50 protein-coding genes and 1 other annotated feature (2 of these 51 cut by a window edge) are annotated in these 57,671 nt (G+C 39.0%); of the genes, 37 read left to right on the top strand and 13 right to left on the bottom strand.

The genetic code is table 11. The annotated features are described in order from the left end of the window. The 5 genes from LI951_RS05895 to LI951_RS05875 all read left to right on the top strand — a co-directional run. Positions 1–672, top strand: partial view of a uroporphyrinogen-III synthase gene (locus LI951_RS05895; protein ID WP_202066749.1) — the 3' portion only. The gene continues 15 nt to the left of window position 1, outside the view; the window shows 672 of its 687 coding nt (coding positions 16–687); its start codon lies off the left edge, out of view; its stop codon occupies positions 670–672. A gap of 58 nt (positions 673–730) precedes the next feature. After that, a complete protein-coding gene (locus tag LI951_RS05890) occupies positions 731–1,267 on the top strand; it encodes a dihydrofolate reductase family protein (protein ID WP_202066750.1) in 537 nt (178 codons plus the stop codon). Positions 1,268–1,424: 157 nt separating this feature from the next. Continuing rightward, the gene (locus LI951_RS05885; RefSeq protein ID WP_202066751.1) at positions 1,425–1,865 is read left to right on the top strand and encodes a CopY/TcrY family copper transport repressor; all 441 of its coding nucleotides are present in this window, start codon (positions 1,425–1,427) and stop codon (positions 1,863–1,865) included. Between the two features lie 111 nt (positions 1,866–1,976). Beyond that, the gene (locus tag LI951_RS05880) at positions 1,977–4,445 is read left to right on the top strand and encodes a heavy metal translocating P-type ATPase (RefSeq protein WP_229441584.1); all 2,469 of its coding nucleotides are present in this window, start codon (positions 1,977–1,979) and stop codon (positions 4,443–4,445) included. Positions 4,446–4,550: 105 nt separating this feature from the next. Beyond that, positions 4,551–4,754, top strand: coding sequence for a heavy-metal-associated domain-containing protein (locus LI951_RS05875; protein WP_229441583.1), 204 nt, complete (start codon positions 4,551–4,553; stop codon positions 4,752–4,754). A gap of 52 nt (positions 4,755–4,806) precedes the next feature. On the opposite strand, the gene LI951_RS05870 is transcribed toward LI951_RS05875, so the two are convergent. Together LI951_RS05870 and LI951_RS05865 are read right to left on the bottom strand one after the other, a co-directional pair. Next, positions 4,807–6,189 (bottom strand): PH domain-containing protein, encoded by a 1,383-nt coding sequence (locus LI951_RS05870; RefSeq protein ID WP_229441626.1) that lies wholly within the window; start codon positions 6,187–6,189, stop codon positions 4,807–4,809. Positions 6,190–6,210: 21 nt separating this feature from the next. Further along, positions 6,211–6,582 (bottom strand): GntR family transcriptional regulator, encoded by a 372-nt coding sequence (locus LI951_RS05865; RefSeq protein WP_202066754.1) that lies wholly within the window; start codon positions 6,580–6,582, stop codon positions 6,211–6,213. A 141-nt stretch (positions 6,583–6,723) separates the two neighbouring features. Here LI951_RS05865 and LI951_RS05860 point away from each other — a divergent pair, with 141 nt between their 5' ends. The 6 genes from LI951_RS05860 (at position 6,724) to LI951_RS05835 (ending at position 12,068) form a co-directional block, all read left to right on the top strand. Then, positions 6,724–8,052: a C1 family peptidase gene (locus tag LI951_RS05860; protein ID WP_229441582.1), complete on the top strand. Its 1,329-nt coding sequence runs from the start codon at positions 6,724–6,726 to the stop codon at positions 8,050–8,052. 612 nt (positions 8,053–8,664) lie between these two features. Next, the gene (locus tag LI951_RS05855; protein ID WP_229441581.1) at positions 8,665–8,898 is read left to right on the top strand and encodes a hypothetical protein; all 234 of its coding nucleotides are present in this window, start codon (positions 8,665–8,667) and stop codon (positions 8,896–8,898) included. A 105-nt stretch (positions 8,899–9,003) separates the two neighbouring features. Continuing rightward, positions 9,004–9,735 carry an acyl-ACP thioesterase domain-containing protein gene (locus LI951_RS05850; RefSeq protein WP_229441580.1) on the top strand — a complete coding sequence of 244 codons (732 nt, stop codon included), beginning with the start codon at positions 9,004–9,006 and terminating at the stop codon, positions 9,733–9,735. A 128-nt stretch (positions 9,736–9,863) separates the two neighbouring features. Beyond that, a complete protein-coding gene (locus tag LI951_RS05845; protein ID WP_202066758.1) occupies positions 9,864–10,697 on the top strand; it encodes a DUF72 domain-containing protein in 834 nt (277 codons plus the stop codon). 8 nt (positions 10,698–10,705) lie between these two features. Further along, positions 10,706–11,566: a Cof-type HAD-IIB family hydrolase gene (locus LI951_RS05840; RefSeq protein ID WP_229441579.1), complete on the top strand. Its 861-nt coding sequence runs from the start codon at positions 10,706–10,708 to the stop codon at positions 11,564–11,566. Then, the gene (locus tag LI951_RS05835) at positions 11,553–12,068 is read left to right on the top strand and encodes an HAD family hydrolase (RefSeq protein WP_202066760.1); all 516 of its coding nucleotides are present in this window, start codon (positions 11,553–11,555) and stop codon (positions 12,066–12,068) included. The genes LI951_RS05840 and LI951_RS05835 overlap by 14 nt, the downstream gene beginning before the upstream one ends. A gap of 93 nt (positions 12,069–12,161) precedes the next feature. Here the strand turns inward: LI951_RS05835 and LI951_RS05830 are convergent, their stop codons facing one another. Continuing rightward, a complete protein-coding gene (locus LI951_RS05830; protein WP_229441578.1) occupies positions 12,162–13,511 on the bottom strand; it encodes an aspartate kinase in 1,350 nt (449 codons plus the stop codon). A 495-nt stretch (positions 13,512–14,006) separates the two neighbouring features. Here LI951_RS05830 and ezrA point away from each other — a divergent pair, with 495 nt between their 5' ends. The 6 genes from ezrA to LI951_RS05800 all read left to right on the top strand — a co-directional run bounded on the left by ezrA (position 14,007) and on the right by LI951_RS05800 (position 23,453). Beyond that, positions 14,007–15,728 (top strand): septation ring formation regulator EzrA, encoded by a 1,722-nt coding sequence (gene ezrA, locus LI951_RS05825; RefSeq protein ID WP_229441577.1) that lies wholly within the window; start codon positions 14,007–14,009, stop codon positions 15,726–15,728. Between the two features lie 163 nt (positions 15,729–15,891). Beyond that, entirely contained in the window at positions 15,892–17,040 is a 1,149-nt protein-coding gene (locus LI951_RS05820; RefSeq protein WP_229441576.1) for a cysteine desulfurase family protein, read from the top strand. 642 nt (positions 17,041–17,682) lie between these two features. Further along, the gene (gene thiI / locus LI951_RS05815) at positions 17,683–18,897 is read left to right on the top strand and encodes a tRNA uracil 4-sulfurtransferase ThiI (protein ID WP_202066764.1); all 1,215 of its coding nucleotides are present in this window, start codon (positions 17,683–17,685) and stop codon (positions 18,895–18,897) included. A 314-nt stretch (positions 18,898–19,211) separates the two neighbouring features. Further along, positions 19,212–19,856, top strand: coding sequence for a redox-sensing transcriptional repressor Rex (locus LI951_RS05810; protein ID WP_229441575.1), 645 nt, complete (start codon positions 19,212–19,214; stop codon positions 19,854–19,856). 73 nt (positions 19,857–19,929) lie between these two features. Further along, the gene (tpx, locus tag LI951_RS05805; protein ID WP_229441574.1) at positions 19,930–20,421 is read left to right on the top strand and encodes a thiol peroxidase; all 492 of its coding nucleotides are present in this window, start codon (positions 19,930–19,932) and stop codon (positions 20,419–20,421) included. A 75-nt stretch (positions 20,422–20,496) separates the two neighbouring features. Then, positions 20,497–20,721 (top strand) — a binding site (T-box leader). A gap of 86 nt (positions 20,722–20,807) precedes the next feature. Beyond that, positions 20,808–23,453, top strand: coding sequence for a valine--tRNA ligase (locus LI951_RS05800; protein ID WP_229441573.1), 2,646 nt, complete (start codon positions 20,808–20,810; stop codon positions 23,451–23,453). Positions 23,454–23,507: 54 nt separating this feature from the next. On the opposite strand, the gene LI951_RS05795 is transcribed toward LI951_RS05800, so the two are convergent. Then, on the bottom strand, positions 23,508–26,069 hold the full coding sequence (locus tag LI951_RS05795; protein ID WP_229441572.1) for a YfhO family protein: 2,562 nt from the start codon (positions 26,067–26,069) through the stop codon (positions 23,508–23,510). 463 nt (positions 26,070–26,532) lie between these two features. Here LI951_RS05795 and LI951_RS05790 point away from each other — a divergent pair, with 463 nt between their 5' ends. The 5 genes from LI951_RS05790 (at position 26,533) to LI951_RS15085 (ending at position 29,944) form a co-directional block, all read left to right on the top strand. After that, positions 26,533–27,855 carry a bifunctional folylpolyglutamate synthase/dihydrofolate synthase gene (locus tag LI951_RS05790; protein WP_229441571.1) on the top strand — a complete coding sequence of 441 codons (1,323 nt, stop codon included), beginning with the start codon at positions 26,533–26,535 and terminating at the stop codon, positions 27,853–27,855. After that, positions 27,842–28,504 (top strand): HAD family hydrolase, encoded by a 663-nt coding sequence (locus tag LI951_RS05785; RefSeq protein ID WP_229441570.1) that lies wholly within the window; start codon positions 27,842–27,844, stop codon positions 28,502–28,504. Before LI951_RS05790 ends, LI951_RS05785 begins: the two co-directional genes overlap by 14 nt. A gap of 52 nt (positions 28,505–28,556) precedes the next feature. Next, positions 28,557–29,258: a RadC family protein gene (gene radC / locus LI951_RS05780; RefSeq protein ID WP_202066771.1), complete on the top strand. Its 702-nt coding sequence runs from the start codon at positions 28,557–28,559 to the stop codon at positions 29,256–29,258. 147 nt (positions 29,259–29,405) lie between these two features. Further along, positions 29,406–29,606, top strand: coding sequence for a cold-shock protein (locus LI951_RS05775; RefSeq protein ID WP_202066772.1), 201 nt, complete (start codon positions 29,406–29,408; stop codon positions 29,604–29,606). Positions 29,607–29,815: 209 nt separating this feature from the next. Beyond that, complete coding sequence (locus LI951_RS15085) at positions 29,816–29,944, top strand: hypothetical protein (RefSeq protein ID WP_267491701.1); 129 nt, start codon at positions 29,816–29,818, stop codon at positions 29,942–29,944. A 75-nt stretch (positions 29,945–30,019) separates the two neighbouring features. On the opposite strand, the gene rnjA is transcribed toward LI951_RS15085, so the two are convergent. Next, positions 30,020–31,696, bottom strand: coding sequence for a ribonuclease J1 (rnjA, locus tag LI951_RS05770; protein WP_202066773.1), 1,677 nt, complete (start codon positions 31,694–31,696; stop codon positions 30,020–30,022). Between the two features lie 3 nt (positions 31,697–31,699). Beyond that, complete coding sequence (locus LI951_RS05765) at positions 31,700–31,912, bottom strand: DNA-directed RNA polymerase subunit epsilon (protein ID WP_202066774.1); 213 nt, start codon at positions 31,910–31,912, stop codon at positions 31,700–31,702. A gap of 537 nt (positions 31,913–32,449) precedes the next feature. On the opposite strand from LI951_RS05765, the gene LI951_RS05760 reads away from it, so the two are divergent. The 4 genes from LI951_RS05760 (at position 32,450) to LI951_RS05745 (ending at position 37,179) form a co-directional block, all read left to right on the top strand. Continuing rightward, the gene (locus LI951_RS05760) at positions 32,450–34,180 is read left to right on the top strand and encodes an ABC transporter ATP-binding protein (protein ID WP_202066775.1); all 1,731 of its coding nucleotides are present in this window, start codon (positions 32,450–32,452) and stop codon (positions 34,178–34,180) included. Beyond that, the gene (locus LI951_RS05755) at positions 34,177–35,943 is read left to right on the top strand and encodes an ABC transporter ATP-binding protein (protein ID WP_229441569.1); all 1,767 of its coding nucleotides are present in this window, start codon (positions 34,177–34,179) and stop codon (positions 35,941–35,943) included. The genes LI951_RS05760 and LI951_RS05755 overlap by 4 nt, the downstream gene beginning before the upstream one ends. A 312-nt stretch (positions 35,944–36,255) precedes the next feature. Continuing rightward, the gene (locus tag LI951_RS05750) at positions 36,256–36,753 is read left to right on the top strand and encodes a gamma carbonic anhydrase family protein (protein WP_229441568.1); all 498 of its coding nucleotides are present in this window, start codon (positions 36,256–36,258) and stop codon (positions 36,751–36,753) included. A gap of 66 nt (positions 36,754–36,819) precedes the next feature. Next, complete coding sequence (locus LI951_RS05745) at positions 36,820–37,179, top strand: iron-sulfur cluster biosynthesis family protein (protein ID WP_202066778.1); 360 nt, start codon at positions 36,820–36,822, stop codon at positions 37,177–37,179. Between the two features lie 49 nt (positions 37,180–37,228). Here LI951_RS05745 and LI951_RS05740 read toward each other — a convergent pair whose 3' ends face one another. Further along, positions 37,229–37,849 carry a flavin reductase family protein gene (locus LI951_RS05740; RefSeq protein ID WP_202066779.1) on the bottom strand — a complete coding sequence of 207 codons (621 nt, stop codon included), beginning with the start codon at positions 37,847–37,849 and terminating at the stop codon, positions 37,229–37,231. Positions 37,850–37,880: 31 nt separating this feature from the next. After that, positions 37,881–38,852, bottom strand: a complete 972-nt coding sequence (locus LI951_RS05735; protein WP_229441567.1) for a ring-cleaving dioxygenase — start codon at positions 38,850–38,852, stop codon at positions 37,881–37,883. Positions 38,853–39,016: 164 nt separating this feature from the next. Between LI951_RS05735 and LI951_RS05730 the strand changes: the two genes are divergently transcribed. Continuing rightward, on the top strand, positions 39,017–39,670 hold the full coding sequence (locus LI951_RS05730; protein ID WP_202066781.1) for an HAD family hydrolase: 654 nt from the start codon (positions 39,017–39,019) through the stop codon (positions 39,668–39,670). A 553-nt stretch (positions 39,671–40,223) separates the two neighbouring features. On the opposite strand, the gene LI951_RS05725 is transcribed toward LI951_RS05730, so the two are convergent. Further along, positions 40,224–40,712, bottom strand: a complete 489-nt coding sequence (locus LI951_RS05725) for a hypothetical protein (protein ID WP_202066782.1) — start codon at positions 40,710–40,712, stop codon at positions 40,224–40,226. A 148-nt stretch (positions 40,713–40,860) separates the two neighbouring features. Beyond that, entirely contained in the window at positions 40,861–42,057 is a 1,197-nt protein-coding gene (locus LI951_RS05720; protein WP_229441566.1) for a hypothetical protein, read from the bottom strand. 239 nt (positions 42,058–42,296) lie between these two features. Here LI951_RS05720 and nox point away from each other — a divergent pair, with 239 nt between their 5' ends. The 8 genes from nox (at position 42,297) to LI951_RS05680 (ending at position 50,649) form a co-directional block, all read left to right on the top strand. After that, positions 42,297–43,628: a H2O-forming NADH oxidase gene (gene nox / locus LI951_RS05715; RefSeq protein ID WP_229441565.1), complete on the top strand. Its 1,332-nt coding sequence runs from the start codon at positions 42,297–42,299 to the stop codon at positions 43,626–43,628. Positions 43,629–43,814: 186 nt separating this feature from the next. Beyond that, positions 43,815–45,242, top strand: a complete 1,428-nt coding sequence (mltG, locus tag LI951_RS05710) for an endolytic transglycosylase MltG (RefSeq protein WP_229441564.1) — start codon at positions 43,815–43,817, stop codon at positions 45,240–45,242. 238 nt (positions 45,243–45,480) lie between these two features. Further along, positions 45,481–45,954, top strand: a complete 474-nt coding sequence (greA, locus tag LI951_RS05705; protein WP_202066785.1) for a transcription elongation factor GreA — start codon at positions 45,481–45,483, stop codon at positions 45,952–45,954. 1,102 nt (positions 45,955–47,056) lie between these two features. After that, positions 47,057–47,791, top strand: a complete 735-nt coding sequence (gene liaF, locus LI951_RS05700; protein ID WP_202066786.1) for a cell wall-active antibiotics response protein LiaF — start codon at positions 47,057–47,059, stop codon at positions 47,789–47,791. Continuing rightward, on the top strand, positions 47,791–48,894 hold the full coding sequence (locus LI951_RS05695; RefSeq protein WP_202066843.1) for a sensor histidine kinase: 1,104 nt from the start codon (positions 47,791–47,793) through the stop codon (positions 48,892–48,894). Before liaF ends, LI951_RS05695 begins: the two co-directional genes overlap by 1 nt. After that, positions 48,869–49,501, top strand: a complete 633-nt coding sequence (locus LI951_RS05690) for a response regulator (RefSeq protein ID WP_229441563.1) — start codon at positions 48,869–48,871, stop codon at positions 49,499–49,501. Before LI951_RS05695 ends, LI951_RS05690 begins: the two co-directional genes overlap by 26 nt. A 111-nt stretch (positions 49,502–49,612) precedes the next feature. Continuing rightward, on the top strand, positions 49,613–50,278 hold the full coding sequence (locus LI951_RS05685; protein WP_202066788.1) for a potassium channel family protein: 666 nt from the start codon (positions 49,613–49,615) through the stop codon (positions 50,276–50,278). A gap of 62 nt (positions 50,279–50,340) precedes the next feature. After that, positions 50,341–50,649: a HesB/YadR/YfhF family protein gene (locus LI951_RS05680; RefSeq protein ID WP_202066789.1), complete on the top strand. Its 309-nt coding sequence runs from the start codon at positions 50,341–50,343 to the stop codon at positions 50,647–50,649. A gap of 1,012 nt (positions 50,650–51,661) precedes the next feature. Here LI951_RS05680 and LI951_RS05675 read toward each other — a convergent pair. Continuing rightward, positions 51,662–53,152 carry a helix-turn-helix domain-containing protein gene (locus tag LI951_RS05675; protein ID WP_229441562.1) on the bottom strand — a complete coding sequence of 497 codons (1,491 nt, stop codon included), beginning with the start codon at positions 53,150–53,152 and terminating at the stop codon, positions 51,662–51,664. 271 nt (positions 53,153–53,423) lie between these two features. Here LI951_RS05675 and LI951_RS05670 point away from each other — a divergent pair, with 271 nt between their 5' ends. Next, positions 53,424–54,359 carry a glycosyltransferase family 2 protein gene (locus LI951_RS05670; protein WP_229441561.1) on the top strand — a complete coding sequence of 312 codons (936 nt, stop codon included), beginning with the start codon at positions 53,424–53,426 and terminating at the stop codon, positions 54,357–54,359. 525 nt (positions 54,360–54,884) lie between these two features. On the opposite strand, the gene LI951_RS05665 is transcribed toward LI951_RS05670, so the two are convergent. Together LI951_RS05665 and ispG are read right to left on the bottom strand one after the other, a co-directional pair. Next, positions 54,885–55,838: a phosphoglycerate dehydrogenase gene (locus LI951_RS05665; RefSeq protein WP_229441560.1), complete on the bottom strand. Its 954-nt coding sequence runs from the start codon at positions 55,836–55,838 to the stop codon at positions 54,885–54,887. A 99-nt stretch (positions 55,839–55,937) separates the two neighbouring features. Beyond that, a complete protein-coding gene (gene ispG, locus LI951_RS05660; RefSeq protein ID WP_229441559.1) occupies positions 55,938–57,029 on the bottom strand; it encodes a flavodoxin-dependent (E)-4-hydroxy-3-methylbut-2-enyl-diphosphate synthase in 1,092 nt (363 codons plus the stop codon). A 498-nt stretch (positions 57,030–57,527) separates the two neighbouring features. On the opposite strand from ispG, the gene LI951_RS05655 reads away from it, so the two are divergent. After that, positions 57,528–57,671, top strand: partial view of a superoxide dismutase gene (locus LI951_RS05655; RefSeq protein ID WP_202066794.1) — the 5' portion only. The gene runs 459 nt beyond the window's last position; the window shows 144 of its 603 coding nt (coding positions 1–144); its start codon is at positions 57,528–57,530; its stop codon lies off the right edge, out of view.

Here is a 57,671-nt window from a genome sequence, read left to right as displayed (position 1 = left end):
TTGACCCGTTTACCTGAAGACAATATAGACGACAAACTGTATTTTCAACAACAACACTATACATGTATGGAAATTCCTTTGATGAGGCTGAGACCGCGGCTGATTGAAGAGAAACAAATAAAAAAATTGATTGATGCGGAGTGGGTCTTTTTGACTAGTCAGCACAGTGCAGCTTTTTTTATTAAATTATTGAAGGAACAAAAACTTCTTTCTGTTTTTCAGATTAAGAAATTCGCAGTAATTGGAGAAAAAACAGCAAATGCGTTAAGAGAAGCAGGGATTGAACCTGTTTTTCAATCGATTGTTCAAGCGAAGAAAAGTATGTTTAAGCAATGGATAGCAGATTGTTCAGAAGAACCAGTTAAAATTGTTTATCCTAAAAGCAGCCTTGCTAATGCGATCGGTGAAGAGTTGTTGTTGAAAGATGGGCATGAGCTTTTCACTTTTACCCTGTATGACAATGTATTCTCGGAATCAGCACGTCAGCAGTTGAAAGTCTATCTGGATGATCCGGAATTGTCAGCAGTTTATTTTACCAGTCCTTCTCTTTGGACTCGATTCTATGAAACTTGCAAGGAAATCAATTTCAACAGGGAACTTCATTTCTATTGTGTGGGTCAGACAACTCAGGCAGCAATTCATAAAGACGGTTTTAATGCTGAGATTAGATAGTCGGTTATCAGCATGTTCTACTGTATAATGAAAGTTGAAATTCATTAAAAAGGATGGGATGAATGTGCGGAAAGTGATCTTGTATATTGCGACAAGCTTGGACGGTTATATAGCAGAGACTGATGGTTCCATTGATTTTTTAACGGTAGAGACGGATGCACCGGAAGAAGATAACAGTTATGAAGAACTGCTGGAGCGGATTGATACAGTCGTTCTCGGAAGAACGACCTATGATCAGGTGGTAAACGAGCTTTCACCGGAGCAGTATCCGTATGAGGATAAAACATCTTATATTATTACGCACCATGAAAAACCAGAAAATGCTGATCTGATTTTTACAGCTGAACAGCCAGATAAGCTGGTTGAACGTTTGAAAAAAGAAGAAGGAAAAGATATTTGGATTGTTGGAGGCGGACAAGTGATTACTCCGCTGATTAACTGTAACCTCATTGATGAATATATTGTTACAACGATTCCGGTGATTTTAGGACAGGGAATTCCTTTATTTCAATCAATTAAGCAGTCAGTGGTATTAAAGAGTGTTGATTCCTACTGCAAAAACGGTATGATTACATCAACATACAGCAAGGTATAAGAATAATTGTAAATCCAGCGAGAATCAACTTTCAGTCTATAAGAAAGTTGATTTTTCTTTTTCTTGAATAAAAGTTTTGACAAGCAAAAGAAGATCAGGTAATATAAGAAATGAAGAAACGACTACAAATGTAAACGTAGGTAAGAAGAAGGTGATAATGTTGACGGAAACAAAAATTACAGATGCAGAATGGGAAGTTATGCGTGTTGTCTGGGCACAGGAAGAAACAACCAGCAATGACGTTTATACGATTCTGAATGAAAAGATGAAGTGGAAGAAGAATACCATTAAAACGCTTTTAAGTCGTCTGACTGAAAAACAGCTGTTGGCAACAAAGCCTTCTGGAAACAAATTTATCTATTATCCCTTAATAGAGGAAAGAAAAAGTCTTCGTACGCTTTCTGAAGAATTGCTGACAAAAGTCTGCAGCAGAAAAGTGGGACAAATTGTAGAAGTGATTATTAAGGAAAGTACGTTAAGCTTTTCCGATATTGAAAAGCTGGAGCAGCTGCTTCAGGAGAAAAAGGCGTCTGCAGCGGCAGAGGTAGCATGCAATTGCATACCGGGACAATGCCAGTGTCATTTAATTAAGGATTGAAATTAGTTGCTTTGAACGTAAAATTTTATTGAAGGGAAAGCAGAATCTTGGAGGAATTACGCCTGCATATAGACTTAAAATAATAGAAATCAACGCAAGGAGTTGAATAATGTGGAAACAAAAACCTTTGATATAGAAGGGATGAGCTGTGCTTCCTGTGCTCAAATAGTGGAAAAAGCTGCTGGCAAACTGACCGGAGTTGCCAAAGCGTCGGTTAATCTTGCAACAGAAAAGCTGACGATTCAATATGATGATCAAGTATTATCCGAAAAAGACATTAAACAGGCCGTTTCAGATGCGGGATTTCAAGCAGTCAGTCAGACTGTGCAAAAAAACTATGATATTGAAGGCATGACCTGTTCCTCCTGTGCTCAGACAATAGAAAAAGCAGTGAAGCATTTGAAAGGTATTGATTTGGCATCAGTAAATCTGGCTGCAGAAAAGATGGTGGTTCAATTTGATCCAGGGATTTTGAGTAGCGAAGAGATTTCATCTGCAGTGGAAAAAGTCGGTTACCAGGCTGTTGAAGAAGTAGGAAAAATCGATACGACAGATCAAGATCAGGAAAAGAAACAAAAACATATTAAAGAGATGTGGCATCGTTTTTGGCTGTCTGCAGTGTTTACCGTACCATTACTGTATATTGCTATGGGTCATATGATCGGTCTCCCGCTTCCGGTAGTGATTGATCCAATGATGAACAGCTCAGTCTTTGCTGTTTTACAGCTTATTCTGACAATCCCGGTTCTATATTTGGGCAGAAGCTTTTTCACAGTAGGCTTTCGTTCGCTTTTTAAAGGGCATCCCAATATGGATTCTCTGGTTGCATTGGGAACAAGTGCAGCATTCCTTTACAGTTTATATGGGACGTTTATGGTATTTGAAGGACATGCCCACTTTGCAATGGAATTGTATTATGAATCTGCAGCCGTTATCTTAACTTTGATCACTTTAGGGAAATATTTTGAAGCTGTATCTAAAGGAAAGACGTCTGAAGCCATAAAAAAACTGATGGGACTGGCGCCGAAAAATGCTCGCGTGATCAGAGACGGCATGGAAATCGATTTGCCGATTGACAGTGTGAGGTCTGGCGATACGATTATTGTTCGCCCAGGTGAGAAAATTCCGGTGGACGGCATTGTCATGGAAGGCTCAACGTCTATTGATGAATCTATGCTGACAGGAGAAAGTATCCCTGTGGAAAAGAAAACAGGAGATTCAGTGATTGGAGCCAGTATCAATAAAAATGGCACCATTCAGTTTAAAGCAACAAAAGTAGGCAAAGAGACCGCTTTGGCTCAAATTGTAAAATTGGTTGAAGATGCGCAGGGCTCAAAAGCGCCAATTGCCAAAATGGCCGATAAAATTTCGGGTGTTTTTGTTCCAATCGTCATGGGCTTGGCTGTTTTATCAGGTTTATCATGGTATTTTATTGGTCAGGAATCATGGGTGTTTGCCTTGACTATTACAATTTCAGTTTTGGTTATCGCCTGTCCCTGTGCACTGGGCTTGGCTACTCCAACTGCTATTATGGTTGGAACAGGTAAAGGGGCTGAGAACGGTGTACTGATTAAAAGCGGAGATGCGCTGGAAACGACACACAAAATTCAGACCATTGTCTTTGATAAAACAGGGACAATCACAGAAGGCAAACCAGTTGTCACAGATATACTTGTGAAAAGCGGACTATCTGAAGAGCGATTACTGCAATTTGCTGCTTCAGCTGAAAAGGGATCAGAGCATCCGCTGGGAGAAGCGATTGTCGCAGCGGCAGAAGAAAAAAGATTGTCATTGTACACGATGGAAAATTTCCAGGCTATTCCCGGACATGGAATTGAAGGTGTGATTGATGGCAGTAAGTTTTTACTTGGTAATAAAAAGCTGATGATCGAACAGAAGATTGACCTGTCAGATTTTTTGGAACGCTCAGACAAACTGGCAGAGCATGGGAAAACCCCTATGTTTATTGCAAAGGATCAGCAGATTGCAGGAGTTATTGCAGTGGCTGATACCATCAAAGACAGCAGTAAAGCAGCAATTGACTGCCTGCACAAGATGGGGCTTGAGGTGGCGATGATTACCGGAGACAACAAACGTACTGCTGAAGCGATTGCCAGACAAGTGGGAATAGACCGCGTTTTCAGTGAAGTATTGCCGGAGGATAAAGCAGCAGAGGTTAAAAAGCTGCAAAGTGAAGGGCTGAAAGTGGCGATGGTTGGCGATGGAATCAATGATGCACCAGCTCTGGCTCAGGCAGATATCGGTATAGCAATTGGCTCCGGTACAGACGTTGCCATAGAATCAGCTGATATTGTGTTAATGCGCAGTGATTTGATGGATGTGCCTACAGCTGTTGAATTAAGTAAATCCACCATAAAGAATATCAAGGAAAATCTTTTCTGGGCTTTTGCCTATAACACATTAGGTATTCCTGTTGCGATGGGTGTCCTTTATTTATTCGGCGGTCCCTTGCTGAACCCAATGATTGCAGGAGCGGCAATGAGCTTCAGCTCAGTTTCAGTTTTGCTGAATGCCTTGCGGCTAAAGAGATTTAAACCGTCATCAGTTTCAAAAAGATGAAGAGCAGAGTAGCTAGAAAGTATCTGAAACGAAGGATGGAACACTAAAATAAATTAATTCTCAAATTAGAAAAATAAATAAACATACATCAAAGGAGAACGTGTTATGAACCAAACAGTAGCAATTGAAGGAATGAAATGTGACGGATGCGTAGGAATAGTTAAAGAAAAATTTGAAGCAATTCCCGGTGTGAAAGCTGTAGATGTACAACTGGATGAAAAAAAGGCAACGATTACAGCCGATAATGAAATTTCCAAAGAACAGCTGCAAGCAGCATTGGCAGATACGAAATTTACAGTAGCAGGATAATGCTGAGCAACCAAAAAAAGACCTTCGACATCTGAGGATGCCGAAGCTTTTTTTATTTGTTCACTTTTTTTATCAGTTCTTCATACTCTTTTTTCGTCTTTTCACCATCTTTATTTGTGTAGTAGTAGGTATAATTTTCTGTTTTTATTTCAAGGATAGGCACTTCGTTGTTATAGACCAGCAAATAGGCGGATTCATCTCCTATACGGAATTCCCCGGTAAGATAATGGTCTGTTGCTGAACCGAACATACGAATTCTGTTGGCAGGAAGCTTATCAATCAGTTGAACAGAAGTGATTATATCCAAAGGGATTTCTCTCGTTTTTGAAAATGGTGCAGATAAAGAGATATCATCTGTTGTAACCGTCATTCGAAACGGATTACTTGAGAAATCACTGATCATTAATGGAATACTGGAAAGAGCCACTGCAGCTACTGCTACAATAAGCAATACAATCATTGAAATCTTACCGGCAGGTCTTCCCAGATTGGTTGATATATTCATCCCTAATCGGTCTGGAACGAAGATTCTGGGATCTTCCGGATTGATGTAAATACCGTAACGCCAGTATTGGTCTTCATCTCCATAGCGGTAATCCTTTGCCTGCATAATCAGCTGATCCTGCGTACGTCTGAGTTTAAACAGAAGGTAAAAAATGAAACCGACATAAATAGTGAGCAGAATGAAGTAGGCAATTGTTAAAATCATTCCAGACTGGTAAGACAATGTAATAGAAAGTATCGGTATAAATGACAGTGGACTAAAAATAAATGCAGATGAAACTAGCAGCAGAGACCAGTAATGACGCATGGCATCATTCACTTGTTGATTAATTATTTCATCATTCGTCAGCGGTTTTACTGGCAGCCGACTGACAAGATAGTGCAGGAAGATGAAAAGACCAGCCATAAGCAGAGAAATCACTCCAAAAATCGCTGTTCCCAAAGCCTGTTGATAGTTGGTGAAGCTGTAGATGGTTCCTCCCAGAGAAATCAGAATCCCAGGTAAATACCAATAGTAACTAAGCAGCTTCCGATTTTTATTTTGAATTAATTTAGTATCTACCAATAAAGGCTTTGTAGGGAGAATCCAGCCGTTTGTTATCTTCACGTGGGTCATTTTTCGAATGTAAAGTATCTCTGTGTAGTAGTTGACACCAAGCATCATAAACAAAGACAACATGAAGAACAGTAGGGTAATAGAATCATAGGTGGTAAGTAGTATCAGCAGATCAAAAATAGAAAAAGCTGCAGCAATCAATAACAGTCTCTTTTTGTATTCCTGCCGAACGTTCAGAACCTGCGGCTCGTTTAGTTTATCTTTTGGCAGGGTGGTCTCCAATATAATGTTTTTATGAGGATTGGCAATAATTCTGCCGAGCAGAGCCATTGAAAGATTTATGCCCAAAAGTATTAGTAAAAAAATTATGTTCATATTCATAGAAGCACGTCCTTATTATTTGAAATTCTGTAAAATCTGCGTCACAATCGCATGGATATCCTCATCATTTAACTGATGAATTGCTGCTTTCGCCAAAGTCAGCTCAAGTGCCTGATTAAATTCTTCGATAAATTCTTCTGTTGCGGGGGGAAATTCTGCCACCTTTGTTCCATTACGACGATCTGTGATGATGTAGCCTTCAAGCTTTAGTGTATTGTAGGCTTTTGAAACGGTCATCATATTTATACCGATTTCATCCGCCATTTGACGCACGGAAGGCAGTGACTCATTCGCCCCCAGTTTTCCTGAAGCAATTCCTAAAATGATTTGATTTCTGATTTGCTGATAAATGGGGATAGCACTTTTCATGTCTATTTCCATTAACATCTGCAGCACCTCGCAATTATAATGTATTTTGTATTATATAGTGTAATACATGTGGTGCAAAAAAGCAATAAACTTTCAGTTGTGAGATTTTCTAAGGAGTCCTATAATGGGAATGAGCTATTTTTAGGAAGGATGAGGAACATGTCAGAAATTAACAATGAAATAACTGGTAAATATAGAGAAAGGTTTGCAGAAAGTGATAAAAAACGAGCATTGCAAAACGCAGTAGTCAAAAACGGAATCACTGAATCAGCGGAAACGCAAGAAGCACAAGTTGAAAATGTACAGGTTTTTTCAGTAGATCTTTCAACTGGAAAAGCAGCAGACCAGAAGAAAAGCGGTCGCTGCTGGATGTTTGCTGCACTCAATACTTTTCGTCATAAAATGATCGACAGCTTTCGATTAAAGGAATTTGAGCTGTCACAAAACTACACTTTTTTCTGGGACAAGTACGAAAAATCTAATTATTTTTATGAAAATATTATTGCAACAGCAGATCAGAATCTGGACTCACGTAAGGTTGCATTTTTGTTGGCAACGCCGCAGCAAGATGGCGGGCAATGGGATATGATTGTTTCTCTGTTTAAAAAATATGGTGTGGTTCCTAAATATGTGATGCCGGAAAGCAGGAACAGCTCTAATTCTCAGGATCTAAACAAATACTTGAATAAGAAGCTGCGCAAAGATGCTGTGACATTGCGCAAGTTGATTGAGGCGGGTGAAGCACCTGAGCTTGTTCAGGAGAAGAAGACAGAAATGCTTGGAGAAATTTACAATTTTCTGGCGATTTCGTTAGGGACACCGCCTGAAACCTTTGATTTCGAATACAGAGATGAAGACAAAGAATATCACATTGATAAAGGTCTGACTCCCTTATCTTTCTATGAAAAATATATAGGAGTGGATCTGGATGACTACATTAGTGTGATCAATGCTCCAACTAAGGACAAACCTTTTAACAAAACCTATACAGTTGAAATGCTTGGTAATGTTGTAGGCGGTAAGCCGGTAAAATACCTGAATGTGGATATGCCTGTATTTAAGCAATTGGCTGTTCAACAGCTGGAACAAGGAGAATCAGTCTGGTTTGGTTGTGACGTAGGTCAATCTTCTACTCGGAAAAGCGGAATAATGGCATTAAATGCATATGAAATAGATGAACTTTTTGATATTGATTTTTCAATGACAAAAGCAGAACGTCTGGATTATGGTGAAAGCCTGATGACCCATGCAATGGTACTAACCGGTGTGGATGTGATCGATGGAAAGTCTGCAAAATGGAAAGTGGAAAATAGCTGGGGAGAGAAGATTGGAAACAAAGGCTTCTTCGTGATGAGTGATGCCTGGATGGATGAATACACGTATCAAATCGTGATTCGGAAAGATATCCTGACCAATGAGCTGTTGAAAGCTTGGAATGAAGAGCCTAAAATGCTGGCTCCATGGGACCCTATGGGAGCTTTGGCATAAATAATTGTGAACATAGAATGGTCTAAATAATTATTCGAACAAGGGACTGTGACAAAAGTATGTCTGAGATCCCTAAAACCGAATAAACGGTGTTCCAGAAGTTGTCTCTTCGGAAATAAGTCGAACTATACTGAAAATATGAGTAGCTATTTTCGTATATTCCGACTTATTTCTTGAGACAGAACACTTCTGTCACAACCTCTTTTTTAGACTAAAAATCGACTTAAGTGACGGCATAAAAATGACAGACAGTATCATTTCCGACTGGCTGTTTTTTCTTTGATGAAGCGAACTGGATACACAATAGTTTAAATACTTTGTTTGTCAGCTTTTTGTAGGTAAAAATTGATAAGCTTTTTCATAATGAAAAATAGACGTTTTCGTATTTTTGTCGAGGAGTTTTTAATAACTCTTATTGATAAAATGTATGTTAGGTATGGTTGATTCATTTCTTTGTTGAGAGAATAAGGGACAAGGATTGATCATTTTTCAGTAACTGTGAAAAACATTGAAAAAATGAAGCTTCTTAATAAGGAAGTGTCGACTTCGTTGAATGGGGAAATAAAATAGTTTAGCCCATTTTAATTATCAAGATGCTCCAAGAGGTTCCGTTTGGATTGCAGCAGGAGAGCCGGCAAGCTGGACACTGTCTTTTATGTTTCGTCTAAAGAAGTAGTTCAGACCATATATAAAACAGCATTGAAGGCAGGCGGGAAGGATAATGGGGAGCCAGAATACAGATATCAATACAGTGAAAATTACTATGCGGCATTTGTCCACGACGTAATTCAGCATGGTTTGATTATTCATTCAAAAGATATGCTTCTATTTTGTTATTATATTTAATGATATTATTTTTAGTATCTATGAAATACAAGGATTTTTATCAGTATGTTATACTTTTAAAGAATGGAAACTGAAGCAGGTGACAAGGAAAAAGGAGAGGATTTAATGGGAAAAAGTTATACAATGCCCTACGAAGTTGCATATTATGATGGCGACATTACGAAAAGAATGACTCTGCCGTCTATGCTGGCAGTAGTCATTAAGACATCGGAGGAGCAAAGTGCACTTCTTGGTAGAGGAGCGGAATTTGTTGCCGGATTTGGTTTGGGCTGGGTGATCACCAACTATGAAATTGAAATAAAAAGATTACCTATGGTTGGGGAGAACATTCAGATAACCACTCAGGCGATGTCATATAATAAATATTTTTGCTACCGGAATTTTTGGATACATGATGAAGCAGGGGAAGAATGCGTTCAGATCAAAACTACTTTTGTACTGATGAATAAAAAAAATCGTAAAATGAGCAATGTACTGGAAGAAATTATTGCTCCGTATGAAAGTGAGAAAATCAAAAAAATTTATCGAAATGAAAAAATAGAGAAGATTGAAAGCGGGATTTTTCATAATTATCGTGTTCGTTTTTTTGATATTGACGGGAACCAGCACGTAAATAATGCAATTTATTTTAACTGGCTGCTGGATGTACTGGGTTATGAGTTCCTTTCCAAGCATCAGCCGTTAAGAGTCAATGTAAAATTTGATAAAGAAGTTGAATATGGACATGAAGTGGAGAGTCATTATGAAGTACTGGAAAATGAAACAGGCCCATGGACACGTCACGAAATTCGGATAGAGGATCAGCTTTATTGTGAAGCAAATATCCAATGGATATAGCATACTAACAGAGTATGAACAAATGCAACAAAGCGAACGGAACGTGTTTTATTTTACAATTTATTTGTTCTTTAGATATGATAGAAAGAAGGAAAAGAAAGCTGAACGGCTAAACACTGGAGGAAAAAATGATACGATTGGGACTAACATCTTTTAGTGAACATGAAAGACTGACGGGGAAAAAACGCTCTACACTTTATGAGTACGCCGGGCATTTACCACTAGTTGAAATGGATACTGCGTACTATGGCATTCCAAAGCAGGAATCTGTAAAAAGATGGGTGGAATCTGTTCCGGCAAATTTTAAATTTGTTGTTAAAGCATACAGCGGTATCAGCTGTCAGGGAGATTGGGAAACCTATTACAAAAATGAAGAGGAAATGATTCAGTCCTTTCTTCACAGTATGCAGCCAATTATTGACAGCGGAAAATTGTTTGCGTTTTTAGTTCAGTTTTCAGCCAGTTTTGGATGTACAAAGGAAAATGTCCGATATCTCGAAAAAATCGAAAAGTGGTTTAATGGTTTGCCGGTCGCTGTTGAACTAAGAAATGGAAGCTGGTATCAGGCTGATTATATTAAGTCCACTCTTGCTTTTATGAAAGAGCGAAAATTTTCTTTGGTTGTTGTTGATGAGCCCCAGATACCGATAAATCCAGTGCCCTTTTTTCCGTTTGCGACAAACCAAGCATTTATACTCTTTCGGTTCCATGGAAGAAATGCTGCCGGTTGGCTGGCCAATGATAAAGAGTGGCGAAAAAAGCGGACACTTTATCGGTATAATTCAGCTGAGATTGCCAGTCTGAGTGAAGCGGTTAGAAAAATGTCTTTGGAAGTCAAAGAGACAGGGGTTATTTTCAATAATAATTCGGGCGGAGATGCAGCCGGAAATGCACTTGAAATGAAAAAGGTACTTAATCTGAAATATGAAGAACTGAATCCGAAGCAGATGGATTTGTTTTAAGGTGATGTATGATTAAAATAATTTTCTTTGATATTGATGGAACATTGGTTGACAGACGTGCGAAAGCTCTGGATTCCACCAGAAAAGCGATCTCCCAGGCTCAAAGTCAGGGGATTCTTTGTGGTGTTGCAACAGGGCGAAGCCCGATTCATTTGAGTGAACAGATTGATGCGCTGAATTTTGACGTTTTTGTAACCTACAATGGTCAGCTGGTCTATACAAAAGATGAGACTCTATATGAACGCACTTTCTCCAAAGCGGTACTTGAACAGATTGTTGATTTTGCTGATACAGGAAATCGGCAGTTGATGTTTGGCGGACGGCTGAAGATGGAAGGCAGCTCACTGATGAGGTTTGGACAGAACAGCAAAGCGAGAAAACTTGTGCGCTTTATACCTAAATGGTTCCCAGTAGCTGCTGCTCAGAATCTGCTGATTAAATATCGCTCAGTGAAGGAAGAATGCAGGTATCACGAACTGAACATTTTAAATGAAGAAATCTATCAGTGTGTTCTTCTCAGTTCTGCAGAAGAAATGGAAGATTTAAACAGACAGCTTCCTGACTGTACCATCACACGTTCGAATCCTTATGTGGTGGATATTATTCCGCAGGGTGGCTCGAAGCTTCGGGGAATTATGAAATGTATTGAAACCTTTGGATTTTCATTGAATGAAGTGATGACCTTCGGAGACAACTGGAATGATGTGGAAATGCTTGAAGGAACTGGAATTGGTGTGGCGATGGGAAATGCCCCGGATGGAGTAAAAGCGTCGGCAGATTTTGTTACTGCAACCAATGAGGATCACGGAATTTATCAGGCGATGGTTCATTATAAGATTATTGAGGAGGCAGTGTATGAAAATAGATAACCCATTTGATAAGACTGAAGAATTTCACCGGATATTTGATAATCGGAGACCTTCAGCACCTCAGGCTTTCACAGCGAAAACGGCATCAGCCAGAGCTGGTTTTAAAGCAGAAGAGCTGGTGGAATTTTTATACTCCTCAGCAAACAATGATATGGAAGAGTTTCATCGGTTGGTTGAACAGCTGAAAACAGATGTTGACACTGCTGAAAAGAAAATACTTGAAAAAGGTAAACAGATTGAGGAGGTTTTAGTTGATCAGGTAGATGCTTTAATAGACCTTCTCTATTTCACCTATGGCTCATTTTCTTTGCTGGGTGTTGATCCTACTGAATTATTTACCATTGTTCATGAAGCAAATATGGGAAAATTGTTTGAAGATGGCAAACCTCGTTATCATGAGGTCACTCATAAAGTGCTGAAGCCGGATGACTGGGAAGAGAAGTATGCTCCTGAACTCAAAATTAAAGCGGAGCTGGAGCGGCAGAAAAAGGAAAGCAGATAAAAAGAGCCCAGGAGAGAAAGATTTTCGCTCTGAGCTCTCTTATAAATAAAAGGTGCGGCTGTAAGTAAGTTAACTCACAGGACCGCATTTTTTTTAATTAAAAAACATATCATAAAGTGCCCGGATGGCTTGATTTTCCTGTTCTTTACGAATACCGAACATGATACTGACTTCTGAAGAGCCCTGGTTTATCATTTCCAGATTGATCTCATTTTTAGCCAATGCCATGGTACTGTCGGCAGTAACCCCGATACGCTGGCGCATCCCTTCACCTACAATCATAATCATTGAAAGACCATGAGTAATACGCAGTTCATCCGGCTTTAACACTTCCTCCAGTTTGCTGATCAGCTGTTTTTCAATTGTTGGAGTTAGCTGACGCTCACGTAAAATAATGGAAATATCATCAATTCCAGAAGGCATATGCTCATAACTAAGACCCAGATTCTCCAAAATTTCCAAAACTTTACGGCCAAAGCCAAGCTCTCTGTTCATCAGGTATTTACTGATATAGATATTTGCAAAATTTTGATCACTTGCAATTCCAACTACCGGCTCATGATCAGCTGCCCGCTTCGTTGTGATTAGTGTTCCCGGATGGGATGGGTTGTTGGTATTCTTGATAACTACCGGAATATTTGCTTTATAAGCCGGCATCAGCGCTTCGTCATGGAAAACGGCAAAGCCTGCATAAGCCAGCTCCCTCATTTCTCTGTAGGTCAGTTCCTTAATTGTTTTCGGATTGCTTACAATTCCCGGATGAGCAACAAAGATTCCATCAACATCAGTAAAGTTTTCGTATAAATCAGCTTGAACACCTGCAGCCACAATAGAACCAGTGATATCTGATCCGCCTCTGGAGAAGGTACAGATTTCTCCGGCCTCTGTGTAACCGAAAAATCCAGGAATAACCAATATCTCATCTGTTTCTCTGAACTGACTGATTTTTTCGTAGGAAGATGGCAGAATACGGGCATTACCAGGTTCGTCTGTAACAATAATTCCTATATCACGCGGATTTTTATAAACAGCCTGCAGCCCGTTATCCTGGAAGAATGCTGCAACCAGCCGTGCGTTATTATTTTCTCCTCTTGCCAAAAAGGCATCAAATAAATGAGGATTGTTTTCTTTAGGAAGTGTGGTCAGTTTTTCAATAGACTGGCGAATATCTGTCAGAATATTCTTATTCATCCCCAGCTCGTCCATAATTAATTCGTAACGTGAAATAATCTGCTCAATGATCTCTTCTGTTCCTTCATTTTTCAGATACTTCGAATGATAACTGATTAAAAGATCCGTCACTTTAGTATCGCTGTCTGAACGCTTTCCAGGAGCAGAGACAACAACGAATTTTCGGGAAGGGTCCTCTTTTACAATTTGTAATACCTTTTGCAATTGTTCTGCAGAAGCCAGTGAGCTTCCGCCAAATTTAATTACTTTCACCTTTTCAGCTCCCTATTCTTTTAGAAATACGATTACTTTGATCTGGAATCCGATAAAAAAACAGTGATAATCGCACCTTTAATTCTCATCTTTTTATAATCTTAAGTAGTAAAAGAATACCTAAATTTCCACTGAAAAGCAACAGAAAATAGAACTTTTAGTTCTTTTTCCGAAAGCTGTAAATAATTCTCTTCATTTTTGTTTAAATCTTTGATACACTGAAAGAAGTGACATTTTATTCTTGATGAAAAGTCTATGCATAATTTGGCAGTGTCGGATACCTGTTGAGAAAAAGAAAAATATTTTATTAATTCCTCATTAAACTAGTGCTTGAAGGAATGCTTTGTGATATAATTTTCTATAGTTGTTTTTTACGAGAATGATTAAAATTAATTTCAGTCTTTCAAGTAATGCTTCTAGGCAATATACTGAGAGAACTCCCTATCCCTAAATATAGAATGCTAAGTAAATGTTGAGTAAACGGAGGAAACATTAATGAAAAACAATTTGATTATTATCGTGGTGTTAGTGATAATCATCGTTGCAGCTATCATATATCTGGTTGGACACTTTATGCGAAGGAAAAATCAGGCGAAGCTGAAAGCTCTCGAAAGCAGAAAAGAAGATCTTTTTGACCTTCCTGTGATTGAAGAAGTGGATGAAATAAAAAAAATGCACATGGTAGGTCAAAGTCAAAATACTTTCCGTGAATGGAATCAGCGTTGGGCAGATATTTCTACCCGTTCTTTTGCTGAACTGGAAAGTCAAATTTTTGAAGTTGAAGAATTAAATGATTCTTTCCGTTATATGAAGGCAAAACGCGCAGTAGCTGAAGCTGAAAAAACAATGGATGAAATGGAGTCAGAAGTTGAAGAAATTCGCAGAGGACTCGGAGAACTTCGCGACAGTGAAGAGCGCAATTCTTTGGAAGTGCAGAAAGCTCTGGATATCTATGAAGAAATCAGTACACTGCTGCAAGAAGAAAAAGAAGGATTTGGCTCTGCTTATTCAGAATTACAGAAGCAGGTTAAGAATATTGAGATTGAATTTACACAGTTCGTTACATTGAATACTTCAGGAGATCCTGTAGAAGCCAGGGAAGTACTTGAAAGTGCAGAACGCCATACGTATGAACTAGACGATGTGATGAAACGTATTCCTCCTTTACATGACGAACTTAACCGGACATTCCCGGATCAGATCAAGGAAATCGAAGAAGGGTACAAACGTCTGACGGATGATCATTTCGTTTTCCCGGAACAAAATTTCGAAGAAGAATTGAACCGTGTGAAGAAGCGTGTGAAGAACTCTACAGTGGATCTGGAGAAAGCAGAAGTTGCTGCTGTTGAAGTGGCAAACAGAGATACTGAAGCAGCTATTGATGCGTTGTATGAAGTTATGGAAAAAGAGATTAATGCGAAGAAATATGTTGTAAATAATCAAAAAACAATAGGCGACTATATTGCTCACGTATTGCGTAATAACCGCCAGCTGATGATTGAATTGGATCATACTTCTCAAAGCTATACACTGAATCACAATGAGCTGGGACGTTCAAGAGGATTCCAGTCGGAAATCGAAGAACTGATTCGTCGTTATGAAGACTATGAACCAAAGATGGCAGAGCACACAGTTCCTTATTCTGAAGTCCAAGTATTCTTTAAAGACTGCTACCGTGTTCTAGCTGATATTGAAAATCAGCAAATGGAAATCGATATGTCTCTGAAAGATCTTCGTAAAGGCGAGAAAGAGGCACAGAAGAAAGTGGATCAGTTTGAGTTTCGTCTGCGCAACCTGAAACGTTTCGTTGAAAAGAAACGTCTGCCGGGTCTGCCAACTGATTACCTTGAATTCTTCTTTGTAGCGACAGACCGAATCGAAGAGCTGAGCAAAGCATTGAATCGTATTCGTATCAATATTGATGAAATTAATAAGCTTGCAGATTTATGTAATGAAGATTTGGAAATGCTTGATAAAAAGACGAACGATCTTGTGAACTCTGCTGCTTTAACTGAGCAGATGATGCAATATGCAAATCGTTACCGTCATACGAATGAAGCAGTCAACGAAGCAATGGAGCGCACCTTAGACTTATTCTCCAAAGACTATCGCTATCAAGATGCATTGGATATTATTGGTACAGCACTTGAAAGAGTAGAGCCGGGCGCATTCAGACGGATCGAAGATATTTACTTCAAAAATTTAGATGCAGTTTAATGCAGGAAGCAGGACAGATAAATATGTCCTGCTTTTTCTTATCATGTAAACTTTGGTAAATGATAACGAAACGTAGATGATTCAGTTCTGAAAAGGAATAATTGAAGTTGAGATTTAAAAGGACTATAATTTAAAAAGACTTTTTTTAGAAGGGCAGAGATAAATGATTTATTTTGATAATAGTGCAACAACACAGATTTATCCTCAAGTATTAGATACTTACCTGAAGACCAGTCAGCGGATCATTGGAAATCCTTCCAGTCTGCATGACCTTGGAAGTCAGGCTCATCGATTACTTGAGCAGGCAAGAAAACAGGTAGCTGAACTACTGTCAGTTGACTATTCGGAGATATTTTTTACCAGTGGCGGAACTGAGGGAGATAATTGGATTTTAAAAGGAACAGCTGTAGAAAAGCAGGCTTTTGGAAAGCATCTGATTATATCAAGTATTGAGCATCCGGCTGTTTCAGAAACAGCCAGACAGCTTGAAAAACTCGGATTTGAAGTTTCAGTCATTCCAGTAGATAAATGCGGGGTTATTCAAATAGATAAACTTGAACAGCTAATTCGAAAAGATACAATTTTAGTTTCGATTATGGCGGTCAATAATGAAATCGGCAGTGTACAACCTATTAAAGCAGTCAGTGCGCTTTTGGAAAAATATCCGACGATTCATTTCCATGTAGATGCAGTTCAGGCTGTGGGGAAGATCCCAACCTTAGAATGGCTGACACCAAGAGTGGATTTTGCTGTTTTTTCAGCACATAAATTTCATGGACCTAAGGGAGTGGGCTTTATTTACTGGAAAAAAGGGAAGAAGCTGGCACCTTTATTAACAGGCGGCGGTCAGGAAGATAATCAGCGGAGCGGTACGGAAAATATAGCAGGGATTGTTGCAGCTTCAAAAGCACTTCGGCTGTATTTAGATAAAAATAAAGAAGGAAAAGACCGAGTTGAACAAATTCGTAATGCGTTGATTGATGGACTTGTAATGTATTCCAATGTTCGTTTCTTTACTGAAAAGAGTTCGGATTTTGCTCCTCACATTTTATGCTTTGCATTAAAAGGGATTCGGGGAGAGGTGCTGGTTCATGCATTGGAAGAAAAACAAATTTACATTTCCACAACAAGTGCATGCTCTAGTCGTAAAAAAATGGTCGGGAGTACACTTCATGCAATGAATATTCCAGATGCAGAAGCAACATCAGCTGTACGAATCAGCTTGGATGAAAGCAATACAATGGCTGAGGCAGAACAATTTATGGTCATCTTCAATCAGCTGCATAAAAAGTTTTCAAAAATTAACGGATAAGTAAGATATGTCTGAAGACTCTGATGATGAATGTTTACGAAAAAATAGAGAGGGTCTAACTCTTTTTAAAGGAACAATGTTGCTACATTCTTAGTACGCATACCGTCTCATTAGATACTCTTAAATAAGTGACAACTCCTTTTATCTATGAATCTCGTATTATTTGATTTCGATACAAACATGTCTATTTAGAAAAGCATTGGGGACTGTGACAAAAGTATGTCTGATATCCCTAAAACCGAATAAACGGTGTTCCAGTCTTTGTATGATTCGATCGTTCGAAGAAGCGTAGGGGGAAGTTTTTTTGTGCTTCTCAGTTATGCGCCGAGCATTCAAAGAAGCTTAGAAGCAAGTTCCTTTTCAGTATGCATACAGCTATCTCTTATAGTTTTCAGTCACATTTTGGTTTGAGATGCCTGCCTTATTTTTTGTTGATTCAACTAGCTGTATAAATAAGCGTTTGAAAAATCCTGCTCCTATGTTATAGTGGAACGGGATTTTGTTTCTGAAAATTATCATGATCCTGTATCCGGTTATTCAGTTACTATGCAGTGAAAACAATCAGTCGTTATGATAGGGGATACTAGCACATACTTTTTTACAGGAATGGACGTAATGGTTTAAAGAAAGGAATTTAAAAAAGTGAATTATTCAGAAATTATGGTTAGGTACGGCGAACTTTCGACAAAAGGCAAAAATAGAAAATCATTTATCATGCAGCTTGCACAGAACGTAAAAAGAGTGCTGGCTGATTTTCCAGAAGTGAAAATTCATGCGGACAGAGATCGCATGCATCTGTTGTTAAATGGGGAAGACAGCAGTCTGATTCTTCCGAAGCTGGAAAAGGTTTTTGGGATTCAGACATTTTCGCCGAGTATTCGTGTTGAAAAATCTGTACCTGCGCTAAAAGAAATGGTAAAGGAAATTATCAAAGAAGTTTATCAACCGGGACAAACCTTTAAAATTACTTCAAAGCGTTCAGACCACAGCTTTGAACTGGATTCCAATGAGTTGAACAGAGAACTGGGCGGTGCAGCTTTCGAGGTGTTCCCCGATATTCAAGTACAGATGAAGCAGCCGGATATTAATATTCGTGTGGAAATTCGCAGAGAAGGAGCGTATTTTTCCTATGAAACAATCCGTGGTGCTGGCGGGCTTCCTGTAGGAACAAGTGGAAGAGGAATGTTGATGCTCTCCGGCGGTATTGATTCGCCTGTTGCTGGCTATTTATCGATGAAGCGCGGAGTGGAAATCGAAGCAGTTCATTTCGCCAGCCCCCCCTACACAAGTGAGCAGGCTCTGCAAAAAGCTAAGGATTTAGCTGCAAAGCTCGCTCCCTATTCAGGAAATGTTCAGTTTATTGAAGTTCCTTTCACGGAAATACAGGAAGAAATCAAGCGAGTAGTTCCAGAAGGATATCTGATGACGGTGACGCGAAGATTGATGCTGCGCATGACAGATGCCATAAGAGATATGCGGAATGGTTTGGTCATTATTAATGGTGAGTCACTTGGTCAGGTAGCTTCACAAACGTTGCAAAGCATGGTGGCTATCAACGATGTGACCAATACGCCGATTATACGTCCGGTAGTTTCGATGGATAAAACGGAAATTATTGAACTGGCAGAAAAAATTGATACATTTGAATTGGCCATTCAGCCTTTTGAAGATTGCTGTACAATTTTTGCTCCACCACAGCCTAAGACCAGACCTAAACTTGAAAAAGCACAGGCATATGAAGCACGTCTGGATGTGACTGGATTGATGGAGCGATCTCTTGCAAACTTGAAAGTTAGTGAAATAACAGCAGACAGCAGGGACCGGCAGGAGCAAGATGATTTTTCTGATTTGCTGTAAAAAATAAATCAAGAGAGATGACTAAATAGTTCAGCCATTTATTTTAGAAATAGTATTTAAAAACAGTAAAAATCAGTTGCGGATTTTTACTGTTTTTTATTTTTCACGCCAGCTAATCGCGCCTTATTGTGAAACTATCTTCTGGATTTTAGCCACTGTTGTAAGTAAATGGGAATTGGTTGATGATAGGATGAGGAAGAGGTTAAGAAAAAACTGGATTTTATAAAAAAAATTACTTTTTTTCACAAAGATGTTGCTGAGTTTCTTAATGGATGTTACACTAGAATGTGAAGAAGTTAACAAGGAGAAGTATTATGGAAATAATGTCGAACGAAAAAAAAATACCAAAAGCAACAGCGAAACGCTTACCGTTATATTTGCGATATTTAAAAATGCTGGATGACTCAGGTGTCATTCGGATAAAATCAAGAGAATTTAGTGAGATCGTGCATATTCCGCCTGCAACAATACGCCGAGATTTTTCCCATCTGGGTGAGCTTGGCAGAAGCGGCTATGGTTATGATGTGCCTTATCTGATTCAAGTATTCAGTGAAATTTTGAATACAACAGAAGAAAAACGTATTGCACTGATTGGCTGTGGAAATCTTGGCAAAGCCTTGCTTAAGAATAATTTTCGCCGAAATGAAAATTTGAATATTATTTGTGCTTTTGATGTAAATGATGAAATTGTCGGAGAGAAGGTAAACGACATCTGTGTTCAATCGATGGACCAGTTAAGAAATGCGATTGAAGAGCAGGGAATTACTGTTGCAATATCGACTGTTCCGAGCAAATATGCTCAGACAGCAATTAATGAAATTGTGGATGCCGGAATAACTGCAATCCTGAATTTTGCACCAGACCGTGTAAATGTACCAAAACATGTAAATGTCCAGTATATTGACCTGACAACTGAACTGCAGACTTTGATTTATTTTGATACAGCATTCTCAAAATAAGCAGTAATTTTGAGTTCCTCCTGTTGTTCCTCTATACTTTAAAGCAGAGACTAGCTATTAGGAGGAAATTGAAATGATTGTAACGAGAAAAGGGAATGAAGTTGAGCTTGTTGGAGTACAGCCAAAAGTTGGAGAAAAAGCGCCAGATTTTACGTTGAAAAATCTGGAGGATAAGGCAATCACTCTTTCGGCGCTTGAAGGAAAAACGGTTTTGATCAGCGTAGTCCCTGATATTGATACCAGAATCTGTTCTATTCAAACCAAGCGGTTTAATCAGGAAGCCGGAACTTCTGAAGGTGTGGTGTTTCTGACGATTTCAAACAATACCAAAGAGGAACAAAGCAATTGGTGTGCAGCAGAAGGTGTGGATATGGAAATGCTTCGTGATACTGAAAATAGTTTTGGCCAAGCTTACGGCTTGTTTATTCCTGAAATGGGTCGACTTGCACGTGCAATTTTTGTCGTGGATAAAGAAGGAACTCTAGCCTATGAAAAGATCAGCCGGGAGATTTCAGAAGAACCGAATTATGCTGAAGCATTGGAGCAAGCGAAAGCCTTGAGCTGATTGACTTTCCTGCTTAGACCATGTAAAATAAATCCAGAGCATGAATTAAACAGGTTTGGGTAAAATAGAAATTTACTTGAGACGATGAACAAGAGGAGTACTGTCAGCAGGGATTTCAGAGAGAAGATCAGTTGGTGCAAGATCTTTACGAATTTGGCAGGAAGGTAGCTTGTGAGTCAATAATTTGAACGATTTTAGTAGAATTATTCGGGTAGTGAACGTTATCTCACTCAAATAAGAGGTGTCTGACAGAGTTCAGATACAATTTGGGTGGTACCGCGTAGCATATACGTCCTGAAACAGTAACGCTGTTTCAGGACTTTTTTGTTTTACCTGTCAGAAATATCGATTTATTCGTTAAAAGGAAGAGAAAGAAGGAGATACAAATGTCGGAAGAAAATAATTTACCTACGAAATATCAGCCTACAGAAATAGAACAAGGACGCTATCAAAAATGGCTGGATCAGGATTTGTTCAAGCCAAATGGAAATAAAGAGGCGAAGCCTTATTCTATCGTGATTCCTCCACCAAATGTTACTGGAAAGCTGCATTTAGGTCATGCGTGGGATACAGCATTGCAGGATATTATTATTCGCCAAAAGCGGATGCAGGGATATGATACTGTTTGGGTTCCGGGAATGGATCATGCCGGAATTGCAACGCAGGCAAAAGTAGAAGAAAAGCTTGCAGAGCAAGGGATTTCCCGCTATGATCTAGGACGTGAAAAATTCGTGGAGCGGGTGTGGGAATGGAAAGAAGAGTATGCTTCTCATATACGTGAACAATGGGCAAAAATGGGATTATCACTGGACTATAGCCGTGAACGTTTTACATTGGATGAGGGATTGTCAGAAGCAGTTCGGACTGTTTTTGTAAAGCTTTATGAGAAAAACTTGATTTATCGTGGAGAATATATCATCAACTGGGACCCGAAAGCAAGAACAGCACTGTCCGACATTGAAGTGATACACAAAGACATTCAAGGTGCGTTCTATCATATGAGCTATCCGCTGACAGATGGAACTGGTGTTGTGGAAATTGCGACAACACGTCCGGAAACCATGCTGGGTGATACGGCTGTTGCAGTTCATCCAGAAGATAAGCGCTATCAGGCTCTAATCGGAAAAACAGTCACACTGCCGCTAGTGAACAAAGAAATTCCGATTATTGCTGATGAGTATGTAGATATGGAATTTGGTACAGGTGTGGTAAAAATTACTCCTGCTCATGACCCAAATGACTTTGAAGTTGGGAATCGTCATGATCTCCCTAGAGTAAATGTCATGAATGATGATGGAACAATGAATGAACTGGCGGGGAAATATGCAGGAATGGACCGCTTTGAAGCACGCAAAATGATTATTTCTGATTTAAAAGAAATGGATCGTTTGATTAAAATTGAAAATATGACGCATAGTGTTGGTCATTCGGAACGTACTGGTGTGGTTGTAGAGCCGCGATTGTCTACGCAATGGTTTGTCAAAATGCAGCCGCTCGCAGATCAGGCGATTAAAAATCAGCAGACTGAAAATGCTGTTGAATTTTATCCTGAACGTTTTAACAATACGTTTACCCGCTGGATGGAAAATGTTCATGACTGGGTAATCTCTCGTCAGCTGTGGTGGGGCCATCAGATTCCAGCGTGGTATCACAATGAAACCGGAGAAATGTATGTGGGGATGGACGCACCTGCCGACAGTGAAAACTGGACACAGGATGCAGATGTATTGGATACATGGTTCAGTTCAGCGTTGTGGCCGTTTTCAACAATGGGCTGGCCGGATACGGAGAGCTTGGATTACCAGCGTTACTTCCCAACCAGTACGCTGGTAACAGCCTACGATATTATTTTCTTCTGGGTAAGCCGAATGATTTTCCAAAGTCTGGAGTTTACCGGTGAACGTCCATTCCAGCATGCGCTGATTCACGGCTTGATTCGTGATGAAGAGGGGCGGAAGATGAGTAAGTCTCTTGGCAACGGAATTGATCCGATGGATATTATTGAAAAGTACGGGACAGATGCCTTACGTTGGTTCCTGTCCAACGGCTCAGCTCCTGGTCAGGATGTTCGCTTTAGTTATGAAAAAATGGATGCTGCCTGGAATTTCATCAATAAAATTTGGAATGCCAGCCGCTTCGTAATTATGAATATCGAAGGAATGACGGTTGAAGACATTGATTTCAACGGAGAAAAAACAGTTGCTGATCGTTGGATTCTGACTCGTTTGAATGAGACAATCGCTCGGGTAACCGATTTGTTTGATCGTTTTGAATTTGGGGAAGCCGGTCGTTTGCTTTATAATTTCATTTGGGATGATTTTTGTGACTGGTATATTGAAATGAGCAAAGAAATTCTGTATGGTGAAAATGAAGCAGCGAAGCAGATCACAAAGAGTATACTTGTCTATACACTGGATAATATTTTGCGTTTGCTTCACCCGATTATGCCGTTTGTAACTGAAGAAATTTGGGAAAAAATTCCGCATACTGGTGTATCGTTGGTTGTTGCTGAGTATCCCACTGTGCATGAAGAGCTATCTGATAATAAGGCAGCTCAAGGAATGGAAGTTTTGAAAGAAGTGATTCGTTCCGTTCGAAATATTCGTGCAGAGGTGAATACTCCTTTATCCAAACCAATCACATTGCTGATAAAGACAGCTGATGAATCTGCAGATCGATTCCTAATTGAAAATAAAAACTATATTGAGCGATTCTGTAATCCTGAAGAATTGACAATCAGCAGTGAGATTACTGCTCCAGAGCTGGCGATGTCGGCTATTCTTACTGGTGTGGAAATCTATCTGCCGCTAGCCGGACTGATTAATATTGAAGAAGAGGTTGCTCGCCTTGAGAAGGAACTGGGGAAATGGAATCAGGAAGTAACACGGGTCCAGGGTAAGCTGTCCAATGAACGATTTGTTGGTAATGCGCCTGAAGATGTGGTTCAGGCAGAAAAAGAAAAAGAAAAGGATTATCTGGAAAAACAAAAAACAGTTCGTGAAAGAATTGAGCAGTTAAAAACAATTCAATAAAAGACAAAAAACAGACTTGACCATTTGATCTTTCGAATGGTCAAGTCTGTTTTTTTAACACTTATTCAGTTCTCTTTTTTTCTTGATATAGAGCCAGTAACGGAAGAACAGGAAACTGAAAATTGTTGCAAAAGTAATGATCAAGCCATAGTAATAGCTCATCGAACGATAAACCATTGCGATGGAATGTGTCCCTTCTTTTAGAGGGATTGCCATTAGATTGCCGGCGGCTGGTATCTGTTCCACAGCCTTGCCATTCGATTTAATCAGCCAGTTTTTATCATATGGAACAGAAAGGTAGAGCAGCTGATCCTCGTTTTTAACGGAAATATTCCCAAAGAGCTCACCCATTTTTGTCCAACGCAAGTCAATGGCTTTATTTCGTTTTGAAGCAATCACTGCATCGAAAGCTCGCTGGTCTAGACTGACAAGCTCCATGTCTTCAAGATTTATCTTCTTACGACTTTTGAGAGTAAGTGTAACTTTATCACCTTTAGTATAGTAGCCTAAGTTAAACAATTGATTTGTTTTGATATAGACATTAGGCTCAATCTTCTTGCCGTTGACAGAAAAGCTTTCAGTAGAGGACCATGAAACATTTGGAAGGTAAAAATAGAGTTCACCGGAAGCTGCTGTTATTGTTTCCAACAGTACTGTTTTTTCATCTGGCGAAATGGTTTCATTCGTTTTCTGAACAGGTTTAAAGTAATTCTCTGCTTCCGGTTTAAGTGCTTGAAGAAGATTTTCCTGATTTATGATCGGTTCATCTTCCATTAACTGAACATTTGCGAACTCTTCAGAAACTAGGAAGCCCATGCCGACAGCTTCAGGATTTTTATAGCCAACAGTCTGACCGTCAATTGAAACAGCTTCTCTGAATGTATTTTCAAAAGGAGTAATCTGATAGGAAACGTTAAGTAAAAAGTTCACTACCTGCGAGTCATCCACATAGGCAATTCTGCGATCGTTTTTCTGATATAACCCCAAATCGTTCAGCATATCCTGAGTGTCAGAGTGCAAAGTGGACGTATAGCTGGATACACCTGCATAGCCGTAAAGAATGGAGTCATTATAGCCATTGTTTTTTTCAGTATATCCTGCTTCATCAGAGATAATAGTTTGCTTGAAGCGTTCAAAGTCTTTCTTTTTCAGTGCTGCTAAAATAGCAGCTTGTTTTTTATAGTTTTGCTCAAAGGCTTGCTGATTGCCAAAAGGAATTTCTTTTACCGATATCCAATAGTTTAGCCCCAGCTCCATAAAAATTGATACAGTTAACAGTATTCCGAAGATTTTCCATAAAGCTGTTCCTTTTTCAGCCTTTTGTCTGTGATTAAGCAGTACATAATAAAGCCAGATCAGGACCAATGAAATAACTGAATAACTATAGGAAAGAATAAAATTCTTGTTAAATAGGAAAAGTGCACTGTAGCCGCCCATGAGACAGATTGTGTAAATCAGCGGAGCACTCAATGGCAGTTTTTCATCTGTCTGTAAACGAAGGAATGCTTCATAAGCAAATTTGATCACAATAAAACTGAAAATGAATGTATTTCGATAAGGGAACCCTGCCGGACTTTGAAACATATGCCAGACTGTATTAATAAGCTCAATCCAAAAGCTGAGAAACAAAAATAAAATGAGAAAGAGCGACAATTTTTTTTCTTTCTTCGGAATGGAAGGAAGTAAAAAGTAGGTAAGGAATAATAGGATGATTAAAATTCCTGAAAATACTGTTGGAAGATGTTCCAGTCTTAAATTAAAATCAACAGAGCCTATCCCGAATTGTGAAAAGAAAGAAAGACCAAACTTAGGATAAGGCAGAAAGGTCAGCAGATTGAAATCTGTCTTTTTCGTCTGCATCATCCCTTCCAGTGCAGGAAGGAGAATAAAACTTGTTGAAATTCCTGACAGGAAAGAAGAGATGAAAAAGATTTTTCCTTCTTTTATAAAACCAAGAATAGAAGGTGCGGCACTCAATTTAAGATACAGATAAATACTGTAGCCGACTGCAAAGATACAGGTCATGTATCCCATATAGTAATTAGTGAAAATCGACAGAAAAAGAATGGTGACATAAAGAGTCACTCTTTTTTCCTGCCAGAGCTTCTGTAGGCCTAATGCGAGAAGCGGAAATAAAATCAAAATATCCAGCCACATGAAGTTAATGCTGTAGGCGGCTGTAAAACCGCAAAGACTAAATGCTGTTGAGAAAATCCACGTAAAAGGAGAAACTTCAATATATGTCTTTTTCAAGTAGTAGAACATACTCATACCGATACATGAAATTTTCAACGTAATGATCCAGACAATCGCAACCGGCAGCTGCTCATGTGGAAAGAATAAGGTCAATAAATTAAATGGACTTAATAAATAATAAGAGCTTAACGGGAAGATAGTATCGCCAATTCCGTTGGAAAAAGAATAGAAGGTCAAATTGCCTTCTTCAACGAATGACTTAAAATTGCTCAGAAACGGCAGATACTGACTGCCTAAATCGCTTGCCAGAAGATTATTGTTTCCGAATGGGACAATATCCAAAATAATCCAGAGAACAATCAGTATTGTAAATGGGACGAAGAAGCTTCCGATCAACAAACTATTTTCTTTTATTTTCATTTTTGTATCACCTCAAAGCAAAAAAATTTTCCTATCAACAGGAATAATTGTTCAGCAGGATAAGTCTAACCTATTTAGAGCGAGAGTTCACGGATAGATCCTGATAACACAGTATTTCAGTTTAGCATGATATTGAATGATTCTCAAAAAAATTATGAGGGCTTTCATCCTCAGCTGCACTCTCACTATGAAAGAAAAAAGAAAAATTTCTTTTTTTCAATAAGCCGGAATAGATTGACATGTTCCGACAATTGCTATTTTATCATATTCTGATTTTTAATAACTAAATTTGCTGAAAGAGCCTATATTTTTTATAGAATTTAAGAATTTCTTTAGTTATGAATAGGTAGGAGGAGGGTTATAACGTAAACCCTGTAATTTTACTGATTTGTTTCAATAAATTGCCTTTATTAGTGAAATCGAACTAGGCTTTCGCTATAATAGAAGGTGTGAGGTGACAAAAATGTCAATAAATAGTGAAGAAGCAATTGAATGGATACACAGTCGTCTACCCTTTGGCTCACGTCCTGGACTGGAACGGGTGGAGGCTCTTTTGGAGCGAGTGAATAATCCGCATAGAAAGGTTCCGACAATTCATATTGCCGGGACAAATGGAAAGGGATCTACAGTGACTTATCTGCGTTGTCTGCTGCAGGAAGCCGGAATTACCGTAGGGACATTTACGTCTCCTTACATTGAAGCTTTTAATGAACGAATTGCCATTGACGGCGAAGGGATTCCAGATGAACAGCTGATTCATTATGTTGAAAAATATCAGCCGCTAGTTGAGGAAATGGATAAACAAGATGAAATAAGCGGGATTACCGAGTTTGAAACATTAACTGCGATGGCTTTCGATTATTTTCTTGATCAGAAAGTAGATGTTGCAATTATAGAAGTTGGACTGGGCGGTTTACTGGATAGTACCAATGTTGTTGAGCCGATTTTAACAGGTATTACTACGATTGGGATGGATCATACAGAGATTCTGGGTGAAACGCTTGAAGAAATTGCTTTTCAAAAAGCCGGAATTATAAAAAATAATATTCCTGTTGTAACTGGAAATATTGAAGCAGCAGCATTGAATGTTATTGAAAAACAAGCAAAAGAAAAGCAGACCCCCATTTACCGTTTTAATCAGGAATATTCAATCGAATATGTACATTCTGATAAAGACTGGGGGGAAGTCTTTAGCTTTATTGGAGAACATGGTAAGATTCAAAAGCTCAAGACGCCGTTACTTGGTCAGCATCAAACGGAAAATGCGGGTGTAGCAATTGAATTGTTCTCTATTTATTGTCAGCTTACCGGGCAGCCTTTTCAAGTAAAGACCGTTCGACAGGGCTTGCTGTACGCAAAATGGCCGGCTCGAATGGAAAAAATCAGTGATGAACCGTTGATTGTATTGGACGGTGCCCATAATGATCATGCGATGAAGCGTCTGGTAGAGAATCTGAAAACGGAATTTAAAGGTCGTTCCATTCATATTTTGTTTTCAGCATTGTCAACAAAGAATACCGATCAAATGATTAAGGTGTTGAAGAATGTGCCCAACACTCATTTATATTTGACCACATTCGAATATCCTAAGGCCATGAATTTGGATAAGTTTGAGAAATATACAGATGATAAAACAGATATTGTTTCTCTCTGGCAGTTTGGCATGGGGGAAATATTGGAAAAAATGACTAATGAAGATATGCTGCTGGTGACGGGCTCTTTGTATTTTGTTTCACAGGTACGTGAATTATTATTGACAATAGGAGGAAGTAATGAACAAATTTGATGGAGTTATTTTTGACATGGATGGCTTGCTGTTCGATACGGAGATGATTTATTATGACTCTTCACAGAAGGTTGCAGATGAAATGGGCTTTCCCTACACGAAGGAATTGTATCTTCAATTTTTAGGGGTTTCCGATGAAGAGGTTTGGGAAAATTATCATCGTATTTATCAGGACTTTGGACGGGAAACAGTTGATGAATTCATTCGCCGTTCTTATGCGGATACGATCAGCATGTTTGAATCCGGACAGGTACAGCTGAAAGAGGGGGTATTTGAATTGCTGGATTTTCTTGAAGAAAGCAATATCCCCAAGCTGGTTGCTTCAAGCAATGTTCGTCCTGCCATTGAATTACTGTTGGAGAATGCCGGAATTCGTGACCGGTTTCATCGAATTGTCTCAGCTGAAGATGTCAGCAGAGCCAAGCCAGATCCGGAAATTTTTCAAAAAGCTGTCAGCTTTCTGGGAACGCATCCGGAAAAGACACTGGTGCTGGAAGATTCTTCTCATGGAGTGAACGCTGCGTATGCTGCTGGAATTCCGGTGATTATGATTCCGGACCTGCTTCAGCCAGATGAAGATTTGAAAGGGAAGACGCTGCAAATCTTTGACAGTCTGCTGGATGTACCCAATTATTTGAAAAACAAATAAATGAAGAGCTCTTTTGCGTATCTTTATGAGACCACGTAAAGGAGCTGTTTTTATGGAAGAAAAAAGGCTATTCATTCATGAGATGCCGGAGGATTGTTTGCCCAGAGAGCGGTTGGAGGCTTTTGGTGAAAAGGCTCTTTCCAACCAGGAGCTGCTGGCGATTTTATTAAGAACGGGTTCGAGAGAACAAAATGTGATGGAGCTGTCTTCTACAATATTGAATCATTTTCGGCATTTAAATGAATTAAAAAATGCAACGCTGCACGAAATGATGTCAATTAAGGGAATTGGAAAAGTCAAAGCAATTGAACTGCGTGCGGCTGTTGAATTTGGTTATCGTTTGCAGCAAAGCAATCAGATGAAATATGGGAAAATATCCTCCAGCTATCAGATCGCTCAAAATCTAATTTATGAGCTGAGAGATTTTCAACAAGAGCATTTAGTCTGTCTGTACCTGAATACAAAAAATGAAGTCCTGCGGCAGGAGACGGTTTTCAAGGGATCACTAAATCAGAGTATTGCACATCCCAGAGAAGTTTTTAAAGGGGCGGTTAAGTATTCAGCTGCCCGTATCGTACTTGCACACAATCATCCGAGTGGAAATCCAACCCCTTCACAAAGCGATATTCATTTTACTCAAAGGATGGAGGAATGTGGAGAAATGATGGGAATTGAGATACTGGATCACATTATCATTGGACATGATGAATATATCAGCATGCGGGAGGAAAATTTTTTGAAGGGAGATAATTAGATTTCTTGCAAAAATATAGGGGCGCGTGTAAAATGTACTTGTAATCTTGTTTGGGACAGTATAGGAGTTTTTATTAGATAAAATCCTCTATCGTAGACGGGCAAAGTTACAATTATTTCAGTGCTTAAGCACGAGGAGGAACGGTTAATGGAACAAGGAACAGTAAAATGGTTTAACGCAGAAAAAGGATTTGGATTTATCTCTCGCGAAGATGGCAGCGACGTATTCGTACATTTTTCAGCAATTCAAGGAGACGGATTCAAAACATTAGAAGAAGGTCAAGCAGTAACTTTTGATGTGGAAGATTCAGATCGCGGCCCTCAAGCAGTAAATGTTGAAAAACAATAATTGACCATTCGAAACACCTGGTTCTTTTGAATCGGGTGTTTTTTTGAATTCTTAACAGAAATTTTCAGGATTAAAAATAGAAATGATCAGAGGGGGAGGAGTTTTAATTCTTAAATTGAAAAAGAATTTGATTGTCTCCGAACTCAAAAGAACTTGCTGGAAAAATACAGAGATAATGAATCACTTTGGTGTTTTATAGGAGTTAGAAAATGCAGGATCATACTGGACTGGTTATTGATGTATCAATTAAAAGCAGAAAAGCTGCAGTTAGCTTCAGATTAGTAAGAACAGGCTCACACAAGGATCAACTGGGTTTGAACGGCTCAGCTTCAAAATAAAAAGCCCCGAAACCTGTTAAACTTTTTCAAGTTTTCGCAGTTTCGGGGATTGTACTGTTATTTGCAAAGTACCAGTTAATTTTCAACCATCATGATCATTGGTAAAATCATTGGATGGCGCTCTGTTTTTTCAAATAAATAAGGTTGTAAAGTTGCAGTGATCGCATCGCATAATTTTGCCTCTGTACAATTGTCATCTTTTAAGGCATCCCGCATTGCATGGAACAGAAGACGCTGTCCTTCGTTAATCAAATCGCCGGACTCTCTCATGTAAACAAAGCCGCGGGACAGGATATCAGGACCAGCCTGAATCTCTTTTTTCTTAACGTTGACCGTTGCAACTGCAAGTACCAGTCCTTCTTCTGAAAGAATTCGCCGATCCCTCAGAACAATGTTGCCGATATCTCCGACGCCGTTGCCATCTACATACACATCACTTGCATTGAAGTGACCTGCCATGCGGCCCTGATCAGCAGTTAGTGCAAGTACATCGCCGTTTTCCATAATAAAACAATTTTCTTCAGGTATACCTACATCTTCAGCTAAAGAAGCGTGAATTTTCAGCATTCTAAATTCGCCGTGAACAGGTACAAAGAATTTCGGCTTCATTAAACGAAGCATCAGTTTTTGTTCTTCCTGTCCTCCATGTCCGGAAGTATGGATATTGTTTATTTTTCCGTGAATTACTTCAGCACCTGCTTCGGAAAGCAGATTAATCAAACGGTTAACGCTGGTAGTATTTCCTGGAATAGGAGAGCTTGAAAAGACCACTGTATCTCCGGGCTGAATGGAAATCTGTCTATGAGTTCCATTTGCAATACGGCTTAATGCCGCCATCGGTTCTCCTTGAGAACCGGTGCATAAGATCATCGTTTCATTTGCCGGCAGCTGATTCAGCTGAGAAGCATCTACAAACGTTCCTCTAGGGACATTGATATAGCCTAGACGTTCACCATTAGCAATAGCATTTTCCATACTGCGCCCAAAAACAGCAATTTTTCTGCCGGTCCGGACAGCTGCATCAGCAGCTTGTTGAAGCCGGAAAATATTTGAAGCAAAACTGGCAAATATAATTCTGCCTTCAATTTTTTCAAAAATCTTTTGAATCGACGAACCAATGGTTTTTTCTGATTTAGTAAAGGTTGGAATTTCAGCGTTTGTACTGTCAGAAAGCAGACACAGAACACCTTCTTCACCAATCTTTGCCATACGATGCAGATTTGCAGGTTCTCCAACAGGAGTAAAATCGAACTTAAAGTCGCCGGTCGCAACGATATTTCCAGAAGGTGTTTTGACAACAACACCTAATGCATCCGGAATACTATGCGTTGTTCTAAAAAAGCTCACAGATGTTTTTCTGAAGCGAATTACTGTATCTTCATGGATCTCATGAAGATCAGCATCTCTCAATAAACCGTGCTCGTCCAGTTTGCTGGTAATTAGAGCTAAAGCTAAAGGACCTGCATAGACTGGGATATTTGCCTGCTTCAACAAGTAAGGAACTCCGCCAATATGGTCTTCGTGTCCATGAGTGATGACCAGTGCTTTAACCTTTGACAGGTTTTGGATGATATAACTATAGTCGGGAATAACATAGTCGATTCCCAACAGATCATCTTCCGGGAATTTAATTCCGGCATCAATCAAAATGATTTCATCCTGAAATTGTACGCCATAAGTATTTTTTCCGATTTCTCCAAGTCCGCCAATACCGAAGACACCGGTTTCGTTATTTTTAATATTTACTTTCATAGCTTAAAACTCCGTTAATTTAAATTCGGCGTGTTCTTGTTCATAAGCTAGATGATTTCCTTCAAGCAGCTGGACATATTCGATGTTGTAAGGCGTATTATCTTCAACTAGCTGGCGGACAACAACATCATTGTCCCCTTCAACATAAATTGATTTTGTATCCTCTCTTTTAGGATTTCTTATTTTTGTTTCTTGATAATAAACTTTGTATATCATAATTATTCTCCTCTGTACTTGCCTGTGCAAGTTTATTTATTGATTTCTGTGTGAAATGTCTACACAACAAAATGAGGTGGGGCTCCACCCTGACAAATATTTAACCATCAAAAACATGGAGTTTATGATGAATGAAGTCTAGCAGTCACTTCATTTTATTATGTGCAAAAGAAATTCAACCGTTCAGTGTGTTGTGTGAACAACAATTATTGATATTTTATCACAGAACCAGTCAGAAGTATAGAAAGTACTCCGAATATTTGGCAGTAATTTAAGAAATAGACCGCTAAAAAAATGAGGAACTGCCGGGATTTTATGTAAGAAACAATAAGAAAATACCAAAAGGAACTGAACGAAAAAAATGAGGAAAACCAGCAAAAATGTTTCTCTCTTTTATCGAAACAGCCGCTTGATCATGAGCAGGTTGTTCTTTTTATGGCAAGAGTTTAAATTTCTTTGTGTGGATGATTTACCGTGTTGTTCCTTTTATGCTATAGTAGAAGAACTGAACTAAAATTTGGAGGGGGAGATGATTACTTGAAATTGATGTGGCATTACACAATGAGATATAAGAAATTGCTGTTTGCGGATTTCATTTGTGTATTTGGGTTTATACTGATTGAATTGGGGCTGCCGACAATTTTGGCACGCATGATCGATCGGGGAATTCTGAAAAATGACTTTGATTATGTCAAGCATCAGGGAATTATAATGGTGGTCATCACGATTGTGGGCGTGACGCTGAACATCATGCTGGGTTATTTTGGTGCCAGAATAACGACAAATATTGTTCAGGATATTCGTAATGATTTGTTTGAAAAAGTGCAGACATTCTCTCATCATGAATATGAAACACTGGGTGTTTCTTCATTGATTACACGTACAACCAATGATGCGTATCAAATCATGCTGTTTATGGGGAACGTGTTGAGAATCGGTTTTATGACACCGATGATGTTTGCGGTAAGTCTGATTATGGTTGTCAGGACCAGTCCTTCTTTAGGGGTTTTTGTTCTGGGAGCATTGCCGGTCTTGCTGGTTGCAGTGGTTTTGATTGCGAAGGTTTCTGAACCGTTGTCGAATAAGCAGCAGAAAAATCTGGACGGCATTAACAGTATTTTAAGAGAAAATCTTTCCGGTTTACGGGTAATTCGAGCGTTTGTTAATGAGAAATTTGAGGAGTCGCGTTTTAAAAAGGTCAATGAGGAGTACACGAACAGCTCCAAAAGTCTGTTTCGTTTGATGGCAGCTGCTCAGCCGGGGTTCTTTTTCCTGTTTAATATCGTGATGGTTCTGATTATCTGGGAGGGAGCTCTGCAGATTGATACAGGAAGTTTGGCTATAGGGGATTTAATTGCTTTTATTGAATACATATTCCACGCACTGTTTTCTTTCATGCTGTTTGCAAGCATGTTTATGATGTATCCGCGGGCTGCAGTTTCTGCTCGACGGATTCAGGAGGCATTCGACATGTCGCCTGACATTAAGGAAAACGAACAGGGAATTGTAGAAGCAGATAAGAAGGGCTGCATCGAATTTAAGGATGTGACATTTGCCTATCCCGGACACTCTCAAAGTCCGGTAATTCGCAATGTCAGTTTCACTGCTTCACCGGGAGAAACAGTTGCTTTTATTGGAAGTACGGGGAGCGGGAAATCAACACTAATTCAGCTGATTCCGCGTTTTTATGATATTTCAGAAGGACAGGTACTCATAGATGGTGTAGATGTACGTGATTACAAACTCAGTGCATTACGTGAAAAAATCGGTTATATTCCGCAAAAAGCACTGCTGTTTACAGGAACCATTGCTGAAAATCTTCGATATGGTAAAGAAGATGCTTCTATGGAAGAAATGGAGCGTGCGGCAGACATTGCTCAGGCGGCTGATTTTATTTCTCAGAAGCAGTTGGGCTATGATGAACTCCTTTCAGAAGGAGGCGCAAACTTCTCAGGTGGTCAGAAGCAGCGGCTGTCTATTGCCAGGGCAGTGATTCGAGATCCGGAAATCTATATCTTTGATGACAGCTTCTCAGCGTTGGATTATCAGACGGATGCAAAGCTTCGCGCCCGGCTGAAAAAAGAAACGACTCATTCTACTGTTCTGATTGTTGCACAGCGAGTAGGAACGATTATGCACGCAGACAAGATCATAGTATTGAACGAAGGAAACATTGTGGGAATGGGAACGCACAAAGAATTACTTGAGACGTGCCCGATTTATTATGATATTGCGGCTTCTCAATTGTCAGAGGAGGAATTAGCATGAAAAAAGGGCTTTCTTCCATCAAACGCTTAGGGAGATATATTGGACCATATAAAGCAACATTTATTCTGGTCATTGTCTTTACTATTCTGACAGTAGCACTGAATGCGGCAATGCCGTATGTTTCAGGACTGCCTATAACAGAAATAGCGAGAAATCTTTCTGAGGGAGAGGGAGTAAACTTTCCTTATGTCTTTCAGTGTCTGATTTGGATTTTAATTGTTGGTATCGGCTACTGTATTACCCAGTTTTTTTCAGGATTTTTGATGGCAGCAGTAGTTCAGCATTCGATGAGAGATTTACGCAGAGATATTGATGAAAAAATCAATCGTCTGCCAGTTTCTTATTTTGACAAAAACCAGCAGGGAAACATTCTTTCACGGGTGACTAATGATGTGGATGCGGTCAGTAATGCACTTCAGCAGAGCTTTATCAATATCGTATCAGCAGTTTTGGGAATCATCATGGCAGTATCAATGATGTTTTACATTAATATTCGACTGGCATTAATCTCCATAATTATGATTCCATTATCTATTTTTATTTCAAGAACAATCGTTGGAATCTCACAGAAATACTTTCAGGGAATGCAAAATGCGCTGGGCGATTTAAATGGTTATGTTCAGGAAAATATGACTGGATTCAGTATTTTAAAATTGTATGGACGAGAAAAACAGACCTTGGATGGATTTAAAAAAGTCAATGAAAATCTGCAAAACTACGGCTTTAAAGCGACGTTTATTTCTGGTTTAATGATGCCGCTCGTTCAGTTGACAGCATATGCGACATATATTGTTATCGCTGTGATGGGAAGCAGAGATGTTATTTTGGGAGTTATTGCTGTAGGACAGCTGCAGGCGATGATTCAGTATATTTGGCAGATTAGTCAGCCAATGGGGAATATTACTCAGCTTTCTGCTGCTTTACAGAGTGCTTCGGCAGCGACAGGACGTGTCTTTGAGATTCTGGATGAATCAGAGGAAGAACTTAACGATCATGATACAGCTCTTCCAGAGCCGGTTAAAGGAAACGTGACGTTTGAAAATGTCAGCTTTAGTTATGATCCTGCAAAGCCTTTGATAAGAGATCTGAATTTTGAAGTAAAAGCAGGACAGACCGTAGCGATTGTAGGTCCTACAGGTGCGGGTAAAACAACGCTGATTAATCTTTTGATGCGTTTTTATGATGTAAATGGAGGGGCAATCAAGCTTGATGGGATTGATACTAAAGCCATGAACCGCAGTGATGTCCGTTCAGTTTTTGGGATGGTACTGCAGGATGCATGGTTGTATGAAGGAACGATTGCAGACAATATACGCTTTGGAAAGCTGGATGCAACAGACTATGAAGTTGTTGATGCAGCAGAAACAGCGAATGTTGATCATTTTATCCGTACAATGCCGGATGGCTATGAAATGGAGATTAATGCCGAAGGAGACAATATTTCACTGGGACAAAAGCAGCTGTTGACTATTGCTCGGGCAGTGATTTCAGATCCAAAGGTATTGATTTTGGATGAAGCAACCAGTTCTGTGGATACTCGTCTGGAGGCGCTGATCCAAAAAGCAATGGATAAGGTTATGCAGGGACGAACCAGCTTTGTCATTGCACACAGGCTGTCTACTATTCGTGAAGCAGACCTGATTCTGGTGATGAATCAAGGAGAAATCATTGAAAAAGGAACCCACTATGAACTGCTGAAGAAGGGCGGCTTTTATGAAAAGCTCTATAACAGCCAGTTTGCTGAAGACGGGGACTATGATTGATAAATAAAAATGTTAAAGTATGAGATTCTTCGGCAGTTGAAAATAGTCAGCTGACGGGAATCTTTTTTTGCAGTTAAAGAGCAGTATAATTTTTTTGTAGTTGTAAAATCAGCAGTATCAAAAGTTATTGAGAAAGTAAATCCAACATTGTCTAGCTTCATTAGCTAGCTCTCTTTGGCAATAAGGCTCAAAAAATTATCGCTATAATCTCTCGAGCGCCTATTTCTTGAAAGCTGAACGAGCTCGTGAAGCACTTCTTATACAGCAGGTTTTCTGAATTTGCTATACTGGGGATAGAAAAGAGGAGATTGTATGACAAAAGAAAAAAGATTTATTGCAGCCAGTGCAGATGTCTGCGGCGATGTTCAGCTGGGTGAGAATAGCAGTATCTGGTATCAGGCGGTTTTAAGAGGGGATAATCAAACAATAACAATTGGCAGAGGCAGTAATATTCAGGATGGTTCAGTTATTCATGTTGATCCGAATTTTCCTGTTCGAATAGGTGAGTATGTTACCGTAGGGCACCAGTGTATGCTTCATGGCTGTGAAGTACAGGACGGAGCACTGCTAGGAATGGGCAGTATCTTATTGAATGGCTCTGTAATAGGAAAAAGCAGTTTAATCGGAGCAGGCTCGCTGGTAACAGAAGGAACGGTTATTCCAGAAGGTGTTTTGGCATTCGGGCGGCCGGCGAAGGTAATTCGTACTTTAACAGAAGAAGAGATTGCCAAAAATAAAGAAAATGCAGAATACTATATTAAACTGGCTAGAGAGCATCAAGCCGGAAGCTATCCTAGAACAGTAAAATAGAAGAGCGGACTAATCGGTATTTTTTATGGGAGGTGCTAAAATAAGAGCAGAGGGGAGTGGAGAATAATGTTTTTAAAAATGACAGACGAGGCACAGGCAAAGCTGCAGTATAGAGGCGATGGAGAAATTCTTTTGGATATGAATGACGGCGTGGGAGAATACTCAAAAGTAGGCATTTGTTCATTGGACACCAGTTTCCGTTTTCTTATTATAGACAAGGACCAGTCAAAAAAAGATTATGATACAGTGATCGACAGTACGATAGGAGAAATTCCTGTCAAAGAGTATTCCAAACGATATCTTGATGAAGAAATGACACTGGAGTTGGATAAGCGACTGCAGGTGCTGAAATTGAACAGCTCCAGCGGATTACTGGACGGACATGTGGAAATTATGGATTTGCGCCCAGAGATTATGCGCAGTTAAACAGCAAAAAAAGAAGAATGACAGATGAGTTTGCCTGCCATTCTTCTTTTTATTTTGGTCTTTCTATATCAAAAATTTCTCCAAGTTCTGCATAGCTGCTGCCGGCCAGCCGTGCAATGGGGTGGAAATTTTCGGGAAGTACATACTCTTTTTCACTGTCAAATAATGTCTCATCAAAATAAAAATCTGTTACTTCTGCGACAATCAGATCAGTGATTGGTTTGCCTTCACGATTTTTCAGAGGAATATGCTGATAAAGTCTGGCCTCCATCCTTAAGCGTGCAGCTTTAATGGCCGGAACTGAAACGGAACGGCTGGGTGTTGTTTTGATCTGATTCATTGCCAGTTCACTTTGATCTGGAGGTAAAGAAGCTGCTGTCAGATTCATTTGTTCTACTATCTGTTGGTCAATCAGATGAATTACCATTTCTTCATTTTGCAAGATATTGCGGGCTGTATCCTTCATTGCTCCTTCTTTTCTCAAAATAGCCAGAGTCATTAAAGGGAGATCAGAAGATGCAGCATTAAAGAAGCTGAACGGTGCAGCATTGATAACGTTTGTCTGATTGTTCAATGTAGTAACCCAGGCAATCGGTCTGGGAATAATACTGCCGGATAGAAATTTATACTGCTGCTTCTTTGAAAGTTGCTTACTTGGAAAATGAAGCATGTGGCTTCCTCCTCGCTGTTTTCTGTAATTTTTATCTGTGCGTATTTGCATCTGACGTATCAAAAGGTCGCACAAACTCTTCAATTTCTTTTCGTCTTGGTTCTAAAAACGGAGGTAAGGATAATTTTTCTCCTGCATGCTCATAGGTTTCGTCTTCAAGAAATCCAGGACCATCTGTAGCAAGCTCAAACAATACATGAGGCGCTGCCATGAAGTATTCGGATTGGAAATAGAAACGTTCCACAAATCCGGAATTTGGGAATTTCAGCTGATTGATTCGATTGATCCAGAATTTCAGTGCGCTTTCATCGGCAACGCGCAATGCCAGGTGATGGACATTCCCGAAGCCCTGTGAAGCTTTTGGCAGGTCCTCCCGATGCTCCACAATGATACTGCCGCCATTACCGCCGTCGCCAACCTCAAAAAGATGAAAGCTGCCTTCCGCACCTGTTAACTGAAAATCCAATACATCAACTAAAACGGTTTGCATATGTTCAAAATTTTCAACGGTTACAAAAGCAGGTCCTAAGCCAATAATAGCATACTCTACCGGTACATCGGTATTTTTCCATGGAGTGCCGGGGGCTGTGCCATGATCATTTTCGTCTGAAATCAACTGATAACGCTGTTCATCAAAATCTTCAAATTCTACATATTTTCTGCCGAAGCGTTCCTGCAGTTCACCATGCTCCACCTTATATTTGTTGAAGCGGTCAATCCAATAGCTTAATGCTTCATCATTCTTTACACGGAATGAAGTTTTTGAAATGGAATCTGTTCCTTTTGTTCCTTTGACAATTCCGGGAAAATCAAAAAAGGTCATATCTGTTCCGGCACTCCCTAAATCATCAGTAAAATATAAGTGATAGGTTTCAATATCATCCTGATTGATGGTTTTCTTTATTAAACGCAGACCTAAAATATCTGTAAAGAAGCGGTAAATTTTCTCAGCACTTGAAGTCATTGCAGTAACATGATGTAATCCTCTAATTTTTGTATCCATAGGTAAACCCTCCAAATGTATTTTTTTATTAAAAATAACGAACTTACTAAAAGTAAGTATAAGAGCTAACCTGAATAAAAGCAACTGATACGACTTTCTTTCGAGCTGATATCGTTCCTTAATGAAAAGTATGCTAGGATAAGAAAGAAAAAGGAGGGAAACCAATGAAATACGATACGATTTTATTTGATTTGGATGGTACACTGACAGACTCAGGAGAGGGTATTCTGAATTCTGTGACTTATGCACTGGAGAAAATGGAGATGGAAGTACCGAAACAGAGTGAATTATTTCCGTTTATAGGCCCACCTCTAAAAGAATCCTTTATAAAAAAATTTGAATTGACTGAAAAAGATGCTGATAAAGCTGTGCAGTATTATCGCGAGTATTTCAGAGAGAAAGGGCTTTTTGAAAATGTTGTGTATGAAGGAGTACAGGAACTGCTGGAAACATTGCGGGATAAAGGTTGTCAGCTGTACGTTGCTACCTCTAAGCCGGAAGAATTTGCCAGAAAAATTTTAGACTATTTTGACTTATCAGGCTATTTTAAAGAGATTTATGGGGCCAGTATGGACAGCAGCAGAACTAAAAAAGCAGATGTTATTCATTATGCTCTGGAAAATGGGATGATTGAGAGAAAAAGGGCTCTAATGATTGGCGACAGAGAGCACGACATTCTGGGAGCAGAAGAAAACGGGCTTCCCGGCTTAGGCGTGCTTTACGGCTATGGGGATGCAGAAGAATTGATGAAGGCTGGAACAATATACTTGGCAAAAACACCGCTGAAGATTTATGAGTGGCTGTCTCAAGCAGAATAAATATTCAACGAAGCAGTTATATGAGTAACTAGGGCGTGTCTGAAAAGTTAGTGGCATTCGAATTTTTCAGTGATTTTTGTTGAAATCAAGGAAGAAAACGCAGCTTATGTGGTTCATAAGCGAGTATTTATGACGATGAGTTCTATATAAATCATCAAAATATTCGCCGCTTGAGTTTTCAGACACACCCTAATGTTTTGTCCGTACATTCATCCACTCTATTGCTGTTAAATAAGAGCAATCTGGTAGGAGAAAGTTCTCCTATCAAGAAATGATGGGAGCTATGTTTGAGTTAGTGAAAAACGAAAAGATTGAATGGTCAAGAATTTCCGAAGTGTCAAAGGGAAATAACAGCTGTTTTACAAGGATCGTTACAGCTGATTTGACTCGATTTAGCAGCTGTTTCTATAATTTTTATAGCTAGTTTGACTCCAGTTAGGGATGAAATCGGCATTTTTTGCCGAGTTGCTCCCGTGCTGGCTGCACGTTTCTTGGATTAAAAGTATCACTTAGGTTTAATTCGGTCAATACACTAGGGCGTGACTGAAAAAATTTACTTGTACGTTGCAAGCTTCTTCTGGAACGCTAATACATCCGTAAGCGAAACATTTTGCATTGCACAAAGCATTTTTAATTTTGTATGCTCATCTGTTGTCTGACTGTTACTTAAAAATAGATGAACAGGTTTGGGAATAGTAATATTCGAATCCATACCGAAGGATGCTAATTGTTCCATACTGGCATTTCCATAGGTAAGCAGAAAACGAGAAATACGATAAACAGCCAGTTCTTTGTTCTCCAGAAGCTGGTAGAGCTTTTGGTAATGATCAAACGTAAAATTCATAAAATGTGGAAGACTTTGCAGTAGGAGCAGTTCTGTAGGAATTCCTGCCAGTTTCTCTGAAAGCTCAACGATAATCTCCAGACTATTTTCCTGAGAAAAAATTTGATTGGAAATTGCAGTAAATTTCTGGTACCGAAACTCACTGGTCTTGTGCACTTGTATTTTTTGTATCTTTTCGTAATAATCTGTGGTATTCATTTGGAAATGCCCTCCGGACGGCTTTAAAAACTCGCAGTTTTTTATAATAAATTTTGTCTCCTAAATGTAGAATTGTAGATTTTAATGAAAAAAGACCGGCTGTGTCAAGTTTGTATATGACTTTGCCAGTCTTTTTGTTGTATGCTCTTTATAGTAACGCCTTATCTAATGCTTCATTTAAGCGTTTCATCTGATCTTTACTGAAAATCAGAGAACCGCTGTCCCGCAATTCATTGGCATCCTCCTGTGTAATTTCTTCAGGATACATCTCAATTGATTCAATCAGCTGGTCAAATTCCTCGTCGGTAAATGCATAATCTTCATCTTCATAAAGATCTCCATAGAGGTCATCGTAGTAACTTGAATCAGCTGATCTTCCCATAGCAGAACCATAAATAGAGCTGATGATCGCATCAAATTCATCCGTAGTCAGAACATTCTTTTTAGAAGGCACACTAATTTTTTCAGTATTTTTTTGAGGAGTCATTTTCATGGACAGAGTCAAGTCCATATCTGTAGTTTCGTCTTTAATAACCATATTAAATTTATAAGACATCGCACTGCTCTTTGTGTTGATACTGAGTTCTACAGAAAGGTCTTCAAGTCCTTCTGAGAACATCTCCGTAATATCAACGGATGACTTATCTGTTTTTCCTGATTTGCTCTCTTCCAAAGATTCCATAATTACTTCTGCAATTTGAGTGATCTCTTTTTTAGTGAATATATGTGTAATTACATCATCCTTTTTAGTAAAGGTCTTTTTATCAAATGACTCCATCAATTTACGCAGTTTATCCTGTAGTTCTTTATCGTTTACTGTGCCGGCAGCTGCAGCAACGTCAGAGCTGCTGGATGCACCATCGGTAAATTCTGAACCGACCTCACCAACATCAATATATTTGCCATCCAGTTTTTTTAGATCAGAAGCACTGATGTCAATCGGATACTGTAGTGCGTTGGCTATATCTACAGCACCTGAGAAAAAGCTTGCAGATAAATACATTTTCTCTTTTTGAATGACAAATTGTAATGGCAGTGTTTGACCCAAAGCGTTCAGGTTCATCTCCATTTCCATTGTTTCATCATCCTGATTCAAAGCATAACTGCCGTCAACTGTAATATTTTCCAACTGACTGACCATCATGGCAGTATAGGCACTGTCGTCTTCATCACTTGAAAAATCAATATTGTCAATGCTCATTTCAAATTTTGCAGCATTGAATGTACTCTGTTCTGTAGAATATAGTGCATCTACAAACTCTTTTTGCGGATCATTGCTGCAGCCGACCAATGTAAAAACAAAGGCAGCAGTTAGAATACCTAACCCAATTCTTTTTAGTTTCATTTTTAATTTCCTCCTTTTACAGTATCTCTATTTTACTAGCTATTTAAAGAAAATTATATCCTTTTTTTGAAATTATTTTTTTTTAGTCCTTCTTTACTTGAAGGTTTCTCCTAAAAATCAATAATTTGTGCGCTATCTCTCAAAGTTTTTGAGGAATTTTAGATAATTTGATGAGCGTAACCCCTTACATTGCGGTATAATGGAATAACAGTACTTATTATGAAATGGAGGGGATTTTTATGTCAAAAACAATCATTGTTGGAGCAAATCATGCAGGGATAGCAGCGGCAAACACACTGTTGGACAACTACAAGGATCAGGAAGTCGTAATGATTGATCGGAACACAAACTTGAGTTATTTAGGGTGTGGAACAGCTCTTTGGGTAGGTCGTCAGATTGATTCTTTTGAAAATCTTTTTTATACGAAGAAAGAAGAGTTTGAAGCTAAAGGTGCAACCATTCATATGGAAACAACGGTTGATAAAATTGATTTTGATAAAAAAGTTGTTTACTGTAAGAAAAAGGATGGATCAGAATTTGCTGAAGCTTACGATAAAGTTATTTTGGCAACAGGCTCGGCACCTATTTCTCCCAATATTCCGGGAAAAGATTTAAAAAATGTTGAATTCTTAAAGCTTTTTCAGGATGGACAGACAGTAGATGCAGCTATGGCGCAATCTGAAATTAATACTGTTGCAGTCATTGGTGCAGGTTATATCGGAGTGGAAATTGCAGAAGCAGCGAAACGCCGTGGAAAAAATGTTCTTTTATTCGATGCAGAAGAACGGTGTCTGCCTAATTACTATGATAAATGGTTTACAGACGATATGGATAAGGTGCTGTCAGACAATGGGATTGAACTCCATTACAATGAACTGGCAAAAGAATATAAGGGGACAGACAAAGTAGAAGCAATTGTGACAGACAAAGGGGAATATCCGGTTGATCTGGTGATTAACGCAATTGGCTTTAAGCCAAATAATCAGCTTGGCAAAGATCATTTGAAGCTGTTTATCAATGGCGCATATTTGGTGGATAATCATCAGCAGACAAGTGATCCAGACGTATATGCTGTGGGAGACTGTGCAACTATTTATTCCAACGCAGTTCAAGATACAACGTATATTGCTTTGGCAACAAATGCAGTTCGTTCAGGCATTGTCGGTGCGCATAATGTTGCAGGCACACCTCTTGAAGCAATTGGTGTACAGGGCTCGAACGGAATTTCCATCTTCGGCTATAACATGGTATCTACAGGGCTGACTGTTCAGGAAGCTGAAAAAGCCGGATTTAAAGTGAAATATACAGAATTTGAAGATACACAAAAACCAGGATTTATGTCAGAAAACAATACAGTGAAAATCCGTATCGTTTATGAAGAAGAATCCCGTCGAGTAGTTGGTGCCCAAATGGCCTCTTACACAGATATTTCAATGGGAATTCATATGTTCTCGCTGGCGGTGGAGGAAAGTGTAACAATTGATAAGCTGAAATTGTTGGATATCTTCTTCCTGCCGCACTTTAATCAACCATACAACTATATTACAATGGCGGCATTAAGTGCTGAATAAGGGATAATGACCGGTTATTTAACAAGACAGGGAGAGTAATTTTCCTATCTTGTTTTTTTTTCATCTAAAATTGTAAAAGAATTATAAGTTATCAGACAATTTTCTAAAAAAGTTTAATTTTTAAAGACTTTCATGTATAATGGTTGGAGTTAATAGAAGTTATGTAGAAAGTAAGGAGGATTAATTTTGGCAAACGATAACCAAAATAATCAAGATCATTCTGATTCTTCCTTCAAAGAGCAGATTCTACGCTCGATGAGAGTTGACGGCAGTGAGGATGATCACATGTCTTCTTCTGGAAATGAATATCAGAATCAGAGTGAGGAGCATTCTCAAGTAAATACCTCTGGCTCATCTGATTGGGAGTCTAATCAACAAGAAGCTCCTCAAAGCTATTCAAGAGTAGAAGCTTCACAGGGATTTGAGCAACAACCAATAAATAACAGTAATGACGATGAGCAGCATCGTACTTCTGAAAATAAAGACAATAGAGCGGATTCTTTCAAACGCACCCGGAAAAAAGAAGATCGCCTAGTAAATCGTATTGTGCTGCTGGTAATTTCTGTTTTGATTTTAGTGATTGCAATTTTTGGATTTACCTTCTATAAATATGTAGATGAAGGGCTGCAGCCATTAGATAAAAACGACAATAATCTAGTACAGGTCTATATTCCAGCGGGTTCTTCAAATAAGCAAATTGCTGCTATTCTTGAGGAAAATAAAGTAATTAAAAGCGGAATGGTTTTTAACTACTATATTAAGTTTAAGAATTTAGCAGATTTTCAGGCCGGTTATTATCAAATGTCTCCAAATATGACATTGGATGAAGTAGGCGGATTGCTTAGAGAAGGCGGAACAGCGGAACCAATGCAGATCGCTGACGGGAAAGTAACTGTTCCTGAAGGATACGATATTGATAAAATCGGAGATGCAATAAAAGAAAATACTGATTACAAAAAAGATGATTTTATTGCATTGATGCAGAACGAAGACTACTTCAATGCAATGCTTGCCAAATATCCGGATTTGCTTGGAAGTGCAGCAGAAGCAGAAGGTGTAAGATATCGGCTGGAAGGATACCTGTTCCCTGCAACCTATGATTACTATAAAGACGTATCCTTGGAAGACTTTGTAGATCAGATGATTGCAAAAACAGACAGTGTAATTGGCGAATATGCAGCAGCAGTTAATGCAAAAGGAATGACCAATCAGCAAGTTCTGACATTGGCTTCCTTGGTTGAAAAAGAAGGGGTGGAGGAAAGCGATCGCAGAAAAATTGCTCAGGTCTTCTTTAACCGGATTGCAGCCAATATGCCTTTACAGTCAGATATTTCTATTCTCTATGCTTTAGGAGAACATAAAGAGTTAGTGACCTACAAAGATCTTGAAGTAGATTCGCCATACAACCTGTATAGAAATACCGGATATGGTCCAGGACCAATGGATAGTCCAAGTGAACAGGCAATAGCAGCAGTACTGAACCCGGAAGAAAACAGCTATTTTTATTTTGTAGCAGATATAAAAACCGGAAAAGTTTATTTTGCAGAAACCTATGAAGAACATCAGGAATTCGTAGACAAATATGTAAACAACAGTACCGAAAAAAGTGATTAATTCAAGATTTGGAGTAATATTTTACGAGTCAGACTATTATGGTGTGGCTCGTTTCGCTTTGGTATATTTATGAAAGCGTTAGAATGTTAAGTAACGAAAATTAAAAAATTAATGGATTCTTATTTACAATTTTAGAAAACCGTGGTAATCTTTTGTGGATTACTGATAACCCCCATATTTTGGGGGAACACAGAATGGTACATGATAGATTGTAGTAAGTTCGTAAGGGAGAATTATTATGGTAGAAAAAGTATTTCCTATGACGCTTGAAGGAAAAGAGAAATTAGAGCAGGAGTTGGAGGAATTAAAAACAGTTAAACGAAAAGAAATTGTTGAGCGTATTAAAATTGCGCGCAGCTTCGGTGACCTGTCTGAGAACTCTGAATATGAATCTGCAAAGGATGAACAAGCCTTTGTAGAGGGAAGAATTACAACGCTGGAAAATATGATTCGTTTTGCAGAGATCATTGACAACGATGGCGTTGATTCTGATGAAGTATCTATTGGTAAAACAGTCACATTTATTGAATTGCCTGATGGAGAAGAAGAAGAATATACGATTGTCGGAAGTGCCGAGGCAGATCCTTTTTCTGGAAAAATTTCAAATGATTCACCAATTGCACAGGCATTGATTGGAAAATATCTGGGAGACGAAGTCACAATTTCGACTCCAGGTGGAGATATGCAAGTCAAGATCACAAAAGTGAGCTAGGAGATTATGTTTAGAGGTAGTGATAAAGCTTCTTCATGCGACGAGAACTCGCAGGAGCAAATGTCTACATGCGACGAGTAACCGCAGGAGCAAGTTTTTTGTGCGACGAGTAACCGCAGGAGCAAGCTTTTTGTGCGACGAGTAACCGCAGGAGCAAGTTCTTTGTGCGACGAGTAACCGCAGGAGCAAGCTTTTTGTGCGACGAGTAATCGCAGGAGCAGAAGTGTTCCTTCTTAAGAACCAAGTAGGTAACATGCATCATCTACTCTGACAAGTCAATCATAGTGATTTATGTCAATAAGTCGGAATATACGAAGATTGTCAAGGAACACTAGTCATAAAATGAATAGCTGTGGATTGATATCTACTTGGAGCTTTCCGTATTTTTGAGAGTGTTCGACTTATTTCCGAGATACCAGTTCTACTTTGCCACTTCTGCTTATATTTGTACTTTAGCAGAATGGTATGCGTAGTTTCGATAAGTATTCCTTGAATGAAACTAGCTCACTTGATGTAGTATGTATGCGTAGCGTAGAAGAACTGCTGTCTCTACGAGTCTAACGGTTCTCAAGACAAAACAATACACTACACTTCATTTCGATCTCATCAATTTCTAAATGGCAAAGCCACTAAGAATTGAAGGACTTCGTTTCGATCCTCGAAGCATGTCTGAAGGACATGTAAGAACGTGTTCCTACGTTTCTTACAAATGCTCGGATCATACAAAGATTGGAACACTGTTTACTCAGCTTTAGGGGACTTAGGCATACTTATGTCATAGTCCCTTTTGGTTTATATTAAATTAGCCTAGGGGATATTTTTTGTCTTATTATTTTAGCGGTCATATTATGTTCATTGTTAGTGCACATTGGTGCAACTCATCAATAGTCATAAAATACAGAGTTATAAATTGCAGCGTAGAAAAGCGTGATTGAATATTGGTCTGAGTGTTTGAAGCAGCCGGGTAAAATTTTGAAAAGTCCTCTATTCTGCTTGTATTCAGTTAAAATTCGGGCTAAAGACCTATAGTAAAATCCTTCCAAAGCAACTACTATTAAAGTTGAATTAAAGATATACTGTTGATAGAAAGGGGGAAAATAAAATGAATAACCCATGGAGATCCTTTATTCTGGTAGAAGCATTGCTGTTTGTCTTTGCTCTATGGCAGATTATACATAATACACCACTTCTTATTTTACTGATATTGGGTGTTTTAAGCGTCTTTTTTTCAGCAAGAAGAAGAGGGCATAAAAGCGGACTCATCAATTTTGTTTTAGTTACGGGAATCATCCTAATTTTCATTAGTCTGATTAACAGTCCGGCAGTGTGGTTGATGGTGGTTTTCGCCATTCTTTTTATTGGACTCAGAGGTGTGGAGATTTCAGGAATTGACCTTACTCAGCGGGCACCGTGGAAGAAAAAGCAAATGATGATTATCGAAACAACTAATGTTGAAAGTAAAAACGGCCGCAGGTTCAAACGACCTTGGTTTGCCAATGAACGGATTGGCAGTAACGTGTACGAATGGGATGATATAAACATAGATATTCTCTCCGGAGATACAATTATTGATTTAGGTAACACATTATTGCCGAAAGACGATAATGTCATTATAGTAAGAAAAGGATTTGGACGCACCCGAGTTCTAGTTCCTCTTGGTGTAGATATCCTGTTGGAACATTCAACCTTTTTGGGGAATGTAACATTTGAGAATGAAAAATATCATCTGAAAAACGAATCTCTGAAAGTATACAGCGACAGTTACGACAGCAATCCAAGACGCTTGAAAATCCTTACAAATACCTTGGTGGGGGATGTTGAGGTGATTCGTGTATGATGGCTGGGAAAATCTCCAGACAGATGATTGCGCTGTATACAGCGTTCAGTACTTTTTTAGTCGTACTTTTTACCCTATATTCATATCTTTATTCCATCAACCAAAAAGACTGGTTGATGGAGCTTTTCCGTAGAAAGGTATTCTATATTCCGATTTTTTTCCATATTTTGCTGATTTCTCTGCTGGTGGGACTGTTGACTTTTGTGTTAATCACTATTGTTCAGAAGGCACAATATGGTAGAATTGAAGAAAAGCTGCGTTTGCTGGTAGCAGGAAATTATGATAGTCCGCTGTTGGTAAAACAGATTGCTCATGCAGAGAATGACAGCTATATTGGTGATATTGATGATGATATTCGAAAAGTTCGTGAAAAGCTGGTTGATATGTCAAAAGAGCTGCAACAGCTTAACAGTCGGCCTCAACTGGTAGATGGAGAGACCAGAGAAGAAATTCTGGAAGCAGAACGTCATAGACTGGCAAGGGAATTACACGATTCAGTCAGTCAGCAATTATTTGGTGCAATGATGATGATTTCTGCATTGAATGAACAGGCACAAAAGAACGGCACATCAGAAGCAGTAAAAAAACAAATGGCAATTGTCGGCGATGTGATTAATGCTTCTCAATCTGAAATGAGAGCATTGCTGCTCCATTTGAGACCAGTGAACCTTGAAGGAAAGAGCTTGAAAAAAGGAATTGAACAACTGCTTACAGAACTGAAGACCAAAATTAAAATTGAACTGACATGGGATGTTGAAGATGTTTGTTTGAATAACAATATCGAGGATCATCTGTTTCGGATTGTTCAGGAGCTTTTATCGAATACACTGCGTCATGCGAAAGCCAAGGAACTGGAAGTCTATCTGCATCAGGTAGGTGAAAATGTTTTGTTGAGATTAGTGGATGACGGTGTCGGTTTTGATATGAATGAAAATGAGAATAAGGCCGGAAGCTATGGGCTAAAGAACATTCGCGAACGTGTTGCCGGTATGGGCGGCATAATAAAAATTATCAGCTTTAAAGGACAGGGAACAAGCGTGGAGATTAAGGTACCCGTTATTAAGGAGGAACTTGCAGATGATCAAAGTAATGTTGGTAGATGACCATGAAATGGTGCGTTTAGGTGTTTCTTCCTACTTATCTATTCAAGAGGATATTGAAGTGATTGGTGAGGCGGAGAATGGAAAAATCGGTTACGAAAAAGCATTGGAACTGAGGCCGGATGTAATCTTAATGGATCTGGTCATGGACGAAATGGATGGAATCGAATCAACAAAAGCAATTTTAAAAGACTGGCCGAAAGCCAAAATTATTATTGTCACCAGTTTTATAGATGACGAGAAGGTTTATCCTGCTATTGAAGCCGGAGCAGCCGGATATCTCCTGAAAACATCAACAGCGCATGAGATTGCAGATGCCATTCGAGCGACATTCCGCGGTGAGCGTGTATTGGAACCGGAAGTAACAACAAAAATGATGGAGCGGCTGATAAAAAAACAAGAGCCGGTGTTACATGATGATCTGACGAATCGTGAATTTGAAATTTTATTGCTGATTGCGAAAGGTAAAAGTAATCAGGAAATTGCGGATGAGCTGTTTATTACACTGAAAACAGTAAAAACCCATGTTTCCAATATTCTGGCCAAACTAGACGTGGATGATCGGACACAAGCAACCATTTATGCATTCCAACATCAGCTGACAAAATAATATCTTAAGAGGATTTGTTTTAGACTGTTTAAAAGCAATTTTGCAGTGACAATGAGTAATCATTAGCTGCTGTACATAGGGTAAATCTATTATTAGGAGCAGACGACAATCATGAAACAAAATTTTGCAGTAATTGGGTTAGGGCGATTTGGCGGCAGTATCTGTCAGACTTTGGTGGAATCCGGTCAAGAGGTATTGGCTATTGATAGTAATGAAGACCGTGTAAACGAATATATGAATATTGCAACACATGCTGTTGTTGCTAATGCGCAGGATGAAATGACCCTGCGTTCATTGGGGATTCGAAACTTTGACCATGTTATTGTTGCAATTGGTGAAGATATTCAGGCGAGCATTCTCGTGACCCTTATGGTGAAGGAACTGGGCGTAGCCAATGTTCTTGCCAAGGCAGTGAATTCCTATCATGCACGCGTTTTGGAAAAAATCGGTGCTGATACTGTTGTTCATCCGGAACGGGATATGGGAATCCGGTTAGCACATAAGCTTGTTTCAAGAAATATACTGGACTATATTGATCTTTCCAATGAATTTTCTTTGGCAGAAGTTCATGTGTCAAATCCAAAATTTTATAATAAGACCCTAGCTGAATTAAATTTTCGTCAAAGGTTTGGTTTAACTGTGGTTGCAATACGACGTTCACAAACAGAAGTCATTGCATCTCCGGCTGCAGAAGAAATCGTTCAGGAAAATGATAATCTACTAGTAATCGGCAACACTGCTGATGTGGATTTACTGGATGAAAAAATGAGTCAATAAGCACTTTCTGTTAGGAAACAATCCCTTCTATGCTACAATGTTCAGGTAGGGAGGGAATAGAGATGAAATTAACTGTTACACCGCAAGCTCAGCAGTGGTTTGAGGAAGAAATTGATCTTGAATCCGGAAAAGGCATTCGTTTTTATGGAAAGGTTTATGGGAAAACGGATGTTCATGAAGGATTTTCAGTAGGATTATCTGTGGAAGCTCCTGAAACACCTCTGGTTGAGACAGATGTAGAGGGGCGCCGTTATTTTGTAGAGGAGTCGGATGACTGGTTTTTCAAGGGCTATGATCTGGTTGTTGATTATGATGAGAAGCTGGATGAGCCGAAATATTTATTTGAAAAGAACAAAGACTTTAACGTGTAAAAAGAGTTTGTGACAAATACTCATGAGGGCTATCGCCCACACCAAACAGAATGAAAATAAAAAACGATCAACCTACATGCTATTTCCTGTCATACTAAAGAGGACAGAAGAGCTTGTAGGTCGATCGCTTATTGAGGTTCTTCTCCAAGTTAACCTTGAGGGACAAACTAGATCGTTCTACTTATTTGCTCCTGCGGTTACTCGTCGCACAAAAAGCTTGCTCCTGCGGTTACTCGTCGCACAAAAAGCTTGCTCCTGCGGTTACTCGTTGCACAAAAAGATCTGCACCGATCATTAGGTTACAGAACCTGCGTATAAGAAGTGTTCTGCCTCAAGAACCAAGTAGGTAACATGCATCAGCTACTCTGACAAGTCAATCGTAGTGATTTATGTCAATAAGTCGGAATATACGAAAATTGTCAAGGAACACTATTTATAAAATGAATAGCTGTGAATGGATACCTTCATGAAGCTACTCATATTTTCAGTATCGTTCGACTTATTTCCGAGATGTTGCCTGCGATTACTCGGCACAGTTTAGGACCGACCAGTGCTAGTTCTACTTTGCCACTTCTGCTTATATTCGTACTTTAGCAGAATGGTATGCGTAGTTTCGGTAAGTATTCCTTGAATGAAACTAGCTCACTTGATGTAGTAGAACTGTATGCGTAGCGTAGAAGAACTGCTGTCTCTACGAGTCTAACGATTCTCGAGACAAAACATTACACTGTATCCGTTTTTCTGCATCCTCGGTTCTCACTACACTACACTTCGTTTCGATCTCATCAATTTCTAAACGGCAGAGCCGCTAAGAATTGAAGATTCGTTCCGATCCTCGAAGCATGGAGGGGCTTTGTTCCTACGCTTCTACGAATGCTCGTCACATGTCTGAAGGGCAAGTAAGAATGCTCGGATCATACAAAGACTGGAACACTGTTTATGTGGATTTAGGGGTCTCAGACATACTAATGTCACAGGCCCTTTTTGTGTATATGTATCTATTTCCACCTACTCAGCCAGCCATAAATGTATTTACTTTTTCTTCATATTTTTCCAGCAGGCTGGATAGAAGAATGGCCTGATAATTCTCCATTTCATTTAAGGCAATCAGTTTAAAGTTACCCTTTCTTCGTGTATTCTTTGATAAAAGCAAGGGAGAGGTGGCTATGTAAAAATCATATTCCTCCTTTGCAGAGGACGTAATTAGTTCGGCTTGAACAAAAGGAATCTTGGCTAAAAATCTAGAAAGGGATTGTGAGACCATCGCATTCTGAAAAAGAATGACGCCTACATGCAGCTGATGATTATTTTTACTCTTTTCATAGAAAGGCAGTAAAAATAATGTACAACTGTAAACTAAATGATCCAAACAATTATTAATCCAAATATACTGAGATTTTTGGGAAGCCTTCACTAAATAATCTTGAATCTTTTCGTACAATGGATCAAACAGCGGATGATTCCTCTTAAAAAGTTCATAGGAAAAGTCAACTGATAAGGGCAGTGAAGCTTCACGACTGGCGTGATTTAGGAATGTTGTGAAAATATTAGCGTGTAATAAGTCCGATTCCTCTTCACTTAGAGTTATTCCATCAAGGAACCCCATATAAAATGTTTGAAATTGATTGATTAGCTCACCTAACGGATGGTGCTTATCAAGCATATAAGATTTTACATAGGTGAGTCGTGGATCATTAGCGTGCAAGAACGGGTTCCAGTAAAACAGCATGTACGACAGAAAATCACGTTCTCTTAAACGATGTTTTTCAGTAACGCCACGTACCCTCAGTTCCTCTAAAAAAGAGAAATTTGTTTCCGGATAAATCAGCTGATCAAATGGTGTCACTCCCAAATAGAAGCCTTTTTCTATACGCAGGCGATTGATTGAGATTAATAAAAACCATTGTCTAGGTTCAACATAAGTCATCCATTGTTTGTCTTCAGAATCAAATAATTCAAGTCCACGTCTTTCTTCATTTAAAACGGTGAAAAAATCTTCTCCAAAAGAAGTCAGCCAAAAAAAGTTAAAATAGAGGATACGAATGGTTGCTTCATTTCCTGTTATTTTCATTTTTGAGCAGTTGATATTGATATCGAACTTTTTAATATAGCTAATGAGCGGCTGCAGTTTTCTCAGGGCAGAGGCACGGCTTATGAAATTTTTTTCACAAAAATCTTCAAGCCGATAATTCTTTTCAAAAAGTGAAGCAAATAAAAATTTATACGCAATGCTTTTCTGAAATAGGTACTGTTCATAAGAAATTTGAATAAGCGCTTCTTTTTCTATCATGATTTTTCCTTCATCAGTCAATAAAGCTATATTAGATTGTTGATTTAGATCATCGTTCATTTCAGCGAACAAGGATACTAGTCTGGCGTATGAAAGTTCAGTAAATTGTTTGAAGTGGCGAGTGGAATAAATACCATCATCCAATTCCAACAACTGATGAAACATGGATAACTTTTTTCGAGCGAAGTCATCTAAAGCAATCGTTTCTAGCATAATTATCTCCTTTGCGGTGAAGTTGGGTAGTTAAAAATTTTTCCGACCCTATTAACAACATAATAAACAGGGAAAATCAGAATTACAAGAGAATTTTTGAATATTTATGTTTTTTTATAAATAAAAAATCTAGAAAATGTTCGGTTATTTTAAATTTTATTGCTAGTTATCTTTATTTCAATAAAAGGTAGTCTGTTATTTAATGCCCGTTGTTCGGGAAAAGCATAATATGATATAATTAGGAAACAGAAATTCAATGGGAGGAAAAAGGATGATATCAATTGTTGTTCCCTGTTACAATGAGGAGGAAGCAATTCCTTCTTTTTTTAAAGAGGTAGAAAATATTAGAGAACAGCTCACGCATGAGATTGAATATATATTTGTCAATGATGGGTCCAAAGATCGTACGCTTGCTTGTCTGAGAGCGTTGCATAAGCAATATCCTGACCGAGTGAGATATTTGTCTTTTTCGAGAAATTTTGGGAAAGAGGCGGGGTTGTTTGCAGGATTGCAGGCTGCAAAAGGAGACTTAATTACAGTGATGGATGCAGACCTTCAGGATCCTCCGGATTTGCTGCCGCAGATGGTTCAGATGATTGAAACGGAAGATATTGACTGTGTTGGAACCAGAAGAACAACAAGAGATGGAGAGCCGGCAATTCGAAGCTTTTTTGCCCGACTATTTTATAAGCTGATTAATAGAATCGGTGAGACGGAGATGGTAGACGGTGCCAGAGATTTTCGTCTGATGACGAGACAGATGGTTGACAGTATTTTGGAATTAACGGAGTACAATCGCTTTTCAAAAGGGATTTTCAGTTGGGTTGGCTATAATACAAAGTATTTATCTTACGAAAATAGAGAACGGGTGGCTGGAGAAACAACATGGTCATTTTGGAGCCTGTTAAGTTATTCGATTGATGGAATTATCAATTTTTCTGAGGTGCCTTTAAATATCGCCTCTTACATTGGGGCATTTTCCTGTATTGGTTCAGTCATTACGATGATGGTTATTTTATTTCGAACATTGATGTATGGCGATCCGACAAGTGGCTGGCCTTCCATGGTTTGTATCTTTCTTTTTGTTGGAGGACTGCAGCTTTTATGCTTAGGTATCATCGGTAAATATATCGGAAAAATATTTATGGAAACAAAAAAACGACCGGTCTTTATTGTTAAAGAGACAGAAAAGGATAATGATAAATAAAGAGGTAAGGACAGAAGTGTTCAGCTCCAAGCACTCAGCAGGTAACATGCATCATCTACTCTGACAAGTCAATTGTAGTGATTTATGACAACAAGTCGGAATATCCGAAAATTGTCAAGGAACACTATTCATAAAATGAATAGCTGTGAATTGATACCTACTTGGTTCTTGGGGCAGAAGACTTCTGCTCCTGCGGTTACTCGTCGCACGAAAAGCTTGCTCCTGCGGTTACTCGTCGCACGAAAAGCTTGCTCCTGCGGTTACTCGTCGCACGAAAAGCTTGCTCCTGCGGTTACTCGTCGCACGAAGAACTCTGCTCCTGCGGTTACTCGTCGCACGAAGAACTTTGCTCCTGCATTTACCCGTCTCACTGGGAAGCTCTTAAATATGCCGAGTAACCGCAGTCAACAAAAAAGCTTTTTACCTCTGTTCTGCCATGTACTTAAATTTTTCAAAAGTTCTAAGTCTGGGAACTATTTCTGACCAGACTCGTTTTAAGTTCAAAAAAGTTTAATTTTTTTGTATTTAATAGCCTTTTTCAAGGTTGATCTGATTCTTTTTCAACTTGCCTGTTTCAACGAAACTCGTAAGATTCGTTAGAAATATGTCCGTCAGCTTCTGTTTAAACTTCGGTGTGATTCCTGATGTATGAGAGGTAATCAGAACGTTATCCATTGTCCAGAATGGGTGGTTATCGGGCAGCGGTTCCTTCTCGAAAACGTCTAATGCTGCAAAACTGATCTGGTTGCTCTGAAGAGCATCAACGAGTGCTTCTGTTTTAACAGATGGTCCTCGACCGACATTCACAAAAATGGTACCCTTTTTCATTGCCTGAAACATTTCTTCGTCATATAAATGATATGTTTTGTTTGTGAGAGGGAGGATGTTTACAACAATATCCATATCTTTGACAATTTTACTTAGATTTTTTTGCGAGTAGCATTCCGAAAAGCCAGAAGCAGGATGTCCGGTCGAATTAATACCGTATGTCCTTATTTTCATAGCTTGAGCGAAGGATGCCAGCTGCTGCCCAATCTGTCCGGTTCCGACAATCAGCATATTTTGTTCAGATAACTGTTTGAATTCACCCTCCCGATTTGTCCAAGAGTTAGCCTTGATGGCTCTTCGCAGACCTCTGAATTCAGCTAACAGAACGCCAAGTACATGCTCAGCAATCGAGATTTTATGAATCCCGCTGGCGTTCGACAGAAGAATCTCATTTTCCGAAAATGTCTGGAGATCTAAAGAATCAACGCCAGCGGAAATAGACTGTACCCATTTTAGTCTGCTGTTTGGATTTTTTAACAGCTCTGGTCCAAATGAATGATTCCAGCCAAGCATGATGACAATGTCTTCTTTATTGAATGATGTGTCTTCGTCAGTAGAATCAATGACTAAATAATCGTTACTGACTGCTTTGATTTGCTCAATCTGTTCCAGTTTTAATTTTTCCTGTAAATAGATAACAGGTTTTGTCATATGAATCAGCTCCTCTAAGCTACAATTGTATCAAAGTTTGAGGAGAACAAAAAGAAATGAGATTTACATCCAGCATAGACATAAACCTCATTCGTTTTTTTAGATTTCTTCTCCGCGTGCATATGCTGCAGCAAGCAGATCTACTTCTTTTTTCAATTCTTCAACCATGATTTCTTCTGGAACGGTTCGAATAATTTTTCCTTTTTTAAAGAGCATACCTTTTCCCTGTCCGCCGGCAATCCCAATGTCCGCTTCGCGGGCTTCTCCGGGACCATTCACGGCACATCCCAAAACAGCAACTTTAATCGGCGCTTTAATTTTTTCTATATACGCTTCAATTTCATTTGCGATAGGAATCAGATCGATTTCAATTCGTCCGCAGGTAGGGCAGGAAATCAATGTGGCTGCATTACTGGCCAGACCAAATGCCTTCAATACTTCGCGGGCAACTTTGATCTCTTCAACAGGATTTGCTGAAAGAGACACACGACAGGTATTTCCAATACCACGAGAAAGCAGTGCGCCGAGACCGGCAGCTGATTTGATTCCGCCTGAAAATTGGGTGCCGGCTTCAGTAATGCCCAAATGTAAAGGATAGTCAAAGCTTTCAGCAGCAAGGCTGTACGCTTCAATGGCAAGATTTACGTCGCTGGCTTTCAATGAAACAATAATATCGTAAAAGTCCAGATCTTCCAGAATTTGAATATGTTCTTTTGCACTGGCAACCATTGCTTCAGCAGTTGGGTAACCATATTGCTGAAGAAACTTCTTCTCCAGTGAACCAGCGTTAACACCAATTCGAATAGGGATTCCTTTGGCTTTGCAGGCAGTTACAACTTTTTCCACTCGATCTTTTCGACCGATATTTCCAGGGTTGATTCGAATTTTATCAACGCCTTGTTCAATGGCTTTTAAGGCTAAACGATAATCAAAATGAATGTCAGCGACTAAAGGAATATGAATCTGTTCCTTAATAGCTTGTAATGAGTTGGCTGCAGCTTCATCTGGAACTGCTACACGAACGATCTGACAGCCGGCCTCTTCCAGTTCCAAAATTTGGGCAACGGTTCCTTCAATATCGTGTGTTTTCGTTGTACACATACTCTGAATGAATAATTCATTACTTCCGCCAATCGTTAAATCCCCTACTTTTACCGGACGTGTATCTTTTCGATGGGTAATCTTGCTCATTTTGTTTTCTCCTTTGCTGTTCCAAAAGCTGAATTAATTTTCTGCAGCCAGAGTTTTTTTCTGTTAAATGTTTATTCAGAAATGAAAAACAGAGGCTGTCTTTATGTCGAAATTTTTGTCTGTTCAATCCTTCAGTAATAAATGCATGAAATAGTAGTTTATTTTCTAATAAACTATACTATCATATTCTGCAGAAAGAAGTGCTATAAAAATGTTTAAAAAATTGCTAAGAATAGGAAAAGATTGATAACTCAACTTTTTGAACGAAATAAACAAGATGTATATAAGCAGCTTTAAACACCGTCAATTAAAATTTGGCTAGATTATCTTTAACCGAACTGCCTTATTCAATTAAGCGTTGAGCAAAAAACGATCGTTAAATACAATATAATGAAATTTCCTTGTAACTTGCAGGCAATTACTTTGAAGGTTGCTGTCAAATTTGATATGCTTAGTGATGTAGAGAATTTAAAACATTGATTTTGGAGGAGATTTGCCATGACTTACACTTTACCTGATTTACCTTATGCTTATGATGCATTGGAACCAAATATCGATTCAGAAACAATGCATTTGCATCATGATAAACATCATAATACTTACGTAACAAACTTAAATGCTGCGATTGAAAAATATCCTGAA

The sequence above is a fragment of the Enterococcus sp. BWT-B8 genome, from assembly GCF_020567625.1.
GTDB lineage: Bacteria > Bacillota > Bacilli > Lactobacillales > Enterococcaceae > Enterococcus_L.
The sequence above is the reverse complement of the archived record's forward strand: the minus strand, read 5'-3'. Positions and strand labels throughout refer to the sequence as shown.

Coding starts and splice junctions, on each gene's coding strand:
- LI951_RS05890 (WP_202066750.1), top strand. CDS start 731: ATGAATGTGCGGAAAGTGATCTTGTATATTGCGACAAGCTTGGACGGT.
- LI951_RS05885 (WP_202066751.1), top strand. CDS start 1,425: ATGTTGACGGAAACAAAAATTACAGATGCAGAATGGGAAGTTATGCGT.
- LI951_RS05875 (WP_229441583.1), top strand. CDS start 4,551: ATGAACCAAACAGTAGCAATTGAAGGAATGAAATGTGACGGATGCGTA.
- LI951_RS05870 (WP_229441626.1), bottom strand. CDS start 6,189: ATGAACATAATTTTTTTACTAATACTTTTGGGCATAAATCTTTCAATG.
- LI951_RS05865 (WP_202066754.1), bottom strand. CDS start 6,582: ATGTTAATGGAAATAGACATGAAAAGTGCTATCCCCATTTATCAGCAA.
- LI951_RS05860 (WP_229441582.1), top strand. CDS start 6,724: ATGTCAGAAATTAACAATGAAATAACTGGTAAATATAGAGAAAGGTTT.
- LI951_RS05850 (WP_229441580.1), top strand. CDS start 9,004: ATGGGAAAAAGTTATACAATGCCCTACGAAGTTGCATATTATGATGGC.
- LI951_RS05845 (WP_202066758.1), top strand. CDS start 9,864: ATGATACGATTGGGACTAACATCTTTTAGTGAACATGAAAGACTGACG.
- LI951_RS05840 (WP_229441579.1), top strand. CDS start 10,706: ATGATTAAAATAATTTTCTTTGATATTGATGGAACATTGGTTGACAGA.
- LI951_RS05835 (WP_202066760.1), top strand. CDS start 11,553: ATGAAAATAGATAACCCATTTGATAAGACTGAAGAATTTCACCGGATA.
- ezrA (WP_229441577.1), top strand. CDS start 14,007: ATGAAAAACAATTTGATTATTATCGTGGTGTTAGTGATAATCATCGTT.
- LI951_RS05820 (WP_229441576.1), top strand. CDS start 15,892: ATGATTTATTTTGATAATAGTGCAACAACACAGATTTATCCTCAAGTA.
- LI951_RS05810 (WP_229441575.1), top strand. CDS start 19,212: ATGGAAATAATGTCGAACGAAAAAAAAATACCAAAAGCAACAGCGAAA.
- tpx (WP_229441574.1), top strand. CDS start 19,930: ATGATTGTAACGAGAAAAGGGAATGAAGTTGAGCTTGTTGGAGTACAG.
- LI951_RS05800 (WP_229441573.1), top strand. CDS start 20,808: ATGTCGGAAGAAAATAATTTACCTACGAAATATCAGCCTACAGAAATA.
- LI951_RS05795 (WP_229441572.1), bottom strand. CDS start 26,069: ATGAAAATAAAAGAAAATAGTTTGTTGATCGGAAGCTTCTTCGTCCCA.
- LI951_RS05790 (WP_229441571.1), top strand. CDS start 26,533: ATGTCAATAAATAGTGAAGAAGCAATTGAATGGATACACAGTCGTCTA.
- LI951_RS05785 (WP_229441570.1), top strand. CDS start 27,842: ATGAACAAATTTGATGGAGTTATTTTTGACATGGATGGCTTGCTGTTC.
- radC (WP_202066771.1), top strand. CDS start 28,557: ATGGAAGAAAAAAGGCTATTCATTCATGAGATGCCGGAGGATTGTTTG.
- LI951_RS05775 (WP_202066772.1), top strand. CDS start 29,406: ATGGAACAAGGAACAGTAAAATGGTTTAACGCAGAAAAAGGATTTGGA.
- LI951_RS15085 (WP_267491701.1), top strand. CDS start 29,816: ATGCAGGATCATACTGGACTGGTTATTGATGTATCAATTAAAAGCAGA.
- rnjA (WP_202066773.1), bottom strand. CDS start 31,696: ATGAAAGTAAATATTAAAAATAACGAAACCGGTGTCTTCGGTATTGGC.
- LI951_RS05765 (WP_202066774.1), bottom strand. CDS start 31,912: ATGATATACAAAGTTTATTATCAAGAAACAAAAATAAGAAATCCTAAA.
- LI951_RS05755 (WP_229441569.1), top strand. CDS start 34,177: ATGAAAAAAGGGCTTTCTTCCATCAAACGCTTAGGGAGATATATTGGA.
- LI951_RS05750 (WP_229441568.1), top strand. CDS start 36,256: ATGACAAAAGAAAAAAGATTTATTGCAGCCAGTGCAGATGTCTGCGGC.
- LI951_RS05745 (WP_202066778.1), top strand. CDS start 36,820: ATGTTTTTAAAAATGACAGACGAGGCACAGGCAAAGCTGCAGTATAGA.
- LI951_RS05740 (WP_202066779.1), bottom strand. CDS start 37,849: ATGCTTCATTTTCCAAGTAAGCAACTTTCAAAGAAGCAGCAGTATAAA.
- LI951_RS05735 (WP_229441567.1), bottom strand. CDS start 38,852: ATGGATACAAAAATTAGAGGATTACATCATGTTACTGCAATGACTTCA.
- LI951_RS05730 (WP_202066781.1), top strand. CDS start 39,017: ATGAAATACGATACGATTTTATTTGATTTGGATGGTACACTGACAGAC.
- LI951_RS05725 (WP_202066782.1), bottom strand. CDS start 40,712: ATGAATACCACAGATTATTACGAAAAGATACAAAAAATACAAGTGCAC.
- LI951_RS05720 (WP_229441566.1), bottom strand. CDS start 42,057: ATGAAACTAAAAAGAATTGGGTTAGGTATTCTAACTGCTGCCTTTGTT.
- nox (WP_229441565.1), top strand. CDS start 42,297: ATGTCAAAAACAATCATTGTTGGAGCAAATCATGCAGGGATAGCAGCG.
- greA (WP_202066785.1), top strand. CDS start 45,481: ATGGTAGAAAAAGTATTTCCTATGACGCTTGAAGGAAAAGAGAAATTA.
- liaF (WP_202066786.1), top strand. CDS start 47,057: ATGAATAACCCATGGAGATCCTTTATTCTGGTAGAAGCATTGCTGTTT.
- LI951_RS05695 (WP_202066843.1), top strand. CDS start 47,791: ATGGCTGGGAAAATCTCCAGACAGATGATTGCGCTGTATACAGCGTTC.
- LI951_RS05690 (WP_229441563.1), top strand. CDS start 48,869: ATGATCAAAGTAATGTTGGTAGATGACCATGAAATGGTGCGTTTAGGT.
- LI951_RS05685 (WP_202066788.1), top strand. CDS start 49,613: ATGAAACAAAATTTTGCAGTAATTGGGTTAGGGCGATTTGGCGGCAGT.
- LI951_RS05680 (WP_202066789.1), top strand. CDS start 50,341: ATGAAATTAACTGTTACACCGCAAGCTCAGCAGTGGTTTGAGGAAGAA.
- LI951_RS05675 (WP_229441562.1), bottom strand. CDS start 53,152: ATGCTAGAAACGATTGCTTTAGATGACTTCGCTCGAAAAAAGTTATCC.
- LI951_RS05670 (WP_229441561.1), top strand. CDS start 53,424: ATGATATCAATTGTTGTTCCCTGTTACAATGAGGAGGAAGCAATTCCT.
- LI951_RS05665 (WP_229441560.1), bottom strand. CDS start 55,838: ATGACAAAACCTGTTATCTATTTACAGGAAAAATTAAAACTGGAACAG.
- ispG (WP_229441559.1), bottom strand. CDS start 57,029: ATGAGCAAGATTACCCATCGAAAAGATACACGTCCGGTAAAAGTAGGG.